General features: G+C 69.0%; 44 protein-coding genes, 1 tRNA gene and 8 pseudogenes (2 of these 53 cut by a window edge). 26 read left to right on the top strand and 27 right to left on the bottom strand.

Translation table 11 applies throughout. From position 1 onward, the window contains the following. A protein-coding gene (locus RV983_RS00495) for a helix-turn-helix transcriptional regulator (protein WP_475983759.1) crosses the window boundary here: on the top strand, nucleotides 1-709 show its 3' portion. Its footprint begins 281 nt before the window's first position; only the last 709 of its 990 coding nucleotides appear in the window; its start codon lies beyond the left edge, outside the window; the stop codon is at nucleotides 707-709. A 91-nt stretch (nucleotides 710-800) separates the two neighbouring features. Continuing rightward, on the top strand, nucleotides 801-1043 hold the full coding sequence (locus RV983_RS00500) for a DUF3253 domain-containing protein (RefSeq protein ID WP_475983760.1): 243 nt from the start codon (nucleotides 801-803) through the stop codon (nucleotides 1041-1043). 75 nt (nucleotides 1044-1118) lie between these two features. Here RV983_RS00500 and RV983_RS00505 read toward each other — a convergent pair whose 3' ends face one another. The 7 genes from RV983_RS00505 to RV983_RS00535 form a co-directional block, all read right to left on the bottom strand. Then, the gene (locus RV983_RS00505) at nucleotides 1119-1655 is read right to left on the bottom strand and encodes a hypothetical protein (RefSeq protein ID WP_475983761.1); all 537 of its coding nucleotides are present in this window, start codon (nucleotides 1653-1655) and stop codon (nucleotides 1119-1121) included. 325 nt (nucleotides 1656-1980) lie between these two features. Continuing rightward, nucleotides 1981-2352 carry a winged helix-turn-helix transcriptional regulator gene (locus RV983_RS00510; RefSeq protein WP_475983762.1) on the bottom strand — a complete coding sequence of 124 codons (372 nt, stop codon included), beginning with the start codon at nucleotides 2350-2352 and terminating at the stop codon, nucleotides 1981-1983. Nucleotides 2353-2375: 23 nt separating this feature from the next. Further along, nucleotides 2376-2954, bottom strand: coding sequence for an NADPH-dependent FMN reductase (locus tag RV983_RS00515; protein ID WP_475983763.1), 579 nt, complete (start codon nucleotides 2952-2954; stop codon nucleotides 2376-2378). A 411-nt stretch (nucleotides 2955-3365) separates the two neighbouring features. After that, complete coding sequence (locus RV983_RS00520) at nucleotides 3366-4232, bottom strand: alpha/beta fold hydrolase (RefSeq protein ID WP_475983764.1); 867 nt, start codon at nucleotides 4230-4232, stop codon at nucleotides 3366-3368. A gap of 350 nt (nucleotides 4233-4582) precedes the next feature. Beyond that, nucleotides 4583-4981 (bottom strand): nuclear transport factor 2 family protein, encoded by a 399-nt coding sequence (locus RV983_RS00525; RefSeq protein WP_475983765.1) that lies wholly within the window; start codon nucleotides 4979-4981, stop codon nucleotides 4583-4585. A gap of 437 nt (nucleotides 4982-5418) precedes the next feature. Beyond that, nucleotides 5419-5868, bottom strand: coding sequence for an Rrf2 family transcriptional regulator (locus tag RV983_RS00530; RefSeq protein WP_475983766.1), 450 nt, complete (start codon nucleotides 5866-5868; stop codon nucleotides 5419-5421). Between the two features lie 236 nt (nucleotides 5869-6104). Continuing rightward, nucleotides 6105-7328 carry an MFS transporter gene (locus RV983_RS00535; protein ID WP_475983767.1) on the bottom strand — a complete coding sequence of 408 codons (1224 nt, stop codon included), beginning with the start codon at nucleotides 7326-7328 and terminating at the stop codon, nucleotides 6105-6107. 406 nt (nucleotides 7329-7734) lie between these two features. On the opposite strand from RV983_RS00535, the gene RV983_RS00540 reads away from it, so the two are divergent. Then, a complete protein-coding gene (locus tag RV983_RS00540; protein ID WP_475983768.1) occupies nucleotides 7735-8184 on the top strand; it encodes a nuclear transport factor 2 family protein in 450 nt (149 codons plus the stop codon). Nucleotides 8185-8734: 550 nt separating this feature from the next. Next, nucleotides 8735-8959 (top strand): hypothetical protein, encoded by a 225-nt coding sequence (locus RV983_RS00545; RefSeq protein ID WP_475983769.1) that lies wholly within the window; start codon nucleotides 8735-8737, stop codon nucleotides 8957-8959. A gap of 211 nt (nucleotides 8960-9170) precedes the next feature. Here RV983_RS00545 and RV983_RS00550 read toward each other — a convergent pair. After that, nucleotides 9171-9991 (bottom strand): annotated as a pseudogene (locus RV983_RS00550) (helix-turn-helix transcriptional regulator). Between the two features lie 67 nt (nucleotides 9992-10058). On the opposite strand from RV983_RS00550, the gene RV983_RS00555 reads away from it, so the two are divergent. Beyond that, nucleotides 10059-10577: a dienelactone hydrolase family protein gene (locus tag RV983_RS00555; protein WP_475983770.1), complete on the top strand. Its 519-nt coding sequence runs from the start codon at nucleotides 10059-10061 to the stop codon at nucleotides 10575-10577. Between the two features lie 972 nt (nucleotides 10578-11549). Here RV983_RS00555 and RV983_RS00560 read toward each other — a convergent pair. Next, the gene (locus RV983_RS00560) at nucleotides 11550-12350 is read right to left on the bottom strand and encodes a helix-turn-helix transcriptional regulator (protein ID WP_475983771.1); all 801 of its coding nucleotides are present in this window, start codon (nucleotides 12348-12350) and stop codon (nucleotides 11550-11552) included. A 78-nt stretch (nucleotides 12351-12428) separates the two neighbouring features. Here RV983_RS00560 and RV983_RS00565 point away from each other — a divergent pair, with 78 nt between their 5' ends. Then, nucleotides 12429-13139, top strand: a complete 711-nt coding sequence (locus RV983_RS00565; RefSeq protein ID WP_475983772.1) for an SDR family NAD(P)-dependent oxidoreductase — start codon at nucleotides 12429-12431, stop codon at nucleotides 13137-13139. Nucleotides 13140-13240: 101 nt separating this feature from the next. Here the strand turns inward: RV983_RS00565 and RV983_RS00570 are convergent, their stop codons facing one another. Beyond that, complete coding sequence (locus RV983_RS00570) at nucleotides 13241-13405, bottom strand: hypothetical protein (protein WP_475983773.1); 165 nt, start codon at nucleotides 13403-13405, stop codon at nucleotides 13241-13243. A gap of 288 nt (nucleotides 13406-13693) precedes the next feature. On the opposite strand from RV983_RS00570, the pseudogene RV983_RS00575 reads away from it, so the two are divergent. From RV983_RS00575 to RV983_RS00595, 5 genes and pseudogenes are all read left to right on the top strand, one after another. Beyond that, nucleotides 13694-14410 (top strand): annotated as a pseudogene (locus tag RV983_RS00575) (NF041680 family putative transposase); the annotation flags it as partial. A gap of 266 nt (nucleotides 14411-14676) precedes the next feature. Next, nucleotides 14677-15351 (top strand): helix-turn-helix transcriptional regulator, encoded by a 675-nt coding sequence (locus RV983_RS00580; RefSeq protein WP_475983774.1) that lies wholly within the window; start codon nucleotides 14677-14679, stop codon nucleotides 15349-15351. 10 nt (nucleotides 15352-15361) lie between these two features. Further along, nucleotides 15362-16369, top strand: coding sequence for an ornithine cyclodeaminase family protein (locus tag RV983_RS00585; protein WP_475983775.1), 1008 nt, complete (start codon nucleotides 15362-15364; stop codon nucleotides 16367-16369). Between the two features lie 32 nt (nucleotides 16370-16401). Further along, nucleotides 16402-17532, top strand: a complete 1131-nt coding sequence (locus RV983_RS00590; RefSeq protein ID WP_475990179.1) for a DSD1 family PLP-dependent enzyme — start codon at nucleotides 16402-16404, stop codon at nucleotides 17530-17532. A gap of 69 nt (nucleotides 17533-17601) precedes the next feature. Further along, a pseudogene (locus RV983_RS00595) lies at nucleotides 17602-17787 on the top strand (exopolyphosphatase); the annotation flags it as partial. Nucleotides 17788-17924: 137 nt separating this feature from the next. On the opposite strand, the pseudogene RV983_RS00600 reads toward RV983_RS00595, so the two are convergent. Beyond that, nucleotides 17925-18644, bottom strand: a pseudogene (locus RV983_RS00600) (helix-turn-helix domain-containing protein); the annotation flags it as partial. A 5-nt stretch (nucleotides 18645-18649) separates the two neighbouring features. Between RV983_RS00600 and RV983_RS00605 the strand changes: the two are divergent. Then, nucleotides 18650-19099, top strand: a pseudogene (locus tag RV983_RS00605) (transposase family protein); the annotation flags it as partial. A gap of 300 nt (nucleotides 19100-19399) precedes the next feature. On the opposite strand, the gene RV983_RS00610 reads toward RV983_RS00605, so the two are convergent. Next, nucleotides 19400-19933 (bottom strand): GNAT family N-acetyltransferase, encoded by a 534-nt coding sequence (locus tag RV983_RS00610; RefSeq protein ID WP_475983776.1) that lies wholly within the window; start codon nucleotides 19931-19933, stop codon nucleotides 19400-19402. A gap of 267 nt (nucleotides 19934-20200) precedes the next feature. Here RV983_RS00610 and RV983_RS00615 point away from each other — a divergent pair, with 267 nt between their 5' ends. The 3 genes and pseudogenes from RV983_RS00615 to RV983_RS00625 form a co-directional block, all read left to right on the top strand. Next, a complete protein-coding gene (locus RV983_RS00615; RefSeq protein WP_475983777.1) occupies nucleotides 20201-20590 on the top strand; it encodes a hypothetical protein in 390 nt (129 codons plus the stop codon). 73 nt (nucleotides 20591-20663) lie between these two features. After that, a complete protein-coding gene (locus tag RV983_RS00620; protein WP_475983778.1) occupies nucleotides 20664-21821 on the top strand; it encodes a cytochrome P450 in 1158 nt (385 codons plus the stop codon). A gap of 317 nt (nucleotides 21822-22138) precedes the next feature. Then, nucleotides 22139-22237: pseudogene (locus RV983_RS00625) on the top strand (hypothetical protein); the annotation flags it as partial. A gap of 49 nt (nucleotides 22238-22286) precedes the next feature. Here the strand turns inward: RV983_RS00625 and RV983_RS00630 are convergent. Further along, nucleotides 22287-22727 (bottom strand): hypothetical protein, encoded by a 441-nt coding sequence (locus RV983_RS00630; protein ID WP_475990576.1) that lies wholly within the window; start codon nucleotides 22725-22727, stop codon nucleotides 22287-22289. A 324-nt stretch (nucleotides 22728-23051) separates the two neighbouring features. Between RV983_RS00630 and RV983_RS00635 the strand changes: the two genes are divergently transcribed. Next, a tRNA-Met gene (locus RV983_RS00635) sits at nucleotides 23052-23125 on the top strand. Nucleotides 23126-24227: 1102 nt separating this feature from the next. Here RV983_RS00635 and RV983_RS00640 read toward each other — a convergent pair. The 7 genes from RV983_RS00640 to RV983_RS00670 all read right to left on the bottom strand — a co-directional run bounded on the left by RV983_RS00640 (nucleotide 24228) and on the right by RV983_RS00670 (nucleotide 33660). After that, nucleotides 24228-26150, bottom strand: a complete 1923-nt coding sequence (locus tag RV983_RS00640; protein ID WP_475983779.1) for a DUF305 domain-containing protein — start codon at nucleotides 26148-26150, stop codon at nucleotides 24228-24230. Nucleotides 26151-26482: 332 nt separating this feature from the next. Next, nucleotides 26483-28240 carry an amylo-alpha-1,6-glucosidase gene (locus RV983_RS00645; RefSeq protein WP_475983780.1) on the bottom strand — a complete coding sequence of 586 codons (1758 nt, stop codon included), beginning with the start codon at nucleotides 28238-28240 and terminating at the stop codon, nucleotides 26483-26485. An 82-nt stretch (nucleotides 28241-28322) separates the two neighbouring features. Beyond that, a complete protein-coding gene (locus tag RV983_RS00650) occupies nucleotides 28323-29150 on the bottom strand; it encodes a carbohydrate ABC transporter permease (protein ID WP_475983781.1) in 828 nt (275 codons plus the stop codon). Further along, complete coding sequence (locus RV983_RS00655) at nucleotides 29147-30124, bottom strand: carbohydrate ABC transporter permease (protein ID WP_475983782.1); 978 nt, start codon at nucleotides 30122-30124, stop codon at nucleotides 29147-29149. The genes RV983_RS00650 and RV983_RS00655 overlap by 4 nt, the downstream gene beginning before the upstream one ends. A gap of 21 nt (nucleotides 30125-30145) precedes the next feature. Further along, complete coding sequence (locus tag RV983_RS00660) at nucleotides 30146-31393, bottom strand: sugar ABC transporter substrate-binding protein (protein ID WP_475983783.1); 1248 nt, start codon at nucleotides 31391-31393, stop codon at nucleotides 30146-30148. Between the two features lie 195 nt (nucleotides 31394-31588). Next, nucleotides 31589-32605, bottom strand: coding sequence for a LacI family DNA-binding transcriptional regulator (locus tag RV983_RS00665; RefSeq protein WP_475983784.1), 1017 nt, complete (start codon nucleotides 32603-32605; stop codon nucleotides 31589-31591). A gap of 851 nt (nucleotides 32606-33456) precedes the next feature. Further along, nucleotides 33457-33660 (bottom strand): cold-shock protein, encoded by a 204-nt coding sequence (locus tag RV983_RS00670; RefSeq protein WP_475983785.1) that lies wholly within the window; start codon nucleotides 33658-33660, stop codon nucleotides 33457-33459. A gap of 574 nt (nucleotides 33661-34234) precedes the next feature. Here RV983_RS00670 and RV983_RS00675 point away from each other — a divergent pair. From RV983_RS00675 to RV983_RS00695, 5 genes and pseudogenes are all read left to right on the top strand, one after another. Further along, complete coding sequence (locus tag RV983_RS00675; RefSeq protein WP_475983786.1) at nucleotides 34235-35491, top strand: MFS transporter; 1257 nt, start codon at nucleotides 34235-34237, stop codon at nucleotides 35489-35491. Between the two features lie 207 nt (nucleotides 35492-35698). Next, a complete protein-coding gene (locus RV983_RS00680; protein WP_475983787.1) occupies nucleotides 35699-35956 on the top strand; it encodes a hypothetical protein in 258 nt (85 codons plus the stop codon). Continuing rightward, nucleotides 35953-36318, top strand: coding sequence for a hypothetical protein (locus tag RV983_RS00685; protein WP_475983788.1), 366 nt, complete (start codon nucleotides 35953-35955; stop codon nucleotides 36316-36318). Before RV983_RS00680 ends, RV983_RS00685 begins: the two co-directional genes overlap by 4 nt. 141 nt (nucleotides 36319-36459) lie before the next feature. After that, nucleotides 36460-36735: a hypothetical protein gene (locus RV983_RS00690; RefSeq protein WP_475983789.1), complete on the top strand. Its 276-nt coding sequence runs from the start codon at nucleotides 36460-36462 to the stop codon at nucleotides 36733-36735. Between the two features lie 60 nt (nucleotides 36736-36795). Then, nucleotides 36796-36920, top strand: a pseudogene (locus RV983_RS00695) (IS982 family transposase); the annotation flags it as partial. A 60-nt stretch (nucleotides 36921-36980) separates the two neighbouring features. Here RV983_RS00695 and RV983_RS00700 read toward each other — a convergent pair. Together RV983_RS00700 and RV983_RS00705 are read right to left on the bottom strand one after the other, a co-directional pair. Continuing rightward, nucleotides 36981-37613 carry a response regulator transcription factor gene (locus RV983_RS00700; RefSeq protein WP_475983790.1) on the bottom strand — a complete coding sequence of 211 codons (633 nt, stop codon included), beginning with the start codon at nucleotides 37611-37613 and terminating at the stop codon, nucleotides 36981-36983. Next, on the bottom strand, nucleotides 37613-38884 hold the full coding sequence (locus RV983_RS00705; protein ID WP_475990180.1) for a sensor histidine kinase: 1272 nt from the start codon (nucleotides 38882-38884) through the stop codon (nucleotides 37613-37615). Before RV983_RS00705 ends, RV983_RS00700 begins: the two co-directional genes overlap by 1 nt. 204 nt (nucleotides 38885-39088) lie before the next feature. Between RV983_RS00705 and RV983_RS00710 the strand changes: the two genes are divergently transcribed. The 5 genes and pseudogenes from RV983_RS00710 (at nucleotide 39089) to RV983_RS00730 (ending at nucleotide 45794) form a co-directional block, all read left to right on the top strand. Further along, nucleotides 39089-39826: an ABC transporter ATP-binding protein gene (locus tag RV983_RS00710; protein ID WP_475983791.1), complete on the top strand. Its 738-nt coding sequence runs from the start codon at nucleotides 39089-39091 to the stop codon at nucleotides 39824-39826. Next, on the top strand, nucleotides 39820-42276 hold the full coding sequence (locus tag RV983_RS00715; RefSeq protein ID WP_475983792.1) for an ABC transporter permease: 2457 nt from the start codon (nucleotides 39820-39822) through the stop codon (nucleotides 42274-42276). The genes RV983_RS00710 and RV983_RS00715 overlap by 7 nt, the downstream gene beginning before the upstream one ends. 669 nt (nucleotides 42277-42945) lie before the next feature. After that, nucleotides 42946-43173, top strand: a complete 228-nt coding sequence (locus RV983_RS00720; protein WP_475983793.1) for a ferredoxin — start codon at nucleotides 42946-42948, stop codon at nucleotides 43171-43173. After that, nucleotides 43170-44546: pseudogene (locus tag RV983_RS00725) on the top strand (NAD(P)/FAD-dependent oxidoreductase); the annotation flags it as partial. The gene RV983_RS00720 and the pseudogene RV983_RS00725, both read left to right, overlap by 4 nt. Before the next feature lie 126 nt (nucleotides 44547-44672). Then, nucleotides 44673-45794: a cytochrome P450 gene (locus tag RV983_RS00730; protein WP_475990181.1), complete on the top strand. Its 1122-nt coding sequence runs from the start codon at nucleotides 44673-44675 to the stop codon at nucleotides 45792-45794. Nucleotides 45795-46292: 498 nt separating this feature from the next. Here RV983_RS00730 and RV983_RS00735 read toward each other — a convergent pair whose 3' ends face one another. From RV983_RS00735 to RV983_RS00755, 5 genes are all read right to left on the bottom strand, one after another. Further along, nucleotides 46293-48011 carry an ABC-F family ATP-binding cassette domain-containing protein gene (locus RV983_RS00735; RefSeq protein ID WP_475983794.1) on the bottom strand — a complete coding sequence of 573 codons (1719 nt, stop codon included), beginning with the start codon at nucleotides 48009-48011 and terminating at the stop codon, nucleotides 46293-46295. 80 nt (nucleotides 48012-48091) lie between these two features. After that, the gene (locus RV983_RS00740) at nucleotides 48092-49726 is read right to left on the bottom strand and encodes an ABC-F family ATP-binding cassette domain-containing protein (RefSeq protein WP_475983795.1); all 1635 of its coding nucleotides are present in this window, start codon (nucleotides 49724-49726) and stop codon (nucleotides 48092-48094) included. 819 nt (nucleotides 49727-50545) lie between these two features. Further along, a complete protein-coding gene (locus RV983_RS00745; RefSeq protein ID WP_475983796.1) occupies nucleotides 50546-51187 on the bottom strand; it encodes a glycine-rich domain-containing protein in 642 nt (213 codons plus the stop codon). Nucleotides 51188-51786: 599 nt separating this feature from the next. Beyond that, a complete protein-coding gene (locus RV983_RS00750; RefSeq protein ID WP_475983797.1) occupies nucleotides 51787-52836 on the bottom strand; it encodes a glycine-rich domain-containing protein in 1050 nt (349 codons plus the stop codon). A gap of 428 nt (nucleotides 52837-53264) precedes the next feature. Continuing rightward, nucleotides 53265-57671: the 3' portion of a family 78 glycoside hydrolase catalytic domain gene (locus RV983_RS00755; protein WP_475983798.1), read on the bottom strand. It continues 243 nt past the right edge of the window; 4407 of the gene's 4650 nt are visible here — the last part of the coding sequence; its start codon lies beyond the right edge, outside the window; the stop codon is at nucleotides 53265-53267.

A 57671-nucleotide genomic window follows, 5' to 3' on the forward strand; every position in this document is an offset into this window, starting at 1 on the left:
GACGACGACGGAGCGCACGGCGAGCGAGACGGCATCGGCCAAGATCCGGCGAGTGCTGCCAAAACACCTCGCCCACCGCCTCGACACCCTCCTGGAAACTCTCGCCTTCACGGATCGGCCCGGCGAGTTCGACACCCCGGACGCGGAGGTCCTGCTCACCCTCGCCGATGCGGTGCGCCATCGCCGGCCGGTCTCGATCCGCTACACCGGCCGCGACGGTCGGCGCAGTGAACGCCCGCTGTACGCGTACGGGATCGTTGCCCATGCGGGCCGGTGGTACGTCACGGGCAAGGACGCCCAGCTCGACGAGGACCGGACCTTCCGCCTGGACCGCATCGCGGACGCGCGGACCCTGCCGGGCTCGTTCGAAGCGCCCGAGGAGCTCGATCCGGCACAACGCGTGGTGACGGCGTTCGCCACGGCCGAGTACCGGCATGAGGTGACCTTGCGGATCCACGGCACGGCCGCGCAGATCCGTGCCCACCTCCCCGCCAGCGTCGCGAGTCTGGAGGAGTACCCACGACTGGCGGGCGAGGACCAGGCGGCCGAGCGCTGGCTGCGCGTCGACCTGCGGGCGGAGCGGCTGGACTGGTTGCCGCCGGTACTCGCCTCACTCGACCGGCCGTTCGTCATCGAACGCCCCGCCGAGCTGCGCGACCTCGTCAGCGCGTTTGCCGCTCGCCTCGCCTCCTGCGCCCGTGAGGTCTGACAGCGAGGTCACTTGAGACATTGGAGCAGCGCTGGGCAACTCCGCTCGTCGTCTTTGCGAGGCTGGTGGTGTGCAGCGCACGGAACGGCGGATGGACGAGCGCCTGGAGCGAGCCATCGTGCGCCTGTTGGAACGTCGTGCTCCGACCGCGACGATCTGCACTTCCGACGTTGCGCGGGCGGTGTACGAAGGGGATGACGACGGCTGGCGGGGGTTGCTGGAACCGGTGCGGCCCGGCGGCTGGTCACTGCTGGCGAGGTGGAGATCACAGGGTGGCCGTCCCGTTGGGGTGGCCAAGGGCCGCCGTCCCATCCGTATGCGCCGCTGTCGCTGACCGGCGATGCATGTGGGCGCTCGCGTCGGGCAGTGCGACTGAGCCGGCCCCGTTGACCCGCTCGGACAGCGGATATCAGCAGTGGTCGCGGCGCCGTTCGTAGCGCCATGCCGAGGCGAGGTAGTGCTCCTCGGACGGAATGACGGGCTGTGGCTGGCCGAGGCGGCGTGCTGCTTCCACGCAGCGCTTGTCGTGGTGGAGGGCGAGGCCGTGCACGGCGGCGATGCGGACCTGGCGAGGACGGCATCGCGGTCCCTGCCTTCGCCGATGGTGAGGTAGGTGTTGAGCCGTACTGCCGGGGTCCATGTCCGTGATCAGTACCAGTGGTGCCTCACTGACCTCATCGCGGAAAGCGGGTGATTCGCACCACGTGCCGACTCCGCGTGCGACCGCGCCCCGTACGCGGGGTTCGGGGTGGCCGGCGTGCGCCAGGAGTGCCGTGTCGGCGCGGGGGTCGGCGTGTTCCCCGAGCGTGACCAGCACCTCGATCAGGACGGCGAGGTTGTCCTCCCTGGCCGGCAGTCCGTGAAGATGTCCAGCGCCGGGCGCCGGGCCGCGGGTGCTGCCGCCGGGACCGTCAAGAGCGGAGCCGCTGCGACAACGCCGGCGCATGCGCCCCTCCAGCACGGTGATGGCGTCCCACCATCAAGTTCGGAGGACTCTGGACCGCATCAACGCCTGACGTCCCTCGTGCTGGCTGGATGGTCACCCGGTCGCGCGTGTGCGGGAACCCCCAGGGGCGCTCCCCCGGTACGACGAGGCCCCCGACCAGCCTGACGCGCTGGTTGGGGGCCTTTGTCTGCACTGGGTGCTGTTGGAGAGCGGGAGCGCTCACCGGAAGCCTGTAAGGAGGCGGTCGGCGTGCACGGCCATCGTGCATCAGGCGCGTTGTACGCCGGTCACGCAGGTCCGCTGAGCTCGTGCCCTGGGACGGGCCTCACCGGGCGGGGCTGGTGTGCGGCTCCTGCGGTCCTTCCTCCGGTGCGGTGGAAGGGACTGGGATCCACCGGTGGGACCAGCGCATGACTGCGTCGACGACTTGTTCGAGGTCGCGGCCCTTGGTGGTGAGGTGGTATTCGATCTGCACGGGCGAAGAGGGAGTGACGCGACGTTCCACGATGTCCTCCTCTTCCAACGTGCGCAGTCGTTGGGTGAGCATCGCGTCGCTCAGGCCGGGCACCGCTGCTTTGATCTGAACGAAGCGGGCCTGGCCCGTGAACAAGGCACGGAGGATCGCGCCGGTCCACCGGGCACCGATCAGTTCGATGCCCGCGTGGTAGCGAGCACAGACCTGGTGGACTTCGTTCACGACGATCTCTCCGATTGTTGCGACTAGGCTGCAGCGCCCTCACGCAGCGGACGCAGCGCGGCTTCCACCCGGACGATCTCGTCGAACATGGCCTTGGCCGCGCCGGTCATGGCGTCATCGGCCGCAACCTTACCCTCAGCATCGATCAGGTTGAAGCCGAAGGGTGCCACGACGGATTCGACGATAGGCGTCATCTTCACGGCGGTGACCACCTGCTTGATCTGCTGGACGGCGCGCGTGCCACCGGCGATGGCGCCGTAGCTGACCAGGCCGACAGCCTTGTGGTTCCACTCGTTGAACAGGTAGTCGATGGCGTTCTTCAGCTCTGCGTTGTAGCCATGGTTGTACTCCGGCATGACGAAGACCAGGGCGTCTGCCTCGGAGATCGTCGCGCTCCAGTCGCGAGTGTGCTGGTGGACGTACCGCTGCGCCCGCGGGTGGTTCGGCTCGTTCATGAACGGAAGGTTCACCTCGGCCAGGTCGAGCAGCTCGACCTTGGTGAAGCCATCATGTGCGGTCGCCTGCTCAAGGGTCCACTGCCCGATCGGCAGGCCCACACGCCCCGGGCGGGTGCTGGCGACAATGATCTTCAACGTGGTCATTCGGGACTGCTCCTTCAACCCCTCGTACAGATTCGGTCGAGGTGAGGGGCCCCTCGACCACCGCCGAGGCTATCAAGAAATTTGAGTTACTAAAAATTCTTGAGTCGTGGCGTTGGTTAGAGGCCGAGGCGCCGGTCGGGCACGAGCGGCTGCGGGCGGCCTCGGGACCCACCGCTGCCGGGCAGGGGGTCTTCAGTCGCGACCCCATGCCGAGAGCACCTATGGGCGCCGGTCGGTGCGGCCACCGGGCACGGCTGATCGTCCAGCGTCCTGTCGTCGTGGGCCGGGTGCGAGCAGGCGGGTTGCGCACTGGCGGCGTTCAATGCCCGACCGAAAAAGACCTTCATTCGTTGCAGGCAGCCGTTGCGGCCGGGTGTGGGCCAGGCGCGCTTCGCTCGCACGTGGGCTGGATCAGCCGAGGACGCGGCCGAGGAATCCGTGGATGTAGCCGCTGATGGCGTCCAGATGCGTCTCCAGGGCGAAGTGCCCTGCGGGCAGCAGGTGGACTTCAGCGTCGGGCAGATCACGGCTAAATGCCCTGGCACCGTCCGGACCGAAGATTTCGTCTCTCTCGCCCCAGACCGCAAGCAGCGGAACCTGACTGGTGCGGAAATACTCCTGTAGCTGCGGGTACCCCTCGATGTTGGTCGGGTAGTCCCGGAAGAGGGCCAGCTGCACTTCGTCGTTGCCGGGCCGGTCCAGCAGAGTCTGGTCGAGCAGCCAGGTGTCCGGGCTGACGAGGCTTTTGTCGGAAGCGCCGTTCTCGTACTGCCAACGGGTCGTGTCCGCGGTGAACTTGGCTCGTGCGCCGGGCTCGGTGTCCGGTCCCGGGGTCGTGGCGTACGCGAACAGGTCGTCCCAGAAGGGCTTGGCGAACCCCTCCATGTAGGCATTGCCGCTCTGCGAGATGATCGCGGTCACCTCGTACGAGGGGTTGAGTGCCAGCCGCCAGCCGATGGGCGCACCGTAGTCGTGGACGTAGATTGAAAAGCGTCCTACCTGCAACTGGTCGAGCAGCCCGGCGGTGACTTCTGCGAGGTTGTCGAAGGTGTAGTCGAACTCGCCTACCTCGGGCATGGAGGATTGTCCGTAGCCGATGTGATCGGGAGCGATCACATGATATCGGTCGGCGAGCGCCGGGATGAGGTGCCGGAACATGTGGGAGCTGCTCGGAAAACCGTGCAGGAGCAGCACGGCAGGGGCGTCGACGGAACCCGCCTCGCGGTAGAAGACCCGCTGACCGCCGACATTCGCTGTGCGATGGTACGTAGGGGGCATCTGCTCCTCCTCGGAGGAAGCCTCGATGTGGGAGACCGTTGTTCCGATGCGCGATCCACGTGGAGGGTGATGGGTGAAAGCTTCTCCTCTGCAGGAAGCGCGTAGCGACATGGCAGACATGGAGCTCTGCCTCGTAGTCCCTCTACGAGCGTATGTCCGTCCTTCTTCACGCGCGACGTCGTGGCCGGCGGCGACTTCGGGCGGCGCCTGGGGATCCGCCGAGCGCGCATTTCCCGAGCGCTCGGAGAGGCCGGATCGGCTTCATCTGCGTTGGGTCCACCGGTCAGGGCTTCCGCAGGCGGAACTGGAGCAGATCAGGCTGCGGACGGCCCTGTCCTCGTTCCTGCGTGTCAGCCCGCGTAGGCCTCGGAGACCTTGAGCGTGTCCTCGTAGAGGTACATCTTGACGATCTTGTCACCCTCCACCTGGAGGTGCATGGCGATGGGCATCTCGTAGATTCGCCCGGTGGTCTTCGCCATGCGCGTGAACCGGCCCAGCATGACCGCATGGTCGCCGTCGACGAGAAGGGCTTCCACCTTGTCGACGTTCTTCTCCGGCACGATATTCGACACGAGGGTCCGGAGGTAGTCGGCCACGTCCCTGCCCCGGGAGCGGTGCCCCGTCCAGGGCAGCGAGGAAGAGCCGGGAACGTACCAGTCGATTTCGTCGGCGAACACCGCGGCCACTGCATCCGGATCCCCGGCGGCCAGCAGTCCGAAGAATTTCTCCACAACCTCACGCGTTGCCATGATCAAACCTTCCAGAAAGGGAGCCTGGGACGTTCCAGGACGACAGGCGAGTACATGAATTTCCGCGATCGTGCGGCCCCGGTGGCCAAGCGAGATCCGAGAAAAATACCCGTGGAATCCAGGGGGGGGATTCATGCCGCAGTTTCAGTAGAACTGATATGGACCGTAGAGTCAAAAACGTGAACGTCCCCGCTGAAACGGTGGCAGGGCAGCAGAAGTACCCTCGCCGGCTTAGCCCGTGGAGCGGAGCAGCGCTGCGTCTTCGCCGGGGCCACGCGCGGGTCGAAGGTTGCGATTCAGGTGATCGATCACGTGCAGCGGGAGCGTCGCTTCGCCTCGGCGGCGATGGTGTGAGGCGGCCGGCCCTCTATGGCGGCTGATCCGGGAGCGGATGGCAGCCGGCGGGTGCTGGCGGCTCACCACTTGGCCTTCGAGGTTCAGGCGTAGTGGGCGTTCGATTGCTGCTGGGCGAGGACATCCCGCAGCAGGTCGGCGATCGTGGTGCCGGCCAGGTGTCGCTGCATCTGCTGCTCCAGCCCGCTGTACACCTGCTGCAGGGCCGGCCGGATCCCGAAGCCGACGGGGCAGTCGGCGTTCGGCGGTGTGTGGTGCATCCCGAACGGGCCCTCACTCTCCATGGCGAGGTAGACCTCGAGCAGGGTGATCTCCTCGGGTTCCCGCGTCAGAGTCCAGCCCGCTCCCGCACCCCTTTTGGCTTGCACCAAACCCGCCTTGCGCAGGTCGCCCAGGCATCGGCGGATCACCACAGGGTTGGTGTTGACGCTCTCCGCGATGCGCTCCGAGGTGGCGACCTCATTGTTCTGCCGGTCCAGCGACATCCAGGTCAGCACATGGGCGCCGATCGTCACCCTGCTGTTCGCGCTCACCCTTGGCCTCCTCCGACTCGGCGGGCCGACGCTCCAGCCCACACCCGCCAACACTGTAACAGGCAATGTTACAACATGTGCGATACCCGGCGCTTTGTCGCAGTGCTTTGCCCGTACCTCGGGTGATCCTGCGCTGGTGCGACGTTTCCGCCGGGACCACAGGTGGGAGTCGGCAAGCCCTCCACGAGTGATGTTGCGAGGATGTCGTTGCGACCTGGCCCCGCTACGGCCCGGCTTCAGCTGAGCGGCAGGCGGGGGCGGATCTGGGTGGCCGCGCTGAGCAGGGCGAGCGTTGCTCCGACCGCGAAGCCGGCCCACGTGCCGTATCCGTCGACGACGACCCCACCGATGAACGACCCTGCGGCCAGGGCAAGTTGGCAGGCGCTGACCAAGAGCGCCATGCCGCTTTCGGGGGCCTCGGGGGTGGCACGCAGGATCCATGTCTGCAGCGCCAGGGGGACCGCGCCGAACGCCGCGCCCCAGATTGCGACGAGCGCGACCACCGCGGGTGCCGTGCCTGCCGCGGCGTTGAGGAGGGCGGCTGCGGCCGCGACCAGGACGGCCGAGGCGACGTACACCGCGCGCAGGCGGCGGCCGATCACCGCGCCGGCGGCGAAGTTGCCGGCCAGACCTGCCAGACCGTACGCCAGCAGGACCGCCGTCACCGCGGAGGACCCGAAGTTCGCCCGCTCCTCCAGGTACGGGGTCACGTAGGTGTAGGCGGCGAAGTGCCCGAAGAAGATCAGAACGGTTGCCAGCAGGGAGATCCGGACTGCGGGGTTGCGCAGGGCGGAAGTGAGTGCGGCCAGGCGGATCGCCCCGGTGGGCGGTAGCGCGGGTAGCCTCACTGCCAGAGTGGCCAGGGCGAGGAGCGCGGCTCCGGCGGCCACGACGAACGCGGTGCGCCACCCGGCGAGGTGGCCCACCAGGGCGCCGAGCGGCAGGCTGACCACGGTGCCGGCCGAGATTCCGGCGGTGATCAGCGATGTGGCCCGGTGGACGGCCCGGGCGGGCACCAGTCGGGCGGCGACACCAGCGCCCATGGCCCAGAATCCTCCCACGCCGACGCCGAGCAGCACCCGGGCCGCGACCATCACGGCCATGTTGGGTGCCACGGCCGCCAGGGCGTTGGATGCGGCAATGAACAGGGCGAGGGCGATCAGGACCCGGCGCCGGTCCAGCCGCCCGGATGCCATCGTGACCAAGGGAGCCGTCACCGCAGCCATCAGACCGGGCACGACCACCACCAGGCCGACTGTGCCGATGGACACACCCAGGCTGGAGGAGATCACGGGCAGCAGCCCGATCGGCAGGAACTCCGACAGCACCAGCACGAAGGACATCAGCGCGACGGAGACGACGGCCGACCAGCCACCCCGCGGAGAGCGCCCGCCTTCGACGGAGGACGGTATCGATTCCGGTTGCTGGACGGCCGAAGCCACACTGGAAGGACTACTCATGCTCTCTCTCCTGGGAGGGCTCTGGGCCCTGTTGATCCGTGCCGCGCCACGACGCGGAGCCTGTGCTTCGCAGAGGCGCAAGCGGACAACGGTCACGCCGGTGTGACCTGGCAAAAGGCGGGCGCTCGCACTGGCGGACTCCTGGTCCGTCTGCGACCCGCATATGTAACAGTGTAGGTTACATTGCAGCGGTGCGGTGCGGGGGCCCCTGGCAGCGCCGCGGCATCCGGACAAGGCGTGATCGGCTCTCGCCCCCGGCGCACACGTGGACCTGAGCGGCCCAGCGGTCCGGCGGACCCGTCGTGCACGGTCGCGATTACCAGGGAACTGCACGGCTCGGCCCGCAAGGACATTCATACGTTTGCGCGGCGGAAAACGCTGCGCGAACGGCACATCAGGAGGAAAAATGAACGGCCGTAACGATCTCCAGAAAAGGCGCGAAGAGGCAGCCATCAACTACTTTCGTATGGTGGACGCCGCCGATCCTGCCGTTTTGGATCTGTTCACCGAAAACGCTCAGATGTTCTTCCCGAAGTTCGGATTTGCCACCGGAAAGGGCCAGATCGGGGCGTTCGCACAAGGCCTCGGCAGGGGAATTTCGGCGATTGAGCACGACATCGCCGGTTTCACCGTGCTCTCGTCCGGAAACTATGTGGTCATCGAGGGGGCGGTGAAGGGAACTACCGCATCGGGCGTGGCCTTCCCTGACGGCGTCTCCACCTTCGGGCTGTTCTGCAACGTATTCGAGTTCGAAGGTGAACACATCAAGAGGGTTCACATCTACGAAGACCCGGATTTCGCCGGTACGCACACCGACGGGGTGGCCTGGGGCAAGGCGGTGAGCGACAGCCTGTAGCCAGCACCAGAGCTGGCCGGCGGTCAGCTTCTGACGGGCCGTCCGGGTTGGACATGCCTGCCGGCGACCGGCTCGCCAGAACCGTTCGGGCCGTAGTCGGCACATCTCAGCAGCGAATGGGTGCCCGAGAGTTTCCTCCGGGTTGCGCAGTGACTTCGGCTTGTCAGGGTGAGGCTGGATCGTTGAGGGTCAGGCCGGTGCCGGCTATGAAGCAGCCAGTGGCTGACACACCAGGAGCGGTCACACACCTGGTGGAGAGGGCGCGCGGCAAGGAACACCGGAAGGTACGTCGCTCGAGCGAGCCGGCGATCGTTGAGTCATTATTCATTTTCGCAGCAGTTGCCCCAGTCGACGCCCCTCATCGACCTGTGACGCGACAACGGCTGCAATTGCAGGATCGGTGAAGCAGGGCCCCTGCCAGGCTTCCGGCCGCGCTACCGCCGGGACGGCACGGCGACGCCGCCCACGATCCGCATTCTTGACGTGTCCATTGTAATGGTGTGAGGATGTCGGTGATCCAATCGTGCAACGAGCTCTTCCTGGAGGGGACATGAACAAGCGCAGAGGCGCCTCGGTCGCCGTGGCCGTGGTCGCAACACTCACCGGGATGCTGGCGCTCGCCGCCCCGGCGAACGCGAACGTGCCGTACAAGGTGTATGCGACGAGCGAGGCCTGCAAGACGGCCGGCAAGAAGTTCGTCGACTCCGGCCAGGCCTACCAGTACACGTGCACGTGGGACAGCCCGGGCTTCCTCCTGACGCTCTGGCTCCCCTGACGCCAGCGGCACACCCGGGAACAGGCGGGCGGGCGGCGCCGGACAGGACTCCTGTCCGGCGCCGTCGTGCCGGGGGGACCCGGACCACACCGACGACCAGCATCCTCAGGCCCGGCTTAGTTGTGGGCTCCGGAAGTCCTTCGGGGGTTGACTTGAGCACCCGTCTTGTGGGGTTCGCGGGCCGGTAGCCGAGCGGACGTGCAATAGGTATCTACAACAGCTGGGTGATCCGGGCTTGGTCCTGGTCGGTGGCGGTGAAGGTGACCAGTTTCTGTTCGGGATTGTCGCTGAGTTGGAGCACGACGTGTTCCAACTCGATCTCCCCGAGGGCGGGATGACGTAGCCGCTTGGTGCCGGAGCTCAGGGGTACGACCCTGTGCTGTGGCCACCACTTTCGTACCTCGGGGCTCGCCGCGAGCAGGTGCTCGAGCAGCGTGCTGAAGGCGGGGTCGCTCGGGTGCCGGGCCGCGGCAGTGCGGAACCGGCCGAGCAGTGCGGATGCTTCGGCCGGCCAGTCGGCCATACCTGACGGGCGCCGGGGTCGGTGAACATCCACCAGAGCAGATTGCGGGCTTCCGGCGGCCGGGCGGGCCAGTCGGTCCACAATGCGCGGGCGGCCCGGTTGGAGGCCAGCACGTCCCAGTACCGGCCGGTGACATAGGCCGGGCACGGGTCGAGCCGGTCGACGAGCGCGACGACGGCAGGCGAGAGCATCTCAGCGACCGCGGGAGTTTCGGCGGGTGGGGCGCCGTGGATGAGTTCGTGAATATGGCTGCGCTCGGCGGAGTCGAGCCGCAGGGCCGCCGAGAGGGAGTCGAGCACCTGGCGGGAGGGGCGCATTTCGCGTCCCTGCTCCAGGTAGGTGTAGTACGTCGCGGAAATCGCCGCGAGCTGGGCCACCTCTTCCCGGCGCAGACCGCGGGTCCGGCGTCGCGCCCCCGCAGGCAGACCGACATCGGCCGGCTGCAGCCGCTCACGGCGGGATCGGAGCAAATCTCCCAGCTCCCTGGCCCGGGTTGTGGACTGAGGCATCCTGGTATTTCCATTACTAGGAAAACATCCTCTGGATACCAGTCCAGGCCGTGGCTACGTTGGCGCCATGAACGTCAAGAACACGGACTCCGGCATGGCCGGGCCGTACGCCATCCGCACCGAACAGGTCGGCATCCCGGTGAGCGACGGGCTGCCGATGGGGGCCTACATGGCCCGGCCAACGGGCCCCGGCCCGTTCCAGGGTGTCCTGGTGGGCATGGAGCTCTTCGGCGTCGATGCCGCTGTCCGCGATGTCTGCGACCATCTCGCCCGGCTCGGGTTCGTGGCACTCGCGCCGGACTTCCACCACCGCACCGCCCCCGGCAGCGAGCTGCGCCGCGACCCGGCGGGCCGGGAGCACGGCTTCGAACTGCTGGAGTTGATGAATCGCGCCGCGCTGCTCAGCGATGTGGGCGCCGCCATCGACCACCTTCGCTCTCTCGGCAGCGATCGCGTCAGCATGGTCGGGTTGAGCCTGAGCGGTCACATCGCCTACCTCGCGGCCACCGAGTTCGACCTCGCTGTGGTGGCTGTCGTCTACGGTGGCTGGCTGCCGACCACTCAGTGTGAGCTTGTTCCGCTTTGACGGACACCTGCGGCCGGGGTGGTGCGCCGGATGGAGCCCCGCGCAAAGTGGCAATGTGCGCGCGGACCATGCCGGGGGTGACAGGAGCGTGCTCGGCAACCAGCTCGCCGTGCAGTCGGGTGACACTGGTACATCCCTCGGTGAATCGCGCTCCAAGCAGGGCTTGTAGGGGTCCAGTCTGCTGGGTCGCGGCCGGTTATCGCGGAAGGTGTCCTGCCAGCGTGCGGCATTCGCGTTCGCGTACCGGAGCACGGTGTTGAGGCCCCAGCCCAGGTGCCGGGCGATCGCCCGGCGTGAGCACCCCTGGGCGAGGAGTTCTTGGACCAAGTCATGTGCTGCCTTCTTCCGCTCGGCCCGCCGGCCGACGGGAGCCGAGTCGCCCTGCGGCTGGCCGGCAGCCGTTCGGGCGGCGACGCAGGTCTCCACGGCTCGGCCGAGGCGCTGCCACCGCGCCGGGCACCCTCGGCATAGGCACCGGCCCGGTCCCGGCAGATGATCTCCACGCCAGGGTGGCGGACCAGCCACGCGGCCAGTGGCCCGGCTTCACGGGTCGGGAGCACATCGACCACTCGATGGTCTTCGACACGCTGATGCCGGCCATCGCGGTCAGCAGCGCGCTGTGTGCCTGACTGAGGCGGGCACCGCGTCCGGGTCCGCCGGCGGCACATCTGGAGCCCGCATGTTGCCCTCCCGCGTCGTCCTGGCCGCTCTGGCGGTCCCGCCTGCGGGGACCGTCGTCGCCCTGCTGCTGAACAGCAGCCCGCTCCTGGCGGCCTTGGTGGGCTTCGCGGGTAACCGAACTCGACCGCCGCGAGAAACGCGCGGCCAAGCTGCAGTCCACCCGCGCCCGGCTCGAGGCCGAAGCCGCACAGAAGGCACGCGCGCACGCCGAGGACAAGGAATGCCGCCGCCAGAAGCGTGAGCTGCCCGTCACGTGGCCCCTGCTCGTTGACGGCACTCTCGGAGCGGGCCTCAAGGCCGGGTGGACAGGCGGCGCAGGGCGCGGGCGGTCGGTGTGTCGGGGTCGGCTGTCATGAACAGCACTTGCTGGTCGTCCTCGGGGAGATTGAGCACGTCGCAGTTGAGGCGAAGCTCGCCGAGTTCGGGGTGGACCAAGGTCTTCCTCCGGTGCCCGGGGATCCGCAGCGGGTGGGAGGCCCAGATCTCGCGGAACTCCGCGCTGTTCGCCGTAAGGTCCGCAAGGAGGCCGGACAGATTTTCGTCGTGGGGGTAGCGGTCGGCGGCGGTGCGCAGGCGGGAGACGACGATCTCGGCGAAGTCCTCGTGGCCAGTGGTCAGGACCTGCTCGCGCAGCAGGAAACGGCGGCACGCAAGGTTCGGCCGCCGGTCCAGGTCGCCGAGCAGTGCTTGGGCCAGCGGGTTCCAGGCCAGGACGTCGTAGTTCGCCGCGGTGACCAGGGCGGCGGTGTCCGGGAGCCGGTGCAGCAGTTCGGCAATGTGCCTGCGCACGCGCCGCGGGGGCGCGGTGGGCGGCTGGGGGGTCTGGCCGGCCAGTTGGAAGAGGTGACTGCGCTCGGCCGGAGCCAGTCGCAGCGCAGCCGCGAGGCCGTCGAGGATCCGCGGGGAGGGACGCGGCCCGCGCGCCTGCTCCAGGCGGACGTAGTAGTCGACCGACATGTGCGCCAGATCCGCGAGCTCTTCCCGGCGCAGGCCGCCGGTGCGGCGCCGGGGCACCGCGGGCAGGGCGACGTCCTCGGGGCGCAGTCCCGCGCGACGGTCGCGCAAGAAGCGGGCCAATTCGTCTCGGGCCACCGGGCATCTCCTCGGGCTGTGTCTTCCTGGTATCGATTGTCCCTGGTCGCGTGCCGGGCCGGCGGCGAGGCTGGTGGCATGGAAATCTTGACTGCGCTGGTCACCGGCGCGAACAAAGGGATCGGCAAGGAAATCGCCCGCCAGCTCGTCCAGGCGGGACTGACCGTCTATGTCGGCTCGCGGACCGCCGAACGCGCGGAACATACCGTCGCTGACATCGGCGGTGACGCGAGGCCTCTGGTCCTCGATGTCACCGATCCTGTGAGCATCGCCTTGGCGGCGGACCGTATCACCGCTCTGGACGTCCTGGTCAACAACGCGGGCGTCTCCCCCTCTGAGGGTATGGGCGCGCAGGACGAGGACGCCGATACCTTCCGCCGGGTCTATGAGACGAACGTATTTGGCGTGGTGGCGGTGACCAACGCGCTGCTGCCGGCCCTGCGGCGCTCCGCCCACCCAAGGATCGTGAACATCTCCAGCGGGACCGGGTCGCTTGCGGCCGCCGCCACCGAGCACTCCGGGTACCGGGGTGCCTTCGCCTCCTACCGCTCGTCGAAAGCGGCCCTGAACGCGTTGACCCTGTTCTATGCCCAGAGCCTTGCCGACGACGGATTCAAGGTCAACGCCTTGGCACCTGGTCTGCGACGAACCGATCTGAACGCCGCCGCCGCGGCTGCGGGCGGGGACCCGGCCGAGGCGGCCGCCGGCGCGGTCCGGCTGGCGACGCTGCCTGACGACGGACCCTCCGGCGCGTTCTTCTCCTGGGACGGAACACCGGTCCCCTGGTAGCCACCCGATGGTCATCGGCAAGGCACAGTGCCACCGAGACCCCTCCATTTCTCGGGTGAGGCTTCCGGTGCGCCGATCCACTCCTGGACTGGCGAGCGATGTCACCGCGATGGGCTCCGCTGGCGTCCGGCTGGGGACTCGGCGCGAATCCCGGTGGCCTCGAAGGACACGCGCTTGCCCTGGCCGGCGAGTACGACCGCGTTCCCGGCGAGGGCGGCGGCGGTTGTGGGCCGGCCGGACCAGCCGTCCACCTCGACATTCTTCACGCCGATGCAGACCAGGACGAACTGTCGCGCCAGGCCGGATCGGGTGGCGGGGCGGCGAGACGGCGAGGCGTGTTCGCGGTGGAAGGATCAGTGGACGCGTGAGGTGGAGTTGTCGGGCAGGGTTGTCCCGTCTAGGTCGTGTCCGATGGGTCGCGTGACGCTCCCGCTGGGCACTCGTTCCGTGGGACATGGGACGGGGAGATCTTTCGGATGAAGGGTGGGCTCGACTGGAGCCGCACTTGCCGACGATTCGCGGGCGGGGTGGACGCTGGCAATCCCCCGCGCCGCTCCGGCCCGCACGGCAGGCAGCCCCGCAAGCACGGCGGCGTCCTCACCTTCGCCAAGCCCGAGACGTGGCACACCCCCGAGCAGGCCACCGCCTGCACCACCACCCGCTACGGCACTGCCGAAGTCCTGGCCTGGGACCGGATGCACCCCCGCCTGCAGACCCGCGGCCCGTGGCTCGACCACCGCGGTGAACTCCCACTGATCCACGGCACGTTGATTCGCTTGAAGATCGAGCACCTGCCCGGCGACCGCGACCCGAAGCCGGTCTGGCTGTGGTCCTCACGCACCGGCATGACCTGCGAGGACGTCGACCGGCGCTGGCAGGCGTTTCTGTGACGCTTCGACCTGGAACACACCTTCCGGCTGTTCAAGCAGACCCTGGGCTGAACCGTCCCGAAGGTCCGGGGCCCGCGCACCGCCGACCTGTGGACCTGGCTGATCATCGCCGCCCACACCCAGCTCCGCCTCGCCCGCCCGCTCGCCGAGGACCTCCGCCGCCCCTGGGAGCGACCCGCCGAACCCCGCCGGCTCACCCCCGCCCGTGCCCGCCGAAGGTTCCGGCACCTCCGCACGAAGACCCCCAGTCCGATACGAGTGCCGCAACCCTCCCGACCAGGTCCCGGACGCCCACCAGGCTCAAAGAACCGCAGGCCAGCCCCACGCTACGAGCCCGGCAAGACCGCGAGACGAGCCGAAACCCTCACCGAACACGTCCGCTCGAAACAGCAGCAGGGTTTAACAACAAGCTCAGACCTACGAGTCAGTAGCCCGTTGCCTAGGCTGTCCAACCCAGAAACTCAGAGGCCTGGCCCTGCAGAGCGACACTGACATGAGCATGGCAGCCAGGGAGCCCAGCCTGCCCGCGCACGCCCAGGTGCGATCGCTCTCATCGGCGGGATTGGGCGCGGCTCGGAGAATGCTTTAGCATCATTGTCTAAAGATGGAATTCGAGTCCAGGATGGAGGCGGGCCGTGGAGCATCCCGTGGCTGAGCGGCCGGAGGGCGACCGCAGGGGTCCCGTGGCCGTCGCTGCGGCCGAGGGCGATGAGCACCTCGTCCGCGAGGCGGAGAAGATCGCTGTGGCGTTGGGCCGCATGTTTCCCGGGCTGTGTGAGGTGGTTCTGCACGACCTGCGGGACCCCCAGCAGGCAATTCGGGTGATCGAGAACAACCTTTCCGGCCGGGAGGTCGGGGATTCGGCCACGGAGCTGGGCCTGGCCCGCGTCGCGGATCCGCAGTACCCGAGCGTGATCCAGAACTACCCCAACCAGTTTCCCGACGGTCGGCCGGTGAAGAGCACGTCGATCGGCATCAAGAACGCCGCGGGCCAGTACATCGCGGCCCTGTGCCTGAACCTTGACGTGTCCGTCCTGTCGCCGGTGACGCTGGCGTTGTCGAACCTCGTGGCCACCGATGTCGAGCACCGCGAGCACCCGCTGGAGAATTTGCGGGACCGCAACGTGCGCGAGCTGCGCCGAACTATGGAGGCGCTGGCCGCGGAGCGCGGTGCCACCCCCCGGTCGCTGAGTCGGGACGACAAGAAGGCGCTCGTGCGGCAGCTGCAGGGCGAGGGCTACTTCGAGGGGCGCGACGCCGCCCAGACCATCGCGGACCTGCTGGGCGTGTCCCGGGCCACGGTCTACAACTACGCCAAGTAAAGGACCGTACATGACCGACGCCGGACCGGCCGCACACACCGCACCTGCTTCTCCGCCCAGTTCCGGCCCGCCGTCGGACACAGGCCGTGGCCTGCTGTTCATCCCGGAGGAACAGACGGCTGCGCTCGTGGACGAGGAGCTGGCTCTGGAAGCGGCACGCGCGGCCTTCGCCGCGACGGTGCAGGGCGTGGTCTTCCCTTCCCTGGCCGTGCACGGCTCCGATCCGCGCAACCGGTTCACGCTCAAGCCGTCCGCGTCCGCGACGCATGCCGGGGTGAAGATCGGCACCTACTGGCCGGACAACCTGAGACGTGGGCTCCCGCGTCACCACTCCACTTTGCTGCTGCTCGACCAGAGGATCGGCCGGATCGCCGCCGTCCTGGAACTCGGTGCCGCGAACGCCTACCGGACCGCCGCGGCCGACGCGCTCGCCGTCGACCTGCTCGCCCCCACCGGCGCCGCCACCCTTGCGGTCTTCGGCACCGGCCATCAGGCCGCCTATGAGGCGCGGGCCGTCGCCCGGGTCCGGCCGATCGGCGAGATCCTGATCGTGGGACGCGACAAGGCCCGCGAAGCGACCGTGGCTGCCGCACTCACCGCAGAGGGACACACAGCACGTGCGGCCGGTGCCGAGGAAGCCTGCGCGAGCGCCGACGTGATCGTCACCGCCACCACCGCACGGGCCGAAGACCCTCCCCTGTTCGAGGCCGAGTGGGTCCGCCCCGGCACGCACCTGTCCTGCATGGGCGCCGACGCCCCTGGAAAGCGGGAGCTGCCCCCCGCCCTGTTCGCCCGCGCACGGGTCTTCTGCGACCTGCCCGAACAGGCACGCCGCATGGGCGAAAGCCAGCACGCACCCGAGGACACCGTCCTCATCCCCCTCGGCGAAGTCCTCACCCAGCGCGCCCAAGGACGCACCGACCACCGTGACATCACAGTCTTCGACAGTTCAGGGATCGGACTGCAAGACCTCTACCTGGCTCTGGCCCTCCTGAAGAAGATGGACATCTCCCTGTGACCACCACCCCCGCCTCCGCCGCACAGACCCTGATGGATCCGGACACCCCGTTCGCCGTTGTCGACGTGCACAAGAGCCTGCGCAACATCGAACGCCTGCGGGCCAGGGCCAGCCGGCTCGGGGTCACCCTGCGCCCGCACATGAAGACAGCCAAGAGCCTCGACGTCGCCGCGCTTCTGAACGACGGCAACACGTGTCCCATCACCGTCTCCACCCTCGCCGAGGCCGAGGCGTTCGCCGACGGCGGCTACACCGACATCACCTACGCCGTCGGCATCGATCCCCACAAGCTCCCCCGCGTCATCGCTCTCCTGCGGCGCGGCGTGACCGTGCGAGTCCTGCTGGACAGCATCGAGCAGGCCGTCTTCGTCGCGGAAGCCTCCGGCCAGGCCGGCCTGCCCATCCCGGCCCAGATCGAGATCGACTGCGACGGCCACCGCGGTGGTCTCAAGCCCGACGACCCCGCCCTCACCGAGACCGGCCGCATCCTGCACGACGCGGCCTGCCTCGACGGCGTGCTCACCCACGCAGGTGAGTCGTACTTCGCCTACAGCGCCGAAGAACAGCGCCTGGCCGCACAGCACGAACGTGACACCGCGGTTGCCGCAGCCGAACGTCTCCGTGCGGCTGGTATGCCCGTGGCCTGCGTCAGCGTCGGCTCCACCCCCACCACGCACGCGGCCGAGGACCTCACTGGGGTCACCGAACTGCGGGCCGGTAACTACATGTTCTTCGATCTGGTGATGGCCGGCCTCGACGTCTGCCAGGTGCAGGACCTCGCCCTGTCGGTGGTCGTCACCGTCATCGGCCACCGCCCCGAGTACGGGTGGATCGTCACCGACGGCGGCTGGATGGCCATGTCCCGCGACCGCGGCACCGCCGCCCAGGCCCAGGACCAGGGCTACGGTCTGGTCACCGACATGGCCGGCCACCTCATCCCGAACCTGGTCATGACGGCCGCGAGCCAGGAACATGGCACCCTCACCGCCCGCGACGGCACCGACTTGCCCGACCTGCCGGTCGGCACCCGGCTGCGCATCCTGCCCAACCACGCCTGCGCCACCGCCGCCCAGCACCACGGCTACCACGTCGTCGACAGCAGCAAGGGCACGGAGCCCGCCCCGGTGATCCAAGCGCGCTGGCCCCGCATCACCGGCTGGTGACCTGCCCCGGGCAAGGGGGGCGGACCATCCACGCGGTGAGGTAGGTGAAGGCGGCCCCGGGTGAGATTGCAGCGTGCGGCGTTCCCGGTGATGTACCCGGGCCGGGTCGACGTGATCGGCGACAGGGCCCTGGTACTGCTGCGGATCATGGAGCGCACGGGCGCCCGGGAGGTCGCGGTCTCCGAGCACGACATCCTCGACGGCATCGCCCCCAAAGCGGCAGAGGACGTCGAGCGGGATAAGCGCAAGGGCTGACCTGCGGCAACGCACAGAACAGGGCCCCGCAGGATCGGCAACCGGCGGGGGCCCTGTCGTCTGCCCCGCTCACAGTCGAACGTTCCGAGCGGGGCGCGGGGCGGCTCCGGTTCGCCTTCCAGGTGGGCCCGGTACGGTCAGGGTGGTCCGTCCAAAGTGCTCTGCCGGAGATGTTTTGTTTCCGGTGAAAGCCCACTCTGCCCCAACCGAAAGTCGCGGGGGCTCACGCCGTACGCCGTCTTGAAGACGCGACTGAAGTGGGGTGCGCTGGCGAACCCCCACCGGTGGGCGATGGCCTCGATCGTCATGAACTAATGTGCTGCCGAAGCCAGTTCCCTCCTGCATTCTTCGAGGCGCTGCGTCCTGATCCATGCACCAAGGGTGGTTCCCGCTCGGGACAGGGTCAGGTAGAGCCAGCGTACGGAAACGTTGTGCTCGGCTGCGATACGCTCGGCAGTCAGATCGAGGTCTGCCAAATGGAGGCGCACGTATTCCTGAACACGCTCAAGAAGTGTGCTGTTCAGGAGCGTTCTGGCCAGGTCGTCCTGGTGCAGGACCATGGTGACCACAGCCCTGATCAGGTCGACACTGGGCTCCGTGAACAGGGCGGTATCGGCTTTACCGGCAGCGCCCCGATGACGAGCCAGTCGGGTGAAGAACGCTGCTGTGGCGCCCACGGCCGGTCGCTCCGAACTGAGTGGACCAGCCGTGATCTGATCGAGCAGGGACGGCCGCAGCCCCAGGATGTGCGTGGGAACGCTGACTAGAACTCCACGTACTGGGCCGTGGAACAAAACCTCGTAGGGCTTCGCATTGTCGAGCACCATGAGATCCCCGGCCTTTATCAGTCCGTGCCGTTCGCGAGAACGGCAACGACCTGTGGTTCAGCCAGAAACACAAGGCGTTCGGCGGGAACGTACAGTTCCTGTCCGCCCCGGACGGCACCCCGCTATGGGTCTCCGATGTTGAGCCCGGCTCCACTCCCGACATCACCGCAGCACGCATCCACGCCCTTCCCGCTCTGTACAAAGCCGCGGCCGACGGCCTGCCCACCCTGGCCGACAAGGGCTACATCGGCGCCGGCATCGGCATCCACGTCCCCGTCCGACGCCCCAAAGGCCGCTCCGAACGGGCGCTGCACGCAGACACACAAACCACAAACAGCCTCATCAGAGGCATCCGTGCGCTCGGCGAACGCGCCGCCGCCGAACTCAAGCAGCGCTGGCGCACCCTCCAGCACATCACCCTCAGCCCCAGCAGGATCGGCGACATCGCCCGCGCCGCCCTCGTCCTCAACGGAAACTGGAAATGATCACCGTTGAGAAAACGTCACTGGCATCGCCATCACTCCGGCGCTACTCCAGGAGACCACGTTCACCTGCGCCACGGTCCAGATTCGATGACGCCCTTCCTCCTCAGCCCAGGTCCGGGCTTGCGCGTGCATTGAGCCTTTTCCATCCTGAGCCTGAGCAGTGCTGGGCGAGGTCTGCCGAAGAGCCGGCAGGCCTTGTCGATGAGTATGGGAGGCGTCCTCAATCGGGGTCAGGTGATGTTGACGAGTTCGGGAGGCGCCAGGTCTCTTCCCTGGGCCGCACGGTGTGTTCCGGTCGTGTCAGAGCTGTCTCGTGGTGAACAGGGTGGTCCCGTGCACCGCGTCGACTTCCTTCCGATCGGTCTCGGTGAACCCGATCTTGGCCAGCACTCGGCGAGAAGCGGTGTTCCAGTCCCAGACCGTGGCCCACAGACGTTCGTGCCCAGATGATCTCGCCCATTCCAGAACCGCCAGCGAGGCTTCGGTCGCGTATCCCTGACGCCAAACTCGGCGTAGCAGCTCGAATGCCAATTCCGGTTCCCCTACCGACCCTCGCCCGCTGTCGACCAGCCCGCAGTAGCCGATGACATCACGAAAGGCCTTCCGTTCGACCGCCAGCAACCCGGTCGCCCACACCTTGTTGGTGCGGATCGAATCCTCGAGCTCTGCGACCGTGGGGTGTCCGTTGGCGCCGATTCGGCGGTGCGGCGGTACTCGTGGGTCACGTTCGGTCCACAGCTCGCGCTGGACGACGGCCTCGGCTACCCGCCAAGGTCTGAGCAGCAGGCGACTCGACTCGAGTACAACCTCGCTGCCTGGCGCGCCAACTGTCATGGCAGCAACCATCTCACGGGCGAACGCGCAGTCGTGTCATGGGGCGCCGTCGGGCCTGCCGATCGTGGACGCTCGAAACGAGGGACAACCGAGGTCCGCGAAGCGACGCGGATCACCCATGGGCAGCGGGTCGGACAAGCGGGGCCCGGTGGCGGGCAGACGTAAAGCCCCTGGTAGGACAGGTCTCACCACAAGATCATGTCCGTAACCACCTGAGGCTTCACGTTGGTCACCTATGTTGCCACGCTTGAAGCCCCGCACCATGTCGTGGAGTACCTGTCCCGTCTGCTGGCTGCGCACCGCCGGTCCATCGGCATCCCGCGCGGCAGCCGGGCGCTCGGTCCGTTCCGCCAAGCCGTGCTGGTGCTGCGCTGGTTCCGTGAACGCGGCTGCGTGCACTGCCTGGCCCGCGACGCCGGCGTCCCGCAGGCCCCCGGCTACCGCTACCTCCACGAAGGAACGTCGGTCGCTGACCGGGCACCGGACCTGCATGAAGTCCTGGACCGCTGCCGGCGCGACGGCATGACGCACATGGTCCTGGAGACCCGTTCTCTTTTCAGTCCCGAAAATTTGGGCAGTTCCTCGTCGAAATGCGAAGAGGGTGAGAAAAGAGTAGTTTTTTCGAGGGCGCCGACACAGTGGATACACAGTGCGTAGCGACAGTTACTGCCCGCAAGATCCGTCCGATGTGCTGGACAGGGCCCGGCGAGCGGTGCGGGAGGGGTCCTTGATGAGCACGATGGAGATGCTCAGGTTTCGACGGGATCCGTTGGGGTTCATCGAAGACTTCTGTCACCGCAGTCCGTCGGGAGTGTTCCGTCTGCCATGGGGCACTTGGTGTGTGGGCGATTCAGACCTGGCGCTCCTGGTGCTCCGCGACCCGGTCTTCAACGCGGAAAGGTCCACCTTCTTCGGGGACCTGCTGCCGTCGAGGGCAGCCCAGACCGAGTTCGGCCGAGCCGTACGAAAACTGATGCGGGCGCGTTTGCCCGAGTACCGGGACAACGTGGCCAGGGCGGTGGCCGGACTCCCCGAGACCAGTCATTGGCCGGCAGCCGGAACCATGTTGGCGTACCAGTGCACTACGGACATGCTCCTACACCCCCATGTCTCACCACCGTTGCATCGGTTGATGGATCAAGCCGTACGCATCGGCATATTGATGCGCGCGCCCCGCCTGAGGCAGCGGGCACGGGTGGAGATGCTACGCCCGAAGCTGAAGCGAGCCCTGGCCGAACACGTGACACTGCGCCGGGAGGAGGGCGTCCGTGCCGACGAGCCGCGCGACCTGCTGGACACTGCGATCGTCGCGTGCCCCAACGAGGTCACCAGCCCCGCCGTGGCCGACCTGTACCTGCAGATGTACTCGGCAATCGTTGAGACCGTCGGCCACTCGGTGGCGTGGTCACTGCTGTTGGCCTGCCTCCACAACACGCCGGGTTCCCCGTGGCCATGGCCCGCCGACTGGATCGCCCGCGAGGCCGCACGACATCGTCCGGTGGTCTGGATGGTCGGCCGCCCCGTCCCCCACCCCATCGAATTCGGCGGGATCTCCTTCCAGCCCGACGTGGTCCTGTCTGTCAGCCCCTACCTCTTGCACCATGACAAAAGCCGCTGGGCCCAGCCGCACATGTTCCGGCCGCAACGCTGGGCCGAACCAGATGAACACGGCCCCTACCTGCCCTACAGCACCGGCCCGTTCACCTGCGCCGGAGCGGCGGTCGCGCACACCATGATTGTCGACACCGTGACCGCCCTCATGGGCGAGGCACACCTGACCGTCACAGGCGGCAACATGTCCCCGTTCGTGACCAACGCCGCGATCTGCCGCCCCTTCGCCCTCCACCGAACCTCCAAGGCTCCGGCTCACACGCTTGGAAGGAGGTGAACAACCATGATCGCTGCTATCCGGCGCATCATCAGGAACACCCCCGTCTCGAATTGGGACCCATCCTGGGGGTGACCTAGCGGTCTGATTCCGCGCCATCCGAGTGGCCTGCACGTCAAACGCAAGCGCGTGCAGGCCACTTGCCTTGACCTGAACCAGCCCGTGCCCGTGTCTGGTTCGTGGTGCGCAGGTGGATCCAATGCTCCGCCGGGAAATCGTAGAAGGCGAGCAACTCCTCGGCGTCGTCGGTGATCTTCGCGGCGGCCTTCTTGCGGCTGCTTCAAGGCATCCCGCCGCCGACAGTGCGGATCCCGAGGGTGATCGGCGTCGACGTCCTGCCCGACCGCGAGGCCGCCACCCTCACGGCTTGGCTGCGCGGGAAACAGGGGATCAAGGCCGTGTGCCGGGACGGCTCGGCCACCTACGCCGAGGCCATCCGACGCGCCCTGCCTGACGCGGTGCAGATCAGCGACCGCTCGGCACCTGTGGAAAAACCTGTGCGACAAGGTCCTGGCCGAGGTCCGAGCCCACGCCCCCTGCTGGGCCACCATCAACCCGTCCCGGCCCGGCGGCGTCCGCGAGCAGACCACCCGCGAGCGCTGGCACAAAGTCCACGTCCTCCTCAACCAGGACGTCGGCCGGCTCGACTGCGCCCGCCGGCTCGGGCTCGCCCTGAACACCATCAAGCGCTACGCCCGCAGCCCCGAACCCTCCGTCGACCACATTGCCCCCCGCTACCGGCCTACCCTGGTCGACCCCTACCGCGACCACCTGCGCCAGCGCCGGACCGACGACCCCGCCGTCCCCGTCACCCACCTCCTGCACGAGGTCAGGCAGCTGGGACACACCGGCAGCGCCAACCTGCTGATCCACTACCTCAACCAGGGCCGCGCCGAAGGCAACCACCCCGTCACAACTCCCCCGCCACCTCGCCCGGCCACGCTGCATTCTGGGTGAGGGGCAGCACCCAGTCGCGGGCATCGGCCCCGTGCTGGTGGCAGCCGCGGGGTTGACCAGCGCGGTCAGCTCCAGGGCCGGGCAACTGGTCCTCGAGCAGGACGGTTGCAGGCTCCGCGATTCCGTGAGCGCTGGTTCATGCGGGAACGTCAGAATCCGGATCGGGTGAGCAGTGGTCATGTCGGTCGATCATGAGCGATCAAGCTCAGTCCGAGCGCGACCGAAAGCCGATTGGGGCGATCCGGGTCGGTGCCGTAGAGTTCATCGTACCGACGCGGGGTGGAGCAGCTCGGTAGCTCGCTGGGCTCATAACCCAGAGGTCGCAGGTTCAAATCCTGTCCCCGCTACTCAGACGTGAAGGCCCGGTATCCACCGGGCCTTCACTGCGTGTGGGCCGGTTCGGACCTGGTTCTTGGCGAACAGGGCACCGAGGTCGCAGAAGGCGTCAACGTCCTGGGCTGCACCGAAGCCGTACGTCGCCTCGGCAATCTGCCCCCGCGAACCAGGGCAGGTCGTTGAGTCAGTGCTCATGATCACCCGGATGTGCTCGGACGGTGCTCGTGATCAGCCGACGGTGCGGACGCGGTCGTGCACAGATCCATTGACCCGCAGCGCTCTGATGAGAGGACCGTCGTGGTCGCGCACAACTTCATGGGTGGGTGACGCCGTACTGACCTGCCCCCTCCAGCTCCCCTACGGTGGGTTCCGGAGGGGGCATCGCAGGTCCCGGGGCCGCCCCTCACTGCCGGGCGGCTTTCCGGCAAGGGGATTCCATGGACGACCGGGTGACCGCGGCGGCCCGGTAGGGCTGGATCCGCTATCGCGGGGACACCGCGAGCGAATCACCGAGATCACTGACCTCGCTTGTGGCCTGCAGCAAATGTGGGCCGACTCCCCGTCCCTGCTACTCCCCCGCATGGGATGACCCGTTCGGGCCGCTCATCGAGGTCCTGCCGCAGGACGATCTACACGCCGCCGAGCGGCATCCGCAGCTCGTGCCGATGCTGTGGTATCCGACCGCGACCGCAGGCGAGGATCCGGCCACCACCGCTCGCGACGTGTTCGACCACCTGCCCACGGCTCACCCGCTGGCCTCCACCATGCTGCGTCGTGAGAAGCTCTCCCGGATCTACGCCGGGGCGTTGGCCACGCCCTCTTCGATCCCCCGATGTGCCGGCCGGAGCATGCGCTCAGGCAGGCGCTTCAGTAGGGCGCGGCGTGTGCAGTCAGCCCGTTGGGGCACCGACGAAATTCCCTGATCAGGGGTTTGCATCCCACCAGTGACGATCGTTTCCCGCCAGGCCAGAGCCAGACCGAAGCGCTTCGGGCTCTTGACAAGTCGCCCGGCAACCGTGCGGTTGCCGCGTATTCAGTCACCGCGCGCTGACATACGGGCCCCAGTCTCCACCTGTGACGGGGGACCGAGCGGTCAGGTGGAGGACGTCCAGGTCATGACCCTCCTGCGGGCGGGGCTGGTTCCGGCGACGGTCCCGCCCCACGGGGCATGGGCTCGTAGTGGTCCTGAACGGCGACAGGAGAGCTGCTGCCCGCCGGGGTGATGATCAGGTAGCGCCGAGGCGGTACCGAGGCTGCGGACTTCGGTGGCGTCAGCACGTCACGAAGGAGCCCGATGGCCTGACTGATCTGCGCGCCTGCGGAGTTGGTAGTGAACATCGCCAGTGCCTGCTTGCGACCGAAGGGCGCGGTGCGGTGCTCGGTGAGCCACAGCATGTAGTTTTTGCCGGGCTTCAGGCCGCTGGCCGCGACCTGGAGGAGATCCAGGGCGCCGAGCGCGTTGACCGATACCGTCGCGTGCGCTCCGCCCCCGCCCTTCGGAGCGGACAACGTGAGATGGCCCGCCATGCTCGCGACTCCCAGCGGTTGCAGGTTGGCGGTTCCCTTGCCGTGCGGGACGGCACGCGGCACATAGAGCAGTTGCTGGGGCTGCTGGCCCACCGGGATGGTCGCGATCACTCTGTTCTCGAGCGTGTCGACGGCCACGACCGCGTCCTGGTTCTCCAGCCCGACGTAGACGCGCGTGCCGTCGCCGGAGACCCAGATCCCGTGCGGCAGGTCCCCGGTGGGAATGGTGGCGACCAGGGCCGGTTTGGGTCCTCGCCGATAGACCTTGATGACGTTCTCACCGCCCACGGTGACGTAGCCGAAATGACCCGCACGGTTGTCCACGAGGGTGACGTGGTTGCTGATGGGCCCGCTGTCGATCGTGGCGAGGATACGGAACGGCGGCCGCGCGCTCATGACCTGCGTCTTGCCGCTGTCCTTGAGTGTGAACCACACTTCGGTGCCGTCCCGGCTCACCGCCAGGTTCGGGGAGAAGGGGCTGGCCTGCGGCACGCGGGCCACGACCCGGTAGGTCCGGGTGTCGATGACGTCGACTTCCGGGGTGAAGCTGGAGGGTACGAAGGCGTACTTGCCGTCCGGCCGGAACAGCACCATGCCCGGCCCGTTGGCCGTCGTGACACGGCGCTTCTCCCGCATCCGCACGGGATCGATCACCGACACGTAGTCCTCGCCGCGCACCGTGGCCCACAGCTCCTTGCCGTCGGGCGTGAAGAACGCCTCGTGCGGGGAGCGCCCGACGTACACCACGCCCTTGACCTTGTTCGTCGCGGTGTCGATGAGCGTGACCGAGTTGGAGCCGACGGACACCGTGGCCAGGGTGCGGTGATCGGGCGAGAAGCCCCCGCCATGCACGAGCAGCTGGTTCTTGTACAGCGGGCTGAGCGCACCGGGCACGGGATCGCCCAGGCGGATCACTCCGAGAAGACGATTGGCGACGGGGTCGATCACCGAGACGGTGTTGGACGTCTGGTCGGAGGTGTAGACGCGGTCCTGGCTGGATATCGGCCACAGCGGACCCGCCGCATCCGACCGTGGCTGAGGTTTCTCCTTGCCCTGCTGTGCCGCGGGGGGCGACGCGTTCCGCCGGGCTGCGGGCTTCGCCGAAAGCCTGCCCTTCATCACGCCGATCTCCTGCTGCTGCGTGACGATGATTTCCTGAGCCAGCCTCCGCAGGACGGGGTCCTTGCCGTGTTCCAGGACCGCCTTGGCCATGGCGATCGCCCCCTGATGGTGGGGCACCATCATCGCCGCGAAGTCGTGGTCGGGGTCACCGGTCCTGGACGAGGCCGCCATCGCCTTCATCATGGCCTGCATTCCCGCGTCCATCTCATGAGCGAACGGCACGGATGCGCCACCCCGAGCCGCGTGCACATGCGTCTCATCCGCTGTTCCGCGCCCCGCGGCCTGGCAGGCAATCAGTCCCAGGGCGAGACCCCCCACTGTCCCGGTGAGACGAAGCCGGTGGCGCACCCTACCTGCCATGCTCTTCTCCCTACGATCCCAGTGCACCGCATCGACCCGCTCACCCGCGCATCCCACGGAACCCCCAGTCTTTTCCGCTGTTGAAAGGCTGTCACTCGCAGGCGGGCAGAGGAGTGACGCCCTCAGCCGCAGGTCAGCTGCAGCACGTCGGGCAGGCAGGCACAGCAAGCCAGTCAGTTTCCACGACGCCACCTGAAGGGCCCCCTCCCTCAGCCCTGACACCACGCTTCATGGCTGCTTCATGTGACCGTGCCTGGGGCTCCGCGTTCATGCGCGAAGCACTGGCGGTCAACGCCGGCCGGGAAGGAGCCGAGTGACGGCCCTGGGAACCCACTCGACCCTGGGTTCTCGCCCGCGGGTCAGGCGGTGTCTTCGGTCCCGGTGCCCGCAAGGCGGAGCTGGTGGTCACGGGCGAGGAGGAGGTAGCTGCTCGCGGTCCACGTGTAGGCGCGGTCGCGCAGGCCCGTGCCCGTCAGGGCGTCGAAGTTCTCGGCGAACCCATGGGTCTCGCACAGGGCGCGGAAGCGGGCGCTGATGTCGTCCGCCAGCCGGAGGTGGCCGGCGCGGCGCAGGCCGTCCTCGATGAGGACGGTGGCGGGGGCCCAGATCGGGCCGCGCCAGTAGCCGTCGGCCGAATAGTGCGGGGAGGTGGTCAGCTCGGTGGCGAGGCCGTACGGCGTCAGGTGGGCCTTGATGTGGTCGGCCAGCGCGCTGGTGACCTCAGCGGGCAGGTTCTCGCCCAGCGCGATGGGCATCAGGTCGAGGAGACTGGCGCTGCTCCAGGTCTCCCCGGTACCGGCCGAGCGCGCGACGAACCTCTCGCCGGTCCAGAGTTGGTCGAGCAGCGCCGCCTGGATTTCCTCGGCTAGCCCGGCCCACCGGCTCGCCTCGGCCGGTCTGTCCAGCTCTCTTGCCAGTGCCTCGAGTTCGCGGAGCTGGAGGACGAGGAAGGCGGTGAGGTCCGCGGTGACGACCACCCGCCCGGGGTCGAAGGTGGTGGCGTTGTCCCACCCGCTGTCGTTGCCGTGCTGGTAGTAGGGCAGTTCGGCGCCGGGCGCACGCCGGACGGTGAGCCAGAAGCCGGTCCAGCGCTCCAGGCGCTCGTACACCTCGGTCAGTTCGGCACGGCTCAGGGGGGTTGGCAGACTGCGCCGCAGATGGCCGAGGGCCCAGCCGTGGATGGGCGGCTTGACGAAGTTGTAGAGGACTTCGGAGTGGGTGACCGAGTCCGGCAGGGCGCCGCTCTCGTCCTGGTGGTCGAAGGGCAGGTGGAACTGGTCCCAGGCCAGCTCCGGCGCACCCGACGCCAGGGCGAGGGCGTTGAAGCAGTGGTCCCAGCTCCAGACCTTGTCCATCCAGTGCTTGGACATCAGCACGCCCGGCCGGGTGACCAGGCCCTTCGCCGCCACGGTCGCCGACCAGACGACGTAGGCCGCGAGTTCGGCGGCCGGGGTGGCTTCCGAACGCCAGGGCGCCACCGCGTCCGCGAACGCCGCGAACGCCCCCCGCGCGGCCGACGCGATGTCGTCGAAGGACGCCGAGGATGCGTAGGGTGGGCGAGCGGTGTCGAGTTCCTCGACCGCGACCTCCCAGCCGCCGTCCGCCGCCGCTGTCACGGTGACACCACGATCGCTACTGCCCAGGGCCTGGTCTCCGGGCGCGTCCGCGAGGGTGCCTGACAGCACGGTGACCCGGTAGCGGCGGCCGGTCTCGTACGAGGTGAAAACGTGCGCGTCGGCGGCCGGGTCGTGGAAGAAGTACGTTCCGCTGAACGGTGTGAGGGTCCGTACGGCGGCGAGGACGCCGAAGTCCAGGCCGCTGCCCCGAAGGCGTACGGCGTCCGGGGCCTCATAGGCGAGCTCGACGCGCCCGCTCTCGCCGACCCAGCTGAGCAGGCCCGGTATGGCCTCGACGCGGGTCTCGGCCCGCCCGCCTCCCACCGGGTCCAGGGGGACCAGGCGCAGGACACCGTGCATGCCGTTCTGGTGCGAGACGAGGTGGAGGTCTTCGGCATACGTCTTCTCCGCGATCACGGGCGAGATGTCGAACCAGGACCCGTACGCGCTGAACGGGATGTCGTGGACGGAGAATGCCGGGCCGGACAGTGCGGCGGTCATGTGGTGTGACTCGTTTCTCGGTCAGGGGGTTCCGGCCGGCCGGCGCGGGAGGGCGCCGGTCGGCGTGGCAGGTCGGGGGGACTCAGTCCTTGACTGCGCCGGTGGTCACACCGGCCGCCACATAGCGCTGGGCGAGGACGAGAATGACCGCGGCGGGCAATGACGCCACGACGGCGGTGGCCATGATGGCGTTCCACTCCTGGTTGTTGTTGCCGATGTAGTGGTAGATGCCGAGGGTGATCGGCTCCTGGGCGCCGCCGTTGACCAGGGTGTTGGCGAAGACGAAGTCGGACCAGGACCACAGGAAGGCGAACAGCGAGACCGTGACGACGGCGTTGCGGCTCATCGGCAGGACGATCGACCAGAAGGTCCGCAGGGCCCTCGCTCCGTCCATCTGCGCGGCCTGGAGCAGTTCGCCGGGAATGCCCGACATGAAGGCGGTGAAGATCAGCACCGCGAAGGGGACGGCCAAAGTGGAGTCGGCGACGATCAGGCCGGGCACGGACTGGAGCAGGCCGAGCTGGAGGTAGATGGCGTAGAAGCCCATCGCCATGATGATCCCGGGGATCATCTGGGCGGCCAGCAGGACAAAACTCAGCAGGCCGCCGCCGCGCGGGCGCAGCTTGGCCAGGGCGTAGCCGGCGGGCGCGGCCAGGGCCACGGTCAGCACGACGGTACCGAGGGCGACCACGAGGCTGGTGCCGAGGTAGGGCAACTGCTCGTCGAGGACAGTGCGGTAGCCGGCCAGGGTGCCGTGGGTGGGGAACAGGTCCGGCGGGCTCTTGCGCATGTCCTGGTCTCGGGTGAGGGACACGTTGATCATCCAGTACAGCGGGAAGAGCATGACCCCGGTCAGCAGCAGGCCGACGGCCGTCTTCCAGCGGATCTTCGTGACAGCGTCCGTTCTCATGACAGCGCCTGCTTTCGCTGGACACGGACGTAGATCAGGCCGAACACCAGAGCGGCGACCACGAGCAGGTTGCCGACCGCCGCACCCGGGCCGAAGGCCGGCAGGAGATTGCCGAAGCCGAGCTGGTAGGACCAGGTGGCGAAGGTGGTCGACGAGTCCGCCGGGCCGCCCTTGGTCATGATCCAGATGATGTCGAAGACCTTGAGGGTGTAGACGAGGCCCAGCAGCAGCGTGATGGCTGAGACCGGCCGCAGCAGCGGGAAGGTGATGCGCCAGAAGCGCTGCCAGGCGTTCGCGCCGTCGAGGGCGGCGGCCTCGTACAGTGAGCCGGGGATGGACTGCAGACCGCTGTAGAGCACCACCAGGTTGAAGGGGACGCCGATCCAGATGTTGGCGATGATCACCGATGTGAGCGACCAGGACGGCGAGGTCAGCCAGTTCACCGGCCCGATGCCGACGGCGTGCAGCACGGCGTTGACCACACCCGAGTCGCTGTTGAGCATCCACGACCAGGTGGAGGCGGAGACGATCAGCGGCAGCAACCAGGGGATGAGGAACAGGGCCCGGAGCGTGGCCGAGAGCCGGAAGTTCTGGTTGAAGAAGACCGCGAGTGCGAGCCCGATGGCGTACTGGAAGACCAGGCATGCGGCGGTGAAGACCGCGGTGTGCAGCAGGGCAGGCGCGAAGACCGGGTCGTCGAAGACCTTGCGGTAGTTCGCCAGGCCAGTGAACGGCGCGTCGCCCTGGACGAAGGAGCGGACGGTGTAGTCGCGCAGACTCAGGTCGAGGTTGCGGTAGAGCGGATAGGCGTAGAAGAGGGCGAGATAGAGGGTGACCGGGGCGAGGAAGCCCCAGGCCGCCCACTGCGGCGAGGCCGGACGGCGCCGTTCTCGCGCGGCCCGGGTCGAGGCGGCGACCGCCCCGGCCCGGTCGAGCGCGGACCGGCGGTCCGAGCGCTGTTTCGTGTCGTTCATCTGCGGACCGCGAATCCCTGGTTACTTGACGGCCGACTGCGCCTCGGACAGCGCATCCTTGGGCGATTTGGAGCCGCTGAGAGCGGCCTGGACGGCCTTCCACATCTGCTCGGAGATCTTCGGGTACTTGGTGCCCAGGTCTTCGCTGGTACGGCCCTTGGCCGCCCGGACCGCGTCGGCCCACGGCTTCAGGTCGGCGTTTGCGGCCACCTGCTTGTCCTGGACCTCGCCGGTGGGGGCCACGTAGGACAGCGTGGTGTCGGTTTTGTAGAGGGCATCGCCACTGGTCAGGCAAGTGACCAGCTTCTGGGATGTGCCGTAGCGGGCGGCGTCCTTCTGGACCGGGATGGTCACGAACTCGCCACCGGTGGGGGCCGCGGCGTCGCCGCCCTTGGCGGCGGGGATGGGAATCACCCCGTAGTCGAAGCCGGCCTTCTCGGCATTGGCGAGCTGCCAGGTGCCGTTCTCGCTGAACGCATAGTCGCCGCTGGCGAACTCCTGCCAGCTGGTGGTCTGGGTGTTGTTGAGCACCGAGTTCGGAGCGTAGCCGTTGTCGAGCCAGCCCTTCCACAGGGACAGTGCGGTGACGCCCTCCGCGGAGTCGAGTGCGGTGAGCTTCGCGCCCGAGCCCCAGAACCACGGCAGGAACTGGAAGCTGCCCTCCTCGGTACCGATCGCCGAGAAGGTGATGCCCTTCTTGCCCGCCTTCTTGACCTTCGCCAGCGCCGCCGTCAGCGAGTCCCAGTCCTTGACCGAGGAGGCGTCCACGCCGGCCTTCTTCAGCACGTCCTTGTTGTAGTAGAGGGCCAGGGTGTTGGCGCCGATCGGTGTGCCGTAGGTCTTGCCGCCGGACTGGCCGGCCGCGAGCAGGTTGGCATCGGTCTTGGAGGTGTCCAGCTTGTTGTCGTCGGTCGTGGTGAGCACACCCGCCTCGGCGAGGGTCGACACCACCGGATTGTCGACGATGAGGATGTCCGGGGAGTTGCCCTGCTGGGCCGCCAGCAGGGTCTTGTTGGCCAGGTCGCTGGTGTCGAAGGCCGTCCGCTTGATCTTCACGCTCGCCTTGGTGCCGCACTGGTCCAGCAGGTTCGCCCAGTCCGAGCCCTTGGCGAACTGCGGGTACGGGTCCCACACCGTGTACGTGCCGCCGGCGGCGTCCTTCGATCCGGAGCTGCCCGAGCCGGAGGAGCAGGCGGTGGCGCTGACGGCCACGGCCAGGATGGTCAGGGCCACGGCGGTCAGACGGCGTTGTCTGGAGGTGCTGTGCATGGCAGGTCCTTCGCTTGTGAGCACGGGTGTGCCGTGACAGGGGTGACGGGGGAAGGCCGGAGCACGCTGAAGGCGTCTGTGAAGGATGTGAATGCTCAGCGCGCTGGAACGGAGGTGCCCGTGAGTCGTGGTGGGCGGTGCGCCCGTGGGTCGTGGTCGGGAGTGTGGTGGAGTCGGGAGGCGGGGCCTTCGGGCTCAGGAGGTACCAAGGACGGGCCCGGTGCTGGCCCGCAGGGAGATCGGCGGTGCGAGCAGGTGGTTCCGGGCCGAAGCGCCGGGGTCGTCCAGCCGCTCGACGAGGAGGTCGACAGCGAGACGGCCCATCTCCTCCGCCGGTACGTTGGCGGCGGTGAGCTGCGGAGTCACCGTCTCCGCCCACCGGCCGGCGACGACCCCGGTGACGGAGAAGTCGCGTGGTACATGGCGGCCCGCCTGGGCGAGCCCTCGGTAGAGACCGCCGAGCGCGGCCTCGTTCAACGTGACCAGCCCCGTGGTGGCCGGGTCGTCGCGCAGGATCCGTTCCAGGCACGCTTGCCCCGAGGCGGCGTCGTCCCCGCAGTTGTACGTCCGCACGGTCAGCCCGCGTTCGGCCGCGGCCTTGGTGAAGCCGTCCAGGCCACGGTGCGCGGACTCGTATCCGGCCCGCAGCAGTTGCTCGGGACGGTTGACGAAGGCGACCCTGCGGTGGCCGAGGTCCGCCAGGTGGTGGACGCACGCCTCCACCAGCGCGGTGTGGTCCAGGCCCACCCACCAGCCGCTCTCCGGGTTGGCGGTGCGGCCGATGGCGACAGAGGGGAAGCCCAGCTCGGCCAGGTGGTCGACCCGGTCGTCCACGAGCCTGATCTCCATGAGGATGGCGCCGTCGACGCGCCGTTCCCCCAGCAGCCGCTGGAAGGAGCGGTCGCTGTCCACGCCGCTGGGAGACAGCAGTACGTCGTAGTCGTAGGCCGCGGCGGCCTCGACCACGCTGCCGATGAAGTCCAGCTGCATGCCGGTGTAGTGGTTGCCTGCCGGCGGGAAAACCAGGCCGATCGTGCTGGTCCGGCCGTTGGCCAGAGCCCGGGCACTGGCGTTCGGGCGGTAGCCCAACTCGTCGATGACCTGCTGGATCTTCCGGCGGGTACCGTCCGAGACCGGGCGCTTGCCACTCAGCGCGTAGGACACGGTGCTCCGCGAGACACCGGCCCGCCGGGCGATCTCACCGATGTTCACGAAGAGCTCCTTCTTCGAACCGGTCCGAGCGAACCAGCCTGGTCGTCGAACCGGTTCGCGTGAAGTGAAGTTAGGAACAAGCGGGACCGCTGTCAACACCGGGAACAGCACTTCTCGCAAAAGCATGAAACCCCCAACGCTCCACGGGCTTGGCTGACATCGCTTGCGCCAGAGGCATTGCTACGAGATTTCCTCGGTGCTAGCTTCCTGCGAACCGGTTCGATGAAGGCGCCGTCGTGCGCGGTGAGCGCGCCGTAGCCGACGAGCCGGCCGTCGTGTCCGGCCAGGACGACCGTGTCGGGGCCGGTGTCGCGGACCCGGACCGCGCCGAGCGCAGGCGGCTCGCTGGGCAGCGACCCGTCACCGTCGTAGGCAGCAAGCGCGCAGCACGTTGCGGCCAGGGCCAAGCTGCTGGGTGTGCGCCGGGCCGAGTTGGGCGCCGTCCTCGCCGACTCGGTGGACAGTCCCTCGTTGAGCGCGTCGACCCAGCCTTCGACGCCGACCGTGGCCGGCGCGTCGCGCAGCGCGTCGTCGGTTCATGCAGAACCGTCCTTGATACGGCGCGTCTCAAGGACGGTTCCGCAGCGGAAGAGCAGCGCGGGGAATCACAAGAGCGAGCCGAATGGAACGCGAAGGAAAATCTGGCCTGCGGCACATCCGATGCGGGGCGCGGACGATGAAATCGGGGACGTCACGCGTGCGTGGTATCAGGGCGTCGGCGGGTGCAGCCCCGAAAAGGCGCGCATCGGCGGGCGGGGGTTGTCCCGCAGGTGAAACCGCTACGGGAAACGCCCGTAGTTGGTGCCTGCACCCGGAGGGATGCGGGCCCGGCCACGAAATGCGCGTCAGTGTCAGGCGGGAACGATGTCCTCGGCCATCGGGCCCTTTGGGCCCTGCGCGATGTCGAAGGTGACCTTCTGGCCTTCGAGCAGCTCACCAAGCCCTTGGGCGGCGACGGTCGAGAAGTGGGCGAAAACGTCAGCGCCGCCACCGTCCTGCTCGATGAAGCCGAAGCCCTTGGCCGTGTTGAACCACTTCACGATGCCAGACGCCATGTCAGATCTCCTTCGGGGCAGGCAGTACACCAGCATCCGCACTGCACGGACACCGTGTCGCCGCGATGACGCCCCATCCGGAAAATGACCGACATAAAACGCTTCCATGGGCCGAAAATGCACCGTGCCACGCGCATACGGCCTGGTGTGCCATTCGGTCTCGGCCTTGATTTCGCGGTTCACCGCGACACGGCCGTCGAGCGCGGCGTCGTTTCCTGTGGACGTGCAATTGGGCGTCCAGGAAGCCGCGCGACAGGCAAGTAGTTCCTGGGAGGCCGGCTCGTGATCGAAGAGACGGTCCGCTTCGGCTTCGGCTCCGCTCAGGCTTCGAGCCCGCGCTACGGGTGCGATCGCCTATGTGGCGACCGTCGCACCAGGTTGCCGAAGTCCGGAGAAGAGCTCACCTGAGCCATCGCCGTCGGCCTCGACCACCTTCAGTGCGCCCGCCGACCCCATGGGCTTATCGCGCCTGCCGCCGGGCGATGTCAGCAGTCGGCGATGCTAGGGTCGATCCGATTCCATCTGTCGTCCGGGCATCCTCGGATCGCGGGTGGAAGGCGACGGAGCGCGCAGGATGACTGCCGAGGACCAGACCGCGGCACACATTACAACAACGGCTGCATGTCCGGTCGGGGGCGGCTCGACCGGATCAGAGCCGCCCGGCAGGGCGGCGAACGCCGGGCGGTGGCCGGCTACGGCCGTCTTCCTTCTCAACGGCCTCACGCTGTCGACGTACGTCGTCCGGCTCGGATCGCTGAAGAGCAAGCACCATCTCAGCGACGGCCAACTCGGACTCATCGGCATGGTTTTCGCCGTAGCGGCCCTCGCCTGCATGCAAGGCGTGGGACCGCTGACGGCACGGGTCGGGACGCGGCCGGTGCTGCGCACCTCGCTCGTCATCATGCCCCTACTGCTGGCGCTGGTCGGCCTGGCCAGAGGAACCGTCGAACTCGCGTTGGCCGTCACGGCGCTCGGCGCCGTGCACGGCACCACCGACGCAGCCATGAACACCCATGCCGTCGCCATCGAACGGCGCCTCGGACGTCCCATCCTCAACGGCTGCCACGCGGCCTGGAGCGTCAGTGCGGTCGTGGCCTCACTCGCCACGGCCGTCCTGGAGCGTGCGGGTGTCCCGTTCGCCGCGCACCTCGTCACAGTCGCCGCCGTGATCCTGACCGGGGGCCTCCTGCTCGGGCCGCTCCTGGCGGAGTCCGGCACACAGGACCGCGCCCCCAAGTCATCGCCCGCGCCGCGCCCCCCGGGCCGGCGCGGCGGCTGGACCCGCCAGGTCGTGGCACTCGGCCTGACCGGCACGGCCCTGATGGTCTGCGAGGGCGCCGCCCTCGGCTGGAGCGCCATTTTCCTCCACGACTCCCGGGGCGCGTCGCTCGGCCTCGCAGCCACGGCGGTGACCGCGTACACCGGCGCTCAGGCGATCGGCCGGGTGACCGGGGACCGCCTGACCGTGCGCTACGGCGCCCCGGTCCTCTTCCGCACCGGCAACATCGTCGCCGCCTGCGGCCTGGCCATGGCGCTGCTTTCACCGAACCCGGTCGCGGCCATCGGCGGGTTCGCCGTCGCGGGCGCGGGCGCCTCGGTCCTGATCCCGCTGGCGTACAGCGCGGCCGGGCAAGCGAAGGCGGACAGCCCGGAAGCCGCGACGCCGATCTCCCGGTTCACCACCTTCACCTACGCGGGGATCCTGTTCGGTCCTGCCGTGATCGGCTGGGCCGCCGAATGCGCCGGCCTGACCTGGACGCTCGCCGCACTGGTCCCCGTGCTGTTCGCTGTCGCGCTCCTGAGCCCGCTGCCCGGCCGCCCACAGCACTGAGGTCGGGGCTTCCTGCACCCGCCGGGTGCGCGGTGAGGGTGCGGGTACGTCACGGGCTTCGCCGTACCGCCCCCTCGCCGCACCTTGCCCTTCCGGTTTGCCGTCCCACGTGCCCCGCAGCATGGTCGCACCTCGCGGGGTCCGAGCCCCCGGACCGGAATCCTTGTTTGCTATGCACCGGTATCAGCGCCTAGCTATAGTGTGCGTATGGGAAAGCAGACGAATATCCGACTGGACGAAGCCGTCAAAGCGGCCGCCGAGGACCGGGCCAAGCGCCGCGGCCTGAGCTTGCAGGGGTATGTGGCCGACCTGATCGAGGCCGATGTGAACCAGTCACGCGCCGCCTTCATGGCCGGTGCCGCGGCGTTCCTGGCCGCGTACGCGGAACAGTTCGAGGCGGAGGTCGGTGAGGACCGGTACCCCGGCCTCCCGGACAAGCCGGCAAAGTCACGGGACGCCGCGTGAACCTCCGCATCGATCTCGCCTGGATCTTGGCAGTCGCTCAGCAGATTCCAGGAGATCCCCAGGTCGTCGACTACGGCGTCCCGGTCGCGGCGGAAGCACGTCACCGGGCGGTAATCCTTGACCACGAGGTCTACCCCGAGCCCCATCACAAGGCGGCGGCGCTTTTGTGCGAGCTGGCGAGAAACCCGAGCCTGGAGGTGAGGAACCTGCTGTTCGCGGCCACAGTCACCGCGGCCTACCTGTCGGCGTGCGGCCTGCCGGTGAGCCCTGGCCTGGACACCGTTCTCCCGCTCGCCCGCGCCGCCCGGGACGGGCTCCCGGTTCGGGATATCGCCGCTCAGATCAAAACCTGGACAGGCTGACTCTGCCCCAGCAGCGGGGCAGAATTGACGCACAGCACCTGGTGGGCCTCAGCGTCACCCAGGGCCTCGAATACCTCGACACCATCGTCGAGCAGGTGCCCACTCCCCCCTGCACCGTCGCTGGCCTCTACCCTCGGCAACGTGCCGGTCACGCAGGCCACCGCTACCGACGCCGGCGACATCGACGGCGGCGGGTCCGGTTTCTTCGCGCAGGCACTCGACACAGCGGGCGTCACACCGGGTTCCACCGTCACCCACGCAGGTCTGGGCTTCACCTGGCCCTCCACCGCCGGCGCGACGGCGACCAGCGGCACCGGTACCTTCGGTGAGCCCGACAACGCCGTCGCCTCGGGTCAGGCCATCGCCGTCTACGGCACCCAAGGCAGCACCCTCGGGTTCGTGGTCTCGGCGAGCTAGGAACCCGCGGGCGGGATCGGGACCGTCGTCTACTCCGACGGCACCAGCCAGAAGTGCCGGGGGCTGCCGATCCTGTTCGCGCTCACCGGTGCGAAGGCCGACGAGCGGGAGACACTGCGCGACATGCTCGACACCGCACCCGACGTCGAAGCCGCCCACCAGGGCAGACGATCATCGCCGACAAAAGGGGGCGGCATGCAGGTGACCAATGAACGCCGTACGGCGGTCCGGTGTGCCCAGCGGGGTCAGGCCCGCAGGTAAGTGAGGACGGCGAGGACCCTGCGGTGGGTCGTGTCGGTCGGAGGCAGGTCCAGCTTGGTGAGGATGTTGCCGATGTGCTTACCAATCGCCGCTTCGGACACCACGAGCTCCTTGGCGATCGCGCTGTTGGACTTGCCTTCGGCGATCAGTGCCAGTACCTCGCGTTCGCGCGGGGTGAGCTGCTCCAGCGGATCGCGGCGGCGGCGCAGCAACTGGCGCACCACTTCGGGGTCGACCACCGTCCCGCCGTCTGCCACCTTGTGCAGCGCCTCCACGAACTCCTCGACCTGGCCGACCCGGTCCTTGAGCAGATAGCCGACTCCCGAGCCGTCGCCGGAGTCCAGGAGCTCGGCGGCGTATGTCCGTTGCACGTACTGGCTGAGGACCAGGACCGGGAGGGTGGGGCGCTTCCCGCGCAGCCGCACTGCGGCGTGCAGGCCCTCGTCCTGGAATCCGGGCGGCATGCGTACGTCCGTCACCACGATGTCGGGGGCGTGCTCCTCGACCGCTGCGATCAGTGCCTGCGCGTTCCCGACGGCCGACACCACCTCGTGGCCGCAGCGGCTGAGCAGGCCGATGAGCCCTTCCCGCAGCAGCACGCTGTCTTCGGCCAGCACTACGCGAAGCGATCGGCCGCCTTGGTCAACTCGCAAGAAAACTCCACACGCAACAGAGTCGGTCCACCCGGCGGACTGGTCAGGGCAAGTCTGCCATCCAGGACAGACACCCGGTCCGCGAGACCGGTGAGGCCGCTGCCGGCCGAGGCGTCCGCGCCGCCGCAGCCGTCGTCCCACACTTCGAGGAACAGGCGTCCGTCGCGATGACCGCCGCTCACCTGGGCACGGTCGGCCCCGCTGTGTTTGGCGACGTTGGCCAGCGCCTCGCAGACCACGAAGTACGCAGCGGATTCGACCGCTTGGGTTGGCCGGCCCGGCAGCTCGAAGTCGACGTCGACGGCGACCACGCAGCGGTCGGCGGCGTCAGCGACCGCAGCCTGAAGGCCGTAGTCCGTCAGGACCTTGGGGTGGATTCCGTGGATGAGCTCGCGCAGCTCCGCGAGCGCCTTGCCCGCCTCCCCGTGGGCCTTGGTGAGCTGGTCGGCGAGCGGGCCGGGCGGGGCGTCGAGGCGGGCCAGCCCGAGGGTCATCATCAGGGCCACAAGGCGCTGTTGCGCGCCGTCGTGCAGATCACGCTCGATACGGCGCCGCTCGGCCTCGAAGGCCTCGACCAGCCGAACACGGGAGCGGGCCAGTTCGACCACCTTGGCGTCAAGTTCGCCCTCGCGGGAGGCGATCAGCAGCCGGGCCAGCTCGGCGCGGGCGCCCGCCGTGACGCCGAGCACGTAAGCGCACAGGACCATCAGGAGCAGGCCCAGCACGGCGACGCCGAACGCGGTCGGCCAGGTGGTGACCGTCCACTGTTTGAGCACCTTCGCCTCGTGGCCGTCGCCGATCGTGGCCATCAGCAGCGGGGTGGAGACCATGGACAGCGGAAAGAGCAGGGCGACCGTGATCGCCAGAGAGTCGACCGCCCACAGCAGCCCGGCGAACAACAGTGCGTATCCGAGCTCCCGCCAGGTCGCCTGTTCGCGCAGCCGGGTGGTCAGCCAGGCCCGCAGTCCTGGCGCGGTCGGCACCTGGTGCCGGCCGGACACCGGGTTGAGGCGGATCAGGCGCAGCCTGCGCCGCTCCACCTCGGCCACCGGGATCCCGCTGAGGGCGACCAGGACGAGCAGCGGCAGCCCCACCAGGACGATGGCGAGCGCACCACAGACCGTGGCCACCGTCGCAATCCCCACCAGGGCGGCGACGCCGGTGACCACGCCGGTCAGCAGATACGCGGCGGAGCGCCAGGGCCAGGCCGACAGCAGGAAGCCCGGCCGGGACATGGCCTGCCACACATTGTGAGGGTGCATGGGCATGACCGTAAGTGACCCCACCGGTCCGCTGCCATCGGTCCAGGGTCCGAATTGGGGGTAGGTCTGGCCCTACCCCAGGACTCGTTCTGGCCGTACTGCGTCACGAGGGGTTTCCAGGGTTTCGTAGAGGCATCAACGAGCCAAGGAGCTGGTACTGGTGCTGGTGGGGAACCTATGACGAACGACGCCATCCGATTGCGCTCCGTGACCCGGCGGTACGGCTTGGGCGGCACTTCCGTCACCGCCCTTGACGAGGTATCGCTCGTCTTCCCCAGGGGGACCTTCACCGCCGTGATGGGTCCATCCGGGTCCGGCAAGTCGACCCTGCTGCAGTGCGCCGCGGGCCTGGACCGGCCCACGTCGGGCTCGGTCATCGTGGGCAGCACGGAGCTGACCCGGCTGAGCGAGACCAAGCTGACCCTGCTGCGCCGCGAGCGCATCGGCTTTGTGTTCCAGGCGTTCAACCTGCTGCCTTCGCTGACCGCCGAGCAGAACGTGGCCCTGCCGCTGCGGCTGGCCGGCCGACGCCCGAAGAAGGCCCAGGTGCGCGAGGTGCTCGAACAGGTCGGACTCGGCGACCGGGCGCGGCATCGGCCGACGGAGATGTCCGGCGGCCAGCAGCAGAGGGTTGCCTTGGCCCGCGCCCTGATCACCCGTCCCGAAGTGCTGTTCGGCGACGAGCCGACCGGCGCGCTCGACTCGCAGTCCAGCCGCCAGGTGCTGACCCTGCTGCGCGGCATGGTCGACCGGGACAGCCAGACGATCATCATGGTGACCCACGACCCGGTCGCCGCCTCCTACGCCGACTGTGTCGTCTTCCTCGTCGACGGCCGTGTCAACGGTGAACTGATCGGCGCCTCCGCCGAGGACATCGCGGCGCGCATGACCAAACTCGAGGCGGCGCCGTGCTGAGCACCACGCTGCGCACCCTGCGCAACCGCTGGGTCACCTTCGTCGGCAGTTTCGTCGCCCTCTCCCTGGGCGTGGCGCTGATCGCGGTGATGGGGCTGGCCCTGGCGTCCTCGCTGGACGCACCTGATCGGCGGCCGGAGCGGTTCGCCGCTGCGCCGGTCGTCGTCAAGGGCCAGGACACCCTCGAGGTGCCCACCTCGATCGGCGACCGCACCCAGAAGCTCGCGCAGCCGCGTGCCGTGCCTGCCGACGTCATCGCAAAGCTGCGCGACCTCGGGACCGTCGTCGAGGACCGGTCGTTCGCCGTGCGGGCCGAGGGCGGGCCCGCCGATCTGGTGGGCCACCCCTGGTCCACCGCGGCCTTCGCGCCGTACGAGCTCGATGCGGGCCGCGCGCCCGAGGCCGCGGACGAGGTCGTCGTCAGCGGTGACTGGGCCCGTCCGGGCACCCAGGTACGGACCGACGGCGGCACCCTTCGCGTCGTCGGCACCGTGCGCGGACTCGGCTTCGAGAACGCCGTGTTCTACACCGACACCCGTGCCGCCGAAGTGTCGCCGCGCAGCCTCCAGCTCGTGGTCGACGCCGATGCGGCGGCCGTGCGCGAGGCGGCACGTGGCAGCGAGGGCGTTCAGGTCCTCACCGGGCACGCGCGCCGATACGCCGACGCCGCGCCCGGCCGGGACAGCGAGGCCCTCACGGCGATGAACGCCATGTTCGGCACGGCCGGCGGCGTCGCCGCCTTCGTGTCGGTGTTCGTGGTGTCCTCGACCTTCGCGTTCGCGGTGGCCCAGCGGCGCCGCGAGTTCGGGTTGCTGCGCACCGCCGGGGCGACCCCGGGGCAGATCCGCCGCATGGTCGTCTGCGAGGCGCTCGCAGTCGCGGTGCTCGCCTCGACCGCCGGCTGTGTGCTGGGTTCCTACGGGGCTCCAAAGCTCGCCGAGTGGGCGGTCGCCGAGAACCTCGCACCCCGCTGGTTCACCATCGGCGACTACACCTGGCCTTATCACATGGCGTTCTGGACGGGCCTGTTCGTGGCACTGTGCGGCGTGCTGGCCGCGTCCTGGCGGGCCGGGCGCACCGGCCCCACCGACGCACTGCGCGAGGCATCCGTTGACACCCGGGCGATGACAGGGGGGCGCCGGCTGTTCGGCGCAGCCCTGCTGATCACCGCCGCGGTGACGCTGGCCCTGGCCCTGGTGACGAATCCGAGCGACCTGCTGCAGCGCAAAACCTATGTGAGCCGGCCCATGCTGCTGATCACCGCGGTCGCGCTGCTCGCGCCGGTACTGGTACGGCCACTGGCCCGGCTGATCGCCTGGCTGCCGGCCCAATTGCCGGGCGCCAGCGGGATACTGGTGCGGGAGAACGCCGCAGCCGGGGTCCGCCGCACCACCGCCGTCGCGGCGCCCGTGCTGGTCACGGTCGCGCTGGCGGGCTCGCTGCTCGGCGCCACCGCCACCCTCAACGGGGCGAAGGCAACCGAGGTGCGCAATCGGACGGCCGCCGACTTCGTGGTCACTGCGGCGGGCCACGCCGGCTTCGACGAGGCGACGCTGCAGCGGCTTCGGGCCGTGTCCGGTGCCGAGGTCTCGGCGAGCTCGTCGAGCGCCGTGTACGTCCTGGAGGACGGCGTGGCGCTCATCAGGTCCGATGCCAGGGCCGTCGAGCCCGAACCGCTCGAGGCAACGGCCCGTCTCCCGCTCGCCGCGGGGAAAGCGGGCGATCTGGACGACGACTCGATCATCGTCAACGAGGAGTGGGACAGGCACACCGTAGGCGAACGGGTGGACGTGTGGCTCGGTGACGGCACGAGAAAGTCCCTGAAGATCGCCGCGGTCATGACCATCGGCACCGGCAACAACGGCGTCTACGTCACCCCGCGCAACGCCCCTGCTGCGCCCGTCGACCGGGTCGACGTACGCCTTGAGTACGGTGCCGACGCGGACACCGTGGCCGCCGGTCTGCGTCAGGCGGTGGGGGCGTCGGTCGGGGAGGTCCTCACCAGCAACGCCTGGGTGCGCGCGGCATACCCCGAGACCAACCGGACGACCCGGATGGGATTCCTTCTGGTTCTCGGGATCGCTCTCCTCTACACCGGCATCTCGCTGGCCAACACGATGATCATGGCGACCTCCGACCGGGTCCGCGAGCTGGCTGTGCTGCAGCTGGCCGGCGCCACCAGGTGGCAGGTCCTGCGGCTGGTGGGCACCGAGGCCCTGATGGTGGTCATGGTCGGCGGACTGCTGGGAGCGCTGGTCGCCTGGCTCAACCTGATGGGCATGTGGAGCGCGCTGGGCCTGCTCTCGGTCTGGACGTCCGTCGAGATTCCATGGGCGACGCTCGCAGCGGCCCTGGGTGCCTGCGCGGTGCTCGCGGTGATCTCGGCAGTCGCTCCGGCCGGCCTCTCCCTGCGCCGTAGGGCGGTGGAGCTGGCGGGCATACGCGAGTGACTTCTGACCGGCACCGGTCTGCCCGGATACCGCCGTGCCCCCAACGCAACCGGGCCACCGCCCCCACCGCCCGGGCCGACCTCGACGACCTCTCCCATGAACTCGTGGCCCAGGATGGTCGCCGCCGGAACACAAGTAAGACGGTCTTCGGGGTACTGCCGGTGACCACACCCGCCAGGCCGACGGGGTATAGCGGTGGACCGCCAGGAAGGACCCGTGCGACCTGGAGGAGAGACCGATGGGCGTCCCGATGGCTCCCGGAGCGAGCTCTTGGACGAGCGGTCGTCTCCCGCCTCGGCAACTCTGGCGTCACCTCGCGCACACAACCATCCGAAGGCCCAGGCCATGTGCCCAGCGCGGGCGGACTGCACCGACCGGCCCTATGCCGCCGGGCCCCGACCGCGTGTGGCTCCGGCACCAGCCGGCAGGCCCCCTTCCCGGAGTGCGGGTGATGCGTGCGGGATGCGGTTTTACGCTAAAATGTCAGGTTTCCTTGGGTTTTCGGACGCCGATCGCCTTGGCCGATGATCAATTCTTTCCATAAGGACCCGACGGGCACGGTGCGCCCCCTCGCATTCGCAGGGGTGGGCAGCGGGCGAATCCCGCTCGATGCGCGCCGGAGTGCGCTGGCGTGAGGGTCTGCAGCTCCCACTCCCTGTGGAGGTCGGGATGAAAGTTGTCGTTGATCTTTCCCGATGTGAAGGGTATGCGCAGTGCGCATTCCTCGCTCCGGAGGCGTTCCGGATGCACGGTGAGGAGGCGCTCATGTACAACCCGAGCCCCGGTGACGCCGGGCACGACCAGGTGCTACGCGCCGCGGCGGCCTGCCCGGTCCAGGCGATCCTGGTCGACCAGCCGGCGGCGCGGGACGCACCGGCGGAGGCGGGGCCGTCATGACCAGTGCCAACAATCTGCAGGCGTTCAAGCGCGATGGCCGCATCGTGGTCGTCGGGGCGTCACTGGCGGGACTGCGGGCCGCGGAGGCGCTGCGCGACGAGGGCTTCACCGGATCACTGACCATGATCGGCGACGAGTTGGGCGAGCCCTATGACCGGCCTCCCCTGTCCAAGCAAGTACTGACCGGGTGGGTGCCGGCCGGGGGCACCGCTTTGCCCCGCCGTCGTGGCATCGATGCGGAGTGGCTGCTGGGCGTGCCCGCCAGCGGGCTGGACCTCGCGACGAACCACGTACGACTCGCCGACGGACGCGAGGTTCCCTTCGACCGGGTGCTGATCTCTACCGGGGTACGGGCCCGGCCATGGTTCGTCGAGTCCGAGGGGGCCCTGGACGGGGTGTTCGTCGTACGGACACGCGAGCATGCCGAAAGCCTGCAGCGAGCCCTCGCTGCCGGGCCTTCCCGCGTTCTGGTCATCGGTGCGGGATTCACCGGCTCCGAGATCGCCTCCGTCTGCCGAGAGCGGGACATCCCGGTGACCGTCGCCGAACTCGCGCCGTACCCGCTGGTCGGGGCGCTCGGCACCATGATCGGCGAGGTTGCGGCCGACATGCAGCGCGCTCATGGTGTCGACCTGCGGTGCGGTGTCAGGGTCGCCCGGCTTGAGGGCGACGCGCAGGGACGGTTTCGCCGTGCTGACTTCGACGACGGCAGTACGGTCGACGCCGATGTGGCGGTTGTGGCACTCGGGAGCATCCGCAACACCGAGTGGCTGCGGGAGTCGGGACTGGCGGCGGGCGTATGGGGAATCACCTGTGACATCGGTTGCCGCGCCCTCGACATCAATGGCCGCGTCACCGACGACGTCTTCGCCGCGGGAGACGTGGCACGTTGCCCGAACCCCGTTTACGAATACCGGCTCGTCGCACTGGAGCACTGGGCCAACGCCGTGGAGCAGGCAGAGGTCGCGGCACACAACATGGTCAGCTCCCGGACGGACCGCCGGCCCCACCTGTCCATCCCGCTGTTCTGGTCGATCCAGTTCGGCGTCAACATCAAGTCTGTCGGCGTGCCGACCTTCGCCGACGAGGTGGTCGTCACCCAGGGATCGCTGGACGACCACCGTTTCGTCACCGCCTACGGCTATCGGGGCCGCGTCACGGCTGCCGTGAGCTTCAACAATGGCAAGTGGCTGGACCACTACCGACGGTTGATCGAGACGGCCGCGCCTTTCCCGCCCACCTGCCCCACGCCGGACCAGCCGGCCGACATGAAACCGGTGCCCGTCGACTTCCCCGGCCCCGCGCCGCTCGCACACGGGGCCACAGCGGTCGTCACAGGCCATGAGCCGGGTGAGCGTCGCGTCACGACCGTGCACCGGCATCGGCACGAGGAAGACCGGACGGCCACGACCGGGACGCCCGGCACGCTGCAACGGATCTTCGACTACTCCGCCAGGGCCAACCCCTACCCGCTGTACGCCGAGTTGCGCAGGACGCCGGTGGCTCGGCAGGAGGACGGAAGCTACGTCATCAGTGCCTATCGTGAGATCACGGATGTGCTGAATGACCCGCATCTGAGTTCCGACGTGCGCAATCTGTCGCGTCCGATGCCCTCGGCCGAGGGAGGGGCCGCGTCGTCGTTCATCCACATGGACTCGCCCGAGCACGATCGCCTGCGGCGTATGGCGACGCGTCACTTCGGCCCTCCGCACACCCCTGGGTTGGTGATCGGACTTGAAGGCTTCTTGACCGCCACCGTCGGCAGCCTGATCGACGGTTTGGCGGGCAAGCAGCAGATCGACGTCGTCGACGATTTCGCCTTCCCGCTCCCCGTAAACGTGATCTGTCACTTGCTCGGCGTGCCACGCGAGGACGAGCCGAGGTTCCACCTCTGGGTGAACGACATTATGAACTCGATCGACTTCGACCCCAAGACCGACCCGAAGGAGAAACTGGACAAGGGCGTACGGGCCCGCAAGGACCTGCGCCACTGCCTCGGCGAGATGGTGGAACAGCGCCACGACCGGCCGGGAGACGACCTGCTGTCACGGCTGGCCAACGACGACGGGCCCGACGGTCGGATGGCCGACGCCGAAATCGTCGCCACTGCCAAACTGCTCCTCATCGCCGGCCATGAGACCATCGTCAACCTCATCACCAACGGCATGCTGACGCTGCTGCGCCACCCGCAGGTGCTGCAGCGACTGCGCGACGAACCGGACCTCGTCGTGCCGCTGGTCGAGGAGCTGCTGCGCTACGAGCCCCCCGTGCAGATCATTCCCTGGCGGACGGCGTACAGCGACATCACCGTCGCCGACACCGTCATCCCCAAGGGTTCGCAGATCATGCTCATGCTGGCCTCGGGCAGCCGCGATCCGAAGCGCTTCCACGATCCCGACCGCTTCGACCCGGATCGACGTGACAATCAGCACCTAGGGTTCGGCAGCGGCATCCACCTGTGCTTCGGTGGCCCGCTGGCCCGGCGGGAAACCCAGATCGCGCTGACCGAACTGGTACGCCGGCTCGACCGCCCCAGGCTGGTCGCCGACCCGCCGCCGTACCGGCCCAGCCCCGTTCTTCGGGGTCCGATCCATCTGCACATCCAGCAGGGTGACGGTTGACGCGGCAGCTGAGGGCGGTTGCTCCGCCCCCTATTGGGTGAGGGGAACTTTCCGTCCCGTTCTCGGATCAGGAACCGCGGTCGTCCACGTGTCTTCGAGGTCCATGACGAGGTTCTTGGCTGTCTGTGTGACCCTGGGCGCGGTGGGATCGCGGTCGCACCCGGGATCCGGATGCGGCCGCTCGCGTGTTTGATTACCGCGAGTAGTGGACGCCGCCACCTTGACGCCAAGAACGAGCGGTTCTCCGGGCAGGCGCCGTTACTAGCCCCAGGTGGGGTTGCGCCGCCGCGGGTACGGCGGTGATCTTCCACGAGCAGGACGCGCGGCACCAGCACGCAAGATCATCATGCCGAGGTGATCGTCACCCCGCCAGAGCCCCGGGACGCCATGCGGTAATCGGCAAAGACAGCCCCGAAGCGGGTACGCAGGCATGCGAAAGGACGCGGGACGGCTCCCCCACCGGCGCCGGACAGCTCACATCGCCGTCACGCGGCAGGATCAACTCCTGTGTATCCGAGGCCCGCAGTGCGCGGAGCTGCCCGGCAGCCGCCCCCACTCCCGCGGTGAATCGCCCGAGGAATCCACCCGCAACAGGCCGGGCCCGGGGGCGAGTCGAAACTCCCGGCCCTGCCAGCGTCGGCGCAGCCAGCGGTCGTGGCTGGCGACGACGACCGCACCTGGTCCGGTTCCGAGCGCCTCCTCCAGTTCGTCGCACAGACGGGGGGAGAGGTGGTTCGTGGGCTCGTCGAGCAGCAGCAGATGCGGTGGACGGGCCACCAGCAGTGCCAGCGCCAGCCGGCGGCGCTGCCCCACCGACAGCTCCCCGACCGATCTGTCCAGATCGGCCCGGTGCATCAGCCCGAGCGAGCCGAGCGGCACCTTCGCCGCCCGCGTCGGACCCACCGCCGTCTCGTAGGTGTCGCGGACCGTGCGTGCGGGCTGTTCGAAGGTGGTGTCCTGGGTGAGCAGCCCGACCGTCAGGTGGCGCTGCCTGTGTACCTCGCCCTCGGCCGGGAGCCGTCCGGCGAGGACGGCAAGCAGCGTCGACTTGCCGGCCCCGTTGCGGCCGGTGATCAGCAACCGGTCGGTCGCCGCGACCTCCAGACCGTCCAGTGCCAGCCGGCCCGGGACCCGTACGTCTTCCAGCGTCACCAGCGGCTCCGTGCCCTCCGCGGCTCGCCTCGCCAGCTCCCCGGCGGCGAATCGCAGCGGACGCGGCGGCTCGGTGACCTGGACACGCTCCAGTTCCTCCAGCCGTCGGGTGGCGTTGCGCACTCGACGGGAGACCGAGTGCTGCACCCGGCCGGCCCGGTGGCCGTAGCCCATTTTCTCGTTGTCGACGCGGCCGCGGTCCGGTGCGACCCGGTGCGCGGTCACTCCCGCCGACTCGCGCAGTTCTTCCAGTTCCTCCTGCTCCTCGGCATACCGCCGCTCCCAACGCCGGCGCTCGGCGTGCTTCTCGGACAGGTAGGCGCTGTAGTTTCCGCCGTAGCGGACGGGTCCGTCCAGCGCCGGGTCGAGGTCGATCAGGTCGGTGCTGACGGCGTCGAGGAACGCCCGGTCATGGCTGGCGGTCACCACGGTGCCGGGCAGGGACCGGACCTGTTCCTCAAGGAAGGCGGCGGCGTCGTCGTCGAGGTGGTTGGTCGGCTCGTCCAGGAGCAGTGCGGAGGGCCGCCGGACCAGCAGCGCGGCCAGGGCCAGCCGGCCGCGCTGCCCCCCGGAGAGTGAGCCGAGTTTCCGGTCGTGGCCGAACCCGCCGAGGCCAAGGCCGTCCAGGACCAGTGAGGCGCGGCGGTCGGCGTCCCAGGACTCCCGGTCCTGGGCCTGTTCGAGACGTCTGCCGTAGGCGTCGAGAAGCTCCTGGTGCCCGGGGTCGTCCTCGGGGACGCGTGCCAGTTCCTCGCCGAGCCGGTCCAGTTCGGCGAGGTCCTCACGTGCCTCGCGGAGCGCCTCGTCCAGAACGGCGGCAATGGTCGAGTCCGGGTCGAAGGTCATCTCCTGGTGGAGGAATCCGAGGTCGCGGGGGCGGGTGACGCTTCCCGCTTCGGGTTCCTCCAGGCCGGCGAGCAGCCGCAGCAGGGTCGATTTGCCGACGCCGTTCTCCCCGATCAGGCCGATGCGGTGCCCGGGGGAGGCGGTGAGGGAGACGCCGTCCAGGACGCGGCGACCACCCAGAGTGCGGACGAGGTCGTGGGCGAGCAGAGTGAGTTGCACGAGTTGCCGTCCTGACGTGATCGGTGGTGGGCCCGCCGGGCGCACGGCCTCGGACGCGGGCCACGTCACACGTCGGCGGGTCACACCGCAGGTGCCGCCGTCTCCTTCAGTGCCCCGTCGGTCAGTCGCAGCCAGCGGCTGATCCCGATCTCGGCGAGGAACCGCTCGTCGTGGCTGACCACCATGAAGGCGCCCTGGTAGGAGTTGAGCGCGCTCTCCAGTTGGCCCGCGCTGACCAGGTCGAGGTTGTTGGTGGGCTCGTCGAGCAGGAGCAGATGCGGGGCCGGCTCCGCGCACAGCACGCAGGCCAGGTGGGCGCGCAGCCGCTCGCCGCCGGAGAGCACACCCACCGGCAGATGGGCCCGCGGGCCGCGGAAGAGGAACCGGGCGAGCAGGTTCATCCGCTCCGCCTGGGGCCGCTCCGGCGCGAACGCGGCGAAGTTCTCCGCCACGGTGCGGTCCAGATCCAGGAGATCCAGGCGCTGCGACAGGTAGGCGATCCTCCCGTCGTTGCGTGTGATCTCCCCGCTCGCCGGGGTGAGACCGCCGCTGACCAGCCGCATCAGGGTGGACTTGCCGGCGCCGTTGGGACCGGTCAGCGCGATGCGCTCGGGGCCCCGGACGTTCAGGTCGACACCGCCCGCGGTGAACACGTCCTTGTCCCCGAGGCGGACCTGCATGCCCTCGCCGAGGAACAGATTGCGGCCTGCGGGCACCTGAGTGTCGGGCAGCTCCAGCGTGAGCCGCTGCTCATCGCGCAGGGCCCGCCCGGCCTCGTCGAGGCGGGCCTTGGCCTCGCTGACCCGGGAGGCGTGCATCGTGCCGGATTTACCCGCGGCCTCCTGCGCTCCGCGCTTCATATTGCCGGCGAAGATCTTGGGCAGACCGGCGTTCTTCAGGTTCTTGGCGGCGTTGCTCGCCCGGCGCTCGGCGCGCTCGCGAGCCTGCACCAGCTCCCGCTTCTCCCGCTTCAGTTCCTGCTCGGCGCTGCGGACGTTCTTCTCGGCGACATCCTGCTCGGCGCGCACAGCCTCTTCGTATTCGGTGAAGTTGCCGCCGTACAGGCGCAGTTCGTCGCTGCCGAGTTCGGCGATGCGTTCCATGCGGTCCAGCAGCGCGCGGTCGTGGCTGACCAGGAGCAGACAGCCGTTGAAGTCCGACAGCGCGTCGTAGAGGTTGTGCCGGGCCTGCAGGTCGAGGTTGTTGGTCGGCTCGTCCAGCAGGAGGACGTCGGGGCGCTTGAGCAGCTGGGCGGCGAGGCCGAGGGAGACCACCTGGCCGCCGCTGAGCGTGCTCAGGCTGCGGTCCAAGGTGAGGTCGGCCAGGCCAAGACGGTCGAACTGGGCGCGCGTGCGCTCCTCGATGTCCCAGTCGTCACCGATGGTGGCGAAATGCTTCTCGTCGACGTCCCCGGACTCCACAGCGTCGATGGCCCGGATGACCGCGTCGACGCCGAGCACCTCGGCGACGGTGAGGTCGCTGGTCAGGGGCAGGGTCTGCGGGAGGTAGCCGAGCGTGCCGTTCACCCACACAGAGCCGGTGCCGGGCTTCAGCTCGCCGGCGATCAGCTTGAGCAGGGTGCTCTTGCCGGCGCCGTTGGGTGCGACCAGGCCCGTACGGCCGGGGGTCACGGAGAAGGACAGGTCGTGGAAGACGGGGGTGTCGTCGGGCCAGACGAAGGAGACGTTCGAGCAGACGACGGAAGCGTCGGACATGGAGATGACCTCAAGGTACTGAGGGCAGAGCATAGACCTCTGCCCTGGGCAGACGGGGAAGAAAGAGGAACGACAAAGCCGACCACCTCGGCAGCGCTTCCAAGCGCCGACCGGTGGCCGTCAAATCCGGATCTCACCCGGAGATGTCGTCGTCACCCGCCATGTCTATGACTCCTTGATGTACGTCCTAGGTCACGTCCAGCATAACAACCCGTTCCCCTCTCCTCTCGTCCCTCCCCCGACACCCGCGTCCCAGGCGCGGTTCTCACGCCATCATGCGCCGGGACCGGGCTGCCGGTGCCTTGTCAAAGAGACGCACTGGGGAATGGTGCTGAACGAGGTGCGAGCGCCCCAGGCACCCGCTCCCGCGTCGGCCACAGGATGAGTGCAAGCAGCAAGCGCAAGATCACGGGGGACGCCAGCCGCGCCCACCTTGGCCGGTCGCATCCCCCGCGATGCGCCGATGCAGCTCTACCTTCGCCTGTCGCCGCACACCTTCGCCCGTTGCCGCGTCGAGGACCCTGGTGTCCCGCGTAGGGGGTGTCCGGCGCGGCGCGGCCGGAACTCTGGACGCATCAACTCTCTCGGCTCGTGGTCGGTCGTCCCGTCAGGCTCGCCGGCGTCCATCACCCTTCACGCCGGTCGCCGAGACGACTGGCAGCTCCGGCTCTTCGAGGCGGGGTGGGACCGCAAGGGCGGGCGGCCGCGCAAGTCGCCGCGTCGGCGGGCCTGAGCGCATGTACAGCGGCCCGGATCCCCTCGGTGGGGTTCCGGGCCGCTGCGCTGCGGCTCAACTCGGGTCAGGCGAAGCGGAATTGCCTACCACCAGATGACGACGTATCCATTGCCGCCGTTGTCGCCGGTGGTGATGGGGCCGTGGCCGGCACCGCGGGTGCCGCCGGTGCCGCCGGTGCCGCCGGTGCCGGCACCTGCTGGCAATGGTGGGACGATGCCGTCGACTGCCGGACGGCCTCCCAGGCCGGGCGCGCTACCGGCGAGCGCTCCAGCACCGCCGTTGGCGCCTTGACGGACCGTGCCTTGGTTGCTATTACAGTCGCCCGTGCCGCCCGCACCACCAGTTGGGCGCACGTACTGCCCGCCGAAGCCGCCGCGGCCGGTCACGAAACTACCGAGGCCGTTGATCGCCCCGCTGTTTTGACCGTCAAAGCCGTTTACAGGGCCGAATTGGCCCAGGCCTCCTGCGGCTACGATCACCGTGACCGGTGTACTGGGCTGGACGGGCAGGACGCACCAGGCGAAGCCCCCGGCGCCACCACCTGAGCCACTGACGGCGGCGTCACCACCCGAACCACCTCCGCCGCCGCCCCACGCCTGGACGAAGACTGTGGTGACATTCGCGGGCGGGACGAATTCGAAGGTGCCGGCATCGCCATAATCCAGCAGGCCGTGAGCCGGGGCGACTCCCGGCGGCCCCTGCGGGTCCCAGTCTCTGCCGGGCATGCGCGGGGAACGCGACCTGCGACAGCGGGATACTCAGCACCGCGTCGCACTCGGCGCACACGAACACCGTCACGCAGCCTCCCCACCCGGCGCCCAGCGGAGTATCCCTGTTCCATGGTCACCGGCCAAACGGTTTTCCGGTGCCACCATGACCAACCGGACACCGTCTCGTGGGTGGGCGACATGCCGGGCGTCACGCGAACCGGCCGACGGGGGCAGGCAGCTGCTCCACTTCGAACAGAGTGTCCACGTCAGCGTCGGGATCGGTACACACGCTGACCGGTGCCTCCATGTCCGCTGCGGCCGTCGCCTCATGCGGGCCGCACTCCCGCAGACCGGAACGGATCGAGCACTGCCCGCTCCCGGTATGTGCCGAGTATGGGCATCCCGGCCGCAGCGGCCGATCGTTGAGCCGCACCAGACGCGCAACGCCGGGCCGGCCGGTCCCGGACGTCACCGGCGAACAAGTCAGCGACCTGGTGTCGTCCACATGCACGTGATGTTCCCTTCGGGCCGGCGGCAGGTACAACAGTGGCCCGGATCCCCTCGGTGGGGGTCCGGGCCACCGTGTGGTGTTGGTCAGGCGAGGCGAAAGCCCGCTACCACCAGATGACGACGTATCCGTTGCCGCCATCGGGGGCTGCTAGCAGGAGGCCCGTACCGCCATTGCCGCCCACGGCCGCACCGATCGGGGCCGGTTCGACGATGCCGCTGACCGCGGGTTTGCCTCCTTGTCCTGGCGGCCCGGTGAGGCTGATGGGAGCCAGGCCCACAGCGCCGGCACGGGTCGTGCCCTTGGCAGGGAGCGCACAGGTGCCCATTCCGCCGGAACTCGAGGGGCCGAGAATAAGCCCAGGATGGCCGCCGGCGCCGCCGGTGGCTTGCGCGAGTACACCGCCAGGCCCTACCAGGGTGCTATTCGTCCCGCTCGCACCGTCTGCACCGAGGGGCGGAGCACCAGCACCGCCCTGGCCGACGGTCACCGTGTAGGCCGTTCCGGGCTGCACCGGCACGGAACACCAGGCGAAACCACCAGCACCGCCACCTCCGCCGAGCGGGAGCCCCACTATGCCTGGACCGCCGCCGCCGCCAGCGCCCCACACCTGTACGAAGACCTGGGTGAGCCCGGCGGGCGGGGTGAACGTCCCGTTTTGGGTGAAGTCCACCAAGTCGTGCGGGACAGCGCCGGTTCCCGACGGCCCGGCAGGCCCCTGGGGTCCTTGATCGCCGGGGTCACCCTTCGGCCCCGTCTGCCCAGCGGGGCCCTGCTGCCCTGGAGGCCCCTGAACTCCCTGATCGCCGGGATCGCCCTTCGGCCCCGTCTGCCCAGCGGGGCCCTGTGGCCCGGCAGGCCCAGCGGGCCCCTGCTGACCGGGAGGCCCAGGCGGGCCGGGAGGACCGGGAATGCCGGGGCGGCCTGGATGCCAGTGGCGGCCAGGGCGGCTTGGGCAATACCCAGGGAAGTCCGGGAAGAGGAAACACGGGTCAGCGAGAGCGACCTGAGCGCGGGGCTTCACGGCATCAACCGCGCCACCACTGGCGCTCCCCGCGTTCGCGGCACCTGTCAGCGCACTGGACGCCAGGGCCACACCCGTGGCCAACGTCCACATCCGGATACCGCCTCGCCGCCACACGGACGCCTGAGGCATGGCTATTCGGGACAACACGTCACCTCCAGCAAGGGGCCCGCAACGCGCGGCTGATGCCGCTCATCAAGGAGAGGAGCTGTCGGAGACAGCAACGAGCCCACAGCAAGAATCGCCCCGCGTAGCGAGCAGTGCACATTCGGTAGCCGACCGGGTGACCTCGGCCCGGACACACCGCAGCGGCCCGGCACCCCATTGGTGAGGTGCCGGGCCGCTGTGCTGCGCCGTGCCGCGCGTCAGGCGGGGCCGAAGCCCTCGAGCCGGTCGCCGGCGCCCACACGGGCCGTCAGCCACTTGCCCCGGAGCTCCTTGAGTCCGTCGCCAACGCGCTCCTCGGCAGGGACTGTCGCCCGGGTCGGCACCCTGCGGTGGGTCGGGTGCCTGAGCACCCCGCCGCAGGGGTGCTCAGGCACACGGCGGTCGCCGGCGACTCAGTCGACCGGTATCACCCACACATCGGCGATCGACGGGTCGTAGTCGGCGCCGGTGTCCTGGAAGCGGAGCCGCACGGTGCCGTCCGACGTGCCGGCGGAGGGTTCGACCACGAACTGGTGGGTGATGGTGCCCTGGCCCTCCTCGCTTCGCTTCAGGTCGACGCTGTGCACCACCTTGCCGTCGACCTGGACGTCATAGGTTTTGCGCCGGGCGCCGTCGAAGGTCTCGACGATGCGGACCACGAAGCGGCCATGGGAGGGTACGGCGGCGTCGAACTCCAACCAGCCGCCCGGGTAGGAGGAGTGGGTGTAGCGCCGGGTCAGTCCCGCCTCGATGCTGGTCCCCGAGTGCTCCGACGCCGTCAGCCGGTGGGCGGACTCCGACGGCCCGTCACCGAGGTCGACGTGGTCGCTCGACTGCGCGGGTGGGGCGGGCAGCGAGACAGCGATCGTGCCGGTCGCCTGCTCCGTCGCCGTCGGGCCCGTCGCCACGGTGACCGTGGCCTTCTGCTCGACGACGGTGAGCGGCACCGTCACGACGGCTTCGGCCGTTGTCCGCTGTCCCGGGTTCAGGTGGTAGCCGACCGGGTCAGGCGTCGGCCAGCCGTCAGGGAGGGCGAGCGTGAGCTTGCCGGACTGCACCACATCGGTGCGGTTGGTCAGCACGGCGGCGACGGTGGCCTCCTCACCCGGGCCGGCCGGGTCAGGCGTGGTGGACACACCGCTGATGGCGACGCCGGGGGCGACCGGCAAGCCCGCCGACACCGGTAGCGTCGCCGTTCCTCCCGCGTACTGGTACGACACCGAGCCGGTGAGGTCGGCCACGGACGCCTGCGCGTCGGTCGCGACCGTGACGTCGTAGGCGTGCTTGAGCGTACTGCCCGCGCCTGTGGTGGACGCGTGCCGTCCCACCGGCTTCACCGTCCAGCCGCTGGGTGCCTGCAGGGACGATTCGACGCCGCTCAGCGGCCGCTTGCCGGTGTTCTTCAACGCCACGGTCACGCGGACGACATCGCCCGGGAGGATCTCGCCGGCCGGCACGTCCAGCGTGGCCACTGCGCCGACCAGGCGCGACGATGCCCGCGACAGGGTGTGCTCGATGCCGGTCAGCGCGTCACGCAGTGCCGTGGCCGCCGTCTTGTCGATCGTGCCCTGCTCGGCGTATGTCCGCGTCCATCGGTCGAGGTCTGCCACGCCCGCGAGCGCACGGTGCACCGCGGCGGCGGTCAGCCGCTCGTCCGCACCCTGACCCTGAAGGCGCCACGCGGCTGCGAGCTCGGTCCGCATCAGGGCGGTGCGCACCTGCAGGTGCCCCTTGGCGATCGTGCCGGGACCGCGCACCTGCAGCCCGTCGACATCGTCGGCGAACGACGCTGCTTGCGCCCGCGCCGCCCCCAGGTCCCCGAGCACCGGGTCGACCGCGAACGCGTAGTGCCCCGAGCCGACTTCCAGCACCACGTCCCCGTCGGCCTGCTCGACGTAGGTCACGTCGTCGACCTCGCTGACCGGCCTGCCGCCCTCCGTGACCGCCCAGCGGTTCGGCGCCGGGATGCGCACCTGGGCGGTGGTGTTCGCCGGCACGGTGACGTCGAGCTTCATCGCCCCGCCGGTCGTGTCCCATGCGCTGCGCACCGTGCCGTACGGCGTCTGGTGGCTGAAGTCGACGTGGTCGATGCCCTCACCGGGCTCCGGGGCGATGAGCACCTTGCGGTAGCCCGGCTCAGCAGCCGAGACGCCCGCCATGGTGCGGTACATCCACTCGCCGACCGCGCCGTACGCGTAGTGGTTGAACGAGTTCATCCCCACGTCGTTGAAGGTTCCGTCGGGGTTGATGGAGTTCCAGCGTTCCCAGACCGTGGTCGCGCCCTTGCCGATCTCGTAGCCCCAGGACGGGTAGTCCTTTTGCTGCAGCAGCCGGTAGGCGATGTCGGAGCGGCCCGCCTCGGTGAGGGCGGGCAGCAGTCCGTCGACGCCGAGGAAGCCGGTCGACAGGTGGTAGTCGCGGCGCTCGAGGGTCTTGACGAACTTCGCGACGACCTTGTCGCGCCGGTCGGCGGGGGCGAGGTCGTTGGTCAGCGTCAGGATGTACGAGGTCTGGCTGTCGCCCTTGACGGTGCCGTCGGCGCCGATGAACGCCGCCTGGTACGCCGACCTGATCGCCTCGTAGCGCTGCTGGTACGCCGCCGCGTCGCCGTCGCGGCCGATGGCAGCGGCCATCTGCGCGAACTCACGTGTGCTCTTGGCGACGAGCGCGGTGTCGAGTACGTCGGCCGGGGTCGCGTCGTCGAGGTTGAGCCAGTCGAGATAGCCGCCGGCGGAGCGGATGTGGCCGGTGGAGTCGGCGTCCAGGAAGTCGACGTAACTTTTCATCATGTCGTAGTTCTCGCGGATGACGTTGGAGTCGCCGTAGCCCTGCCACAGCGTCCACGGCACGTGCACGCCGGCGTCCATCCAGCCGGCCGACTCGTAGCCGCCGTCGAAGCGGCCGGGGACCACGGGGGCGACGCCGGGCAGGGAACCGTTGGGGCGCTGGGTGTCCCGCAGGTCCTGCAGCCACTTGGTCAGGAAGGACTGTGCGTCCATGTTGTAGACGGCGGTCCGGGCGAAGACGTTGATGTCGCCGGCCCAGCCCATCCGCTCGTCCCGCGCCGGGGTGTCCGTGGGGATCGACAGGAAGTTGCCGCGCATGCCCCAGACGATGTTCTTGTGCAGCTGGTCGACCAGGTCGGAGTTGGTGTCGAGGCTGCTGGTGAGGTCGCCGTCGGTGCCGACGACGACACCGACCAGGTCCTTGGCCGCGGGAGCCCGGTCGACGCCGGATATCTCGACGTACCGGAAGCCGTGGAAGGTGAACGACGGCTCGAACGTCTCCGGCTGGTCAGTGGCGAAGGTGTAGTAGTCGGTCGCCTTCGCGGTGCGCAGGTTCGCGGTGTAGAGCGTGCCGTCGGGGTTGAGCACCTCGCCGTGCCGGATTTTCACCGTCCGGCCCGGCTCGCCCTTGAGGGTGAGGCGCACGTGGCCGACCATGTTCTGCCCGAGGTCGTAAAGGTAGACGCCGTCGGTCGGCGAGTCGATCCGCTTCGCGGTCCTGAGCTCCTGGGTGACCCGTACGTCGACCGCGGTCTGTGGTTCGAGTACGTTCACCGGCTCGTCGCGGACTTCCGCCGTGGCCCAGTTCGCGTCGTCGAAGCCGGGCTTGTCCCAGCCGCCGACCTGCTTCGCCACCCGTGCGTCATAGGACTCGCCGTCGAGCAGGTCGGCCTCGCGGGTCGGACCGCCGGTGGTGGTCCAGGTGCCGTCGGTACGGACGGTGGTACTGGTGCCGTCGGTGAACTCGACCAGCATCTCGGCGATCACCGAGTTGTCCTTGCCGTAGACGTCGGTGCCGAACATGGCGACCTTGCCGCTGTACCAGCCCGGTGCGACCTCGGCGCCCAGTACGTTGGCGCCGGTGCGGACCTGCCGGGTCACGTCGTAGGTCTGGTAGTCGATGCGTTTGTCGTACGCCGTCAAGCCGGGTGCGAGTTCGGCGCTGCCCACCCGCGCTCCGTTGAGGCGCAGTGCGTACACCCCGCGCGCCGACGCGTAGACGCGCGCCCGGGCGACCTTCTTGCCGCCGAGTTCGAACTCCTTGCGCAGCAGCGGGACGGGCTCGTCGCGGCGCAGCCAGGCCTCGCCGCCCGCGCTGTCGACGCGCAGGCCGCCGGCGGTCAGGGTGCCGGACGCGAAGGTGCGGTCGCCCGCGGGGAAGGCGGTGTCGACCAGGACGGTGCCGTCGGCGCTGGTGACCGTGACGTCGCTGACCAGACCGCGCTCCGCGCCACTGGTGCGGAAGCCCATCGTGCCGGGGCCGCCGAACGTCGCATCGGTGCGCTGGTCCAGCTGCTTGCCGTCGACGGTGGTGGTGATCGTGGCGCCGTCGACGGCGATCGCGTAGTCGTGCTCGGCGGCGAAGTCGAACCCGGTCGGGAACGGTGTCGCCTTGAGGACCGAGTAGTTGCTGTTGCGTTTCACGTGCGGGCGCAGCGAGTCATCGGTGTCGCTGATCTGCCACATGTAGGCGTTCTCGGTGTCCTGACCGCGGAAGTAGACGCCGAGCGCCCCGTTGATGTCGGAAGCGGTGAACTCGACCGTGTAGTCGGTCCACTTGGCTCCCAGCGCCGGTGTGTCCGCACCGATCCACGCGGCGGTCCACGGCTGGTCACCCAGAGCGGTGCCGAACGTGGCGGGCGAGCTCCACCCGGAGGCAACTCCCCGGTCGTCCCATACCCGAACAGACCAGACATAGTCGGTGTGCGGCCGCAGTGCGGGGCCGCCGTAGCGGACGTCGACCGACTGACGGGAGGTGACCTTGCCGCTGTTCCAGACGTCGGGGTGGTCGAGGCGGTCGGCCGAAGTGGCGAG

Source organism: Streptomyces sp. RLA123 (genome assembly GCF_056270165.1).

Coding starts and splice junctions, on each gene's coding strand:
- RV983_RS00500 (WP_475983760.1), top strand. CDS start 801: ATGGACGAGCGCCTGGAGCGAGCCATCGTGCGCCTGTTGGAACGTCGT.
- RV983_RS00505 (WP_475983761.1), bottom strand. CDS start 1,655: ATGCGCCGGCGTTGTCGCAGCGGCTCCGCTCTTGACGGTCCCGGCGGC.
- RV983_RS00515 (WP_475983763.1), bottom strand. CDS start 2,954: ATGACCACGTTGAAGATCATTGTCGCCAGCACCCGCCCGGGGCGTGTG.
- RV983_RS00520 (WP_475983764.1), bottom strand. CDS start 4,232: ATGCCCCCTACGTACCATCGCACAGCGAATGTCGGCGGTCAGCGGGTC.
- RV983_RS00525 (WP_475983765.1), bottom strand. CDS start 4,981: ATGGCAACGCGTGAGGTTGTGGAGAAATTCTTCGGACTGCTGGCCGCC.
- RV983_RS00535 (WP_475983767.1), bottom strand. CDS start 7,328: ATGAGTAGTCCTTCCAGTGTGGCTTCGGCCGTCCAGCAACCGGAATCG.
- RV983_RS00540 (WP_475983768.1), top strand. CDS start 7,735: ATGAACGGCCGTAACGATCTCCAGAAAAGGCGCGAAGAGGCAGCCATC.
- RV983_RS00545 (WP_475983769.1), top strand. CDS start 8,735: ATGAACAAGCGCAGAGGCGCCTCGGTCGCCGTGGCCGTGGTCGCAACA.
- RV983_RS00555 (WP_475983770.1), top strand. CDS start 10,059: ATGAACGTCAAGAACACGGACTCCGGCATGGCCGGGCCGTACGCCATC.
- RV983_RS00565 (WP_475983772.1), top strand. CDS start 12,429: ATGGAAATCTTGACTGCGCTGGTCACCGGCGCGAACAAAGGGATCGGC.
- RV983_RS00585 (WP_475983775.1), top strand. CDS start 15,362: ATGACCGACGCCGGACCGGCCGCACACACCGCACCTGCTTCTCCGCCC.
- RV983_RS00590 (WP_475990179.1), top strand. CDS start 16,402: ATGGATCCGGACACCCCGTTCGCCGTTGTCGACGTGCACAAGAGCCTG.
- RV983_RS00610 (WP_475983776.1), bottom strand. CDS start 19,933: ATGACAGTTGGCGCGCCAGGCAGCGAGGTTGTACTCGAGTCGAGTCGC.
- RV983_RS00620 (WP_475983778.1), top strand. CDS start 20,664: ATGAGCACGATGGAGATGCTCAGGTTTCGACGGGATCCGTTGGGGTTC.
- RV983_RS00645 (WP_475983780.1), bottom strand. CDS start 28,240: ATGACCGCCGCACTGTCCGGCCCGGCATTCTCCGTCCACGACATCCCG.
- RV983_RS00650 (WP_475983781.1), bottom strand. CDS start 29,150: ATGAGAACGGACGCTGTCACGAAGATCCGCTGGAAGACGGCCGTCGGC.
- RV983_RS00655 (WP_475983782.1), bottom strand. CDS start 30,124: ATGAACGACACGAAACAGCGCTCGGACCGCCGGTCCGCGCTCGACCGG.
- RV983_RS00660 (WP_475983783.1), bottom strand. CDS start 31,393: ATGCACAGCACCTCCAGACAACGCCGTCTGACCGCCGTGGCCCTGACC.
- RV983_RS00670 (WP_475983785.1), bottom strand. CDS start 33,660: ATGGCGTCTGGCATCGTGAAGTGGTTCAACACGGCCAAGGGCTTCGGC.
- RV983_RS00675 (WP_475983786.1), top strand. CDS start 34,235: ATGACTGCCGAGGACCAGACCGCGGCACACATTACAACAACGGCTGCA.
- RV983_RS00680 (WP_475983787.1), top strand. CDS start 35,699: ATGGGAAAGCAGACGAATATCCGACTGGACGAAGCCGTCAAAGCGGCC.
- RV983_RS00705 (WP_475990180.1), bottom strand. CDS start 38,884: ATGTCCCGGCCGGGCTTCCTGCTGTCGGCCTGGCCCTGGCGCTCCGCC.
- RV983_RS00710 (WP_475983791.1), top strand. CDS start 39,089: ATGACGAACGACGCCATCCGATTGCGCTCCGTGACCCGGCGGTACGGC.
- RV983_RS00720 (WP_475983793.1), top strand. CDS start 42,946: ATGAAAGTTGTCGTTGATCTTTCCCGATGTGAAGGGTATGCGCAGTGC.
- RV983_RS00740 (WP_475983795.1), bottom strand. CDS start 49,726: ATGTCCGACGCTTCCGTCGTCTGCTCGAACGTCTCCTTCGTCTGGCCC.
- RV983_RS00745 (WP_475983796.1), bottom strand. CDS start 51,187: ATGCCCGGCAGAGACTGGGACCCGCAGGGGCCGCCGGGAGTCGCCCCG.
- RV983_RS00750 (WP_475983797.1), bottom strand. CDS start 52,836: ATGCCTCAGGCGTCCGTGTGGCGGCGAGGCGGTATCCGGATGTGGACG.